The 56,260-nt window shown below is 65.5% G+C and carries 53 protein-coding genes, 1 tRNA gene and 2 pseudogenes (1 of these 56 only partly in view); 24 read left to right on the forward strand and 32 right to left on the reverse strand.

Features of this window, described 5'->3' with window-relative positions; translation table 11 throughout:
- The first annotated feature begins 17 nt into the window (after positions 1-17).
- The 3 genes from bufB to ACT2B0_RS14945 are packed head-to-tail and all read left to right on the forward strand — an operon-like array spanning position 18 to position 2,330.
- Entirely contained in the window at positions 18-926 is a 909-nt protein-coding gene (bufB, locus tag ACT2B0_RS14935; RefSeq protein WP_473458792.1) for an MNIO family bufferin maturase, read from the forward strand.
- Positions 910-1,698, forward strand: coding sequence for an HvfC/BufC N-terminal domain-containing protein (locus tag ACT2B0_RS14940; protein WP_473458794.1), 789 nt, complete (start codon positions 910-912; stop codon positions 1,696-1,698). The genes bufB and ACT2B0_RS14940 overlap by 17 nt, the downstream gene beginning before the upstream one ends.
- Positions 1,699-1,730: 32 nt before the next feature.
- Complete coding sequence (locus ACT2B0_RS14945; RefSeq protein ID WP_350149215.1) at positions 1,731-2,330, forward strand: DoxX family protein; 600 nt, start codon at positions 1,731-1,733, stop codon at positions 2,328-2,330.
- A 92-nt stretch (positions 2,331-2,422) separates the two neighbouring features.
- Here ACT2B0_RS14945 and ACT2B0_RS14950 read toward each other — a convergent pair whose 3' ends face one another.
- On the reverse strand, positions 2,423-2,893 hold the full coding sequence (locus ACT2B0_RS14950; RefSeq protein ID WP_350149214.1) for an Hsp20 family protein: 471 nt from the start codon (positions 2,891-2,893) through the stop codon (positions 2,423-2,425).
- A gap of 408 nt (positions 2,894-3,301) precedes the next feature.
- Here ACT2B0_RS14950 and ACT2B0_RS14955 point away from each other — a divergent pair, with 408 nt between their 5' ends.
- On the forward strand, positions 3,302-4,297 hold the full coding sequence (locus ACT2B0_RS14955; RefSeq protein ID WP_473458797.1) for an alpha/beta fold hydrolase: 996 nt from the start codon (positions 3,302-3,304) through the stop codon (positions 4,295-4,297).
- A gap of 30 nt (positions 4,298-4,327) precedes the next feature.
- On the opposite strand, the gene hisN is transcribed toward ACT2B0_RS14955, so the two are convergent.
- Together hisN and ACT2B0_RS14965 are read right to left on the reverse strand one after the other, a co-directional pair.
- Positions 4,328-5,098: a histidinol-phosphatase gene (gene hisN, locus ACT2B0_RS14960; RefSeq protein ID WP_350149212.1), complete on the reverse strand. Its 771-nt coding sequence runs from the start codon at positions 5,096-5,098 to the stop codon at positions 4,328-4,330.
- Positions 5,099-5,318: 220 nt separating this feature from the next.
- Positions 5,319-6,260, reverse strand: a complete 942-nt coding sequence (locus ACT2B0_RS14965) for an N-formylglutamate amidohydrolase (RefSeq protein ID WP_473458799.1) — start codon at positions 6,258-6,260, stop codon at positions 5,319-5,321.
- Between the two features lie 191 nt (positions 6,261-6,451).
- Between ACT2B0_RS14965 and cpdR the strand changes: the two genes are divergently transcribed.
- The 9 genes and pseudogenes from cpdR to ACT2B0_RS15010 all read left to right on the forward strand — a co-directional run bounded on the left by cpdR (position 6,452) and on the right by ACT2B0_RS15010 (position 11,690).
- The gene (gene cpdR, locus ACT2B0_RS14970) at positions 6,452-6,814 is read left to right on the forward strand and encodes a cell cycle two-component system response regulator CpdR (RefSeq protein ID WP_350149210.1); all 363 of its coding nucleotides are present in this window, start codon (positions 6,452-6,454) and stop codon (positions 6,812-6,814) included.
- A gap of 75 nt (positions 6,815-6,889) precedes the next feature.
- Positions 6,890-6,964: transfer RNA gene (locus tag ACT2B0_RS14975), tRNA-Val, on the forward strand.
- Between the two features lie 246 nt (positions 6,965-7,210).
- Positions 7,211-7,618, forward strand: coding sequence for an XRE family transcriptional regulator (locus tag ACT2B0_RS14980; protein WP_127600253.1), 408 nt, complete (start codon positions 7,211-7,213; stop codon positions 7,616-7,618).
- A 162-nt stretch (positions 7,619-7,780) separates the two neighbouring features.
- A complete protein-coding gene (locus tag ACT2B0_RS14985) occupies positions 7,781-8,095 on the forward strand; it encodes a hypothetical protein (RefSeq protein ID WP_473458802.1) in 315 nt (104 codons plus the stop codon).
- A 334-nt stretch (positions 8,096-8,429) separates the two neighbouring features.
- Positions 8,430-9,532 (forward strand): IS3 family transposase gene (locus ACT2B0_RS14990; protein ID WP_473458804.1). Its coding sequence is split into 2 segments (ribosomal slippage): positions 8,430-8,691 and positions 8,691-9,532, totalling 1,104 coding nucleotides; the frame shifts between segments, so codons are not numbered across the junction.
- A gap of 102 nt (positions 9,533-9,634) precedes the next feature.
- A pseudogene (locus tag ACT2B0_RS14995) lies at positions 9,635-9,958 on the forward strand (tyrosine-type recombinase/integrase); the annotation flags it as partial.
- Positions 9,959-10,167: 209 nt separating this feature from the next.
- The gene (locus ACT2B0_RS15000; RefSeq protein ID WP_350149209.1) at positions 10,168-10,347 is read left to right on the forward strand and encodes a hypothetical protein; all 180 of its coding nucleotides are present in this window, start codon (positions 10,168-10,170) and stop codon (positions 10,345-10,347) included.
- 122 nt (positions 10,348-10,469) lie between these two features.
- Positions 10,470-11,533, forward strand: a pseudogene (locus ACT2B0_RS15005) (IS630 family transposase).
- Complete coding sequence (locus ACT2B0_RS15010) at positions 11,514-11,690, forward strand: hypothetical protein (protein WP_348393676.1); 177 nt, start codon at positions 11,514-11,516, stop codon at positions 11,688-11,690. The pseudogene ACT2B0_RS15005 and the gene ACT2B0_RS15010 overlap by 20 nt, the downstream one beginning before the upstream one ends.
- Positions 11,691-11,900: 210 nt before the next feature.
- Here the strand turns inward: ACT2B0_RS15010 and ACT2B0_RS15015 are convergent, their stop codons facing one another.
- The 10 genes from ACT2B0_RS15015 to ACT2B0_RS15060 form a co-directional block, all read right to left on the reverse strand.
- Positions 11,901-13,004, reverse strand: coding sequence for an NADH:flavin oxidoreductase/NADH oxidase (locus tag ACT2B0_RS15015; protein ID WP_473458806.1), 1,104 nt, complete (start codon positions 13,002-13,004; stop codon positions 11,901-11,903).
- Positions 13,005-13,046: 42 nt separating this feature from the next.
- On the reverse strand, positions 13,047-14,228 hold the full coding sequence (locus tag ACT2B0_RS15020; RefSeq protein WP_473458808.1) for a M20 family metallopeptidase: 1,182 nt from the start codon (positions 14,226-14,228) through the stop codon (positions 13,047-13,049).
- A 48-nt stretch (positions 14,229-14,276) separates the two neighbouring features.
- A complete protein-coding gene (locus ACT2B0_RS15025; protein WP_473458810.1) occupies positions 14,277-15,014 on the reverse strand; it encodes an ABC transporter ATP-binding protein in 738 nt (245 codons plus the stop codon).
- Positions 15,011-15,991, reverse strand: a complete 981-nt coding sequence (locus tag ACT2B0_RS15030; protein WP_127599144.1) for a branched-chain amino acid ABC transporter permease — start codon at positions 15,989-15,991, stop codon at positions 15,011-15,013. The genes ACT2B0_RS15025 and ACT2B0_RS15030 overlap by 4 nt, the downstream gene beginning before the upstream one ends.
- Positions 15,988-16,866, reverse strand: coding sequence for a branched-chain amino acid ABC transporter permease (locus ACT2B0_RS15035; protein ID WP_106571866.1), 879 nt, complete (start codon positions 16,864-16,866; stop codon positions 15,988-15,990). The genes ACT2B0_RS15030 and ACT2B0_RS15035 overlap by 4 nt, the downstream gene beginning before the upstream one ends.
- Positions 16,867-16,881: 15 nt before the next feature.
- Positions 16,882-17,703 carry a polysaccharide deacetylase family protein gene (locus ACT2B0_RS15040; protein WP_473466016.1) on the reverse strand — a complete coding sequence of 274 codons (822 nt, stop codon included), beginning with the start codon at positions 17,701-17,703 and terminating at the stop codon, positions 16,882-16,884.
- A gap of 21 nt (positions 17,704-17,724) precedes the next feature.
- Positions 17,725-18,870 carry a C45 family autoproteolytic acyltransferase/hydrolase gene (locus ACT2B0_RS15045; protein WP_127599145.1) on the reverse strand — a complete coding sequence of 382 codons (1,146 nt, stop codon included), beginning with the start codon at positions 18,868-18,870 and terminating at the stop codon, positions 17,725-17,727.
- An 85-nt stretch (positions 18,871-18,955) separates the two neighbouring features.
- Entirely contained in the window at positions 18,956-20,179 is a 1,224-nt protein-coding gene (locus ACT2B0_RS15050) for an amino acid ABC transporter substrate-binding protein (protein WP_106571868.1), read from the reverse strand.
- A gap of 29 nt (positions 20,180-20,208) precedes the next feature.
- Entirely contained in the window at positions 20,209-20,967 is a 759-nt protein-coding gene (locus tag ACT2B0_RS15055) for an ABC transporter ATP-binding protein (RefSeq protein ID WP_473458814.1), read from the reverse strand.
- 136 nt (positions 20,968-21,103) lie between these two features.
- Positions 21,104-21,835, reverse strand: a complete 732-nt coding sequence (locus ACT2B0_RS15060; protein WP_245414145.1) for an IclR family transcriptional regulator — start codon at positions 21,833-21,835, stop codon at positions 21,104-21,106.
- Between the two features lie 212 nt (positions 21,836-22,047).
- On the opposite strand from ACT2B0_RS15060, the gene ACT2B0_RS15065 reads away from it, so the two are divergent.
- Entirely contained in the window at positions 22,048-23,211 is a 1,164-nt protein-coding gene (locus tag ACT2B0_RS15065; RefSeq protein ID WP_473466019.1) for a M20/M25/M40 family metallo-hydrolase, read from the forward strand.
- A gap of 40 nt (positions 23,212-23,251) precedes the next feature.
- Here the strand turns inward: ACT2B0_RS15065 and ACT2B0_RS15070 are convergent, their stop codons facing one another.
- The 9 genes from ACT2B0_RS15070 to ACT2B0_RS15110 form a co-directional block, all read right to left on the reverse strand.
- The gene (locus tag ACT2B0_RS15070; RefSeq protein WP_473458816.1) at positions 23,252-24,802 is read right to left on the reverse strand and encodes a CehA/McbA family metallohydrolase domain-containing protein; all 1,551 of its coding nucleotides are present in this window, start codon (positions 24,800-24,802) and stop codon (positions 23,252-23,254) included.
- Between the two features lie 16 nt (positions 24,803-24,818).
- Positions 24,819-25,799 (reverse strand): glucokinase, encoded by a 981-nt coding sequence (locus ACT2B0_RS15075; protein WP_348414213.1) that lies wholly within the window; start codon positions 25,797-25,799, stop codon positions 24,819-24,821.
- On the reverse strand, positions 25,796-26,794 hold the full coding sequence (locus ACT2B0_RS15080; RefSeq protein ID WP_473458818.1) for an SIS domain-containing protein: 999 nt from the start codon (positions 26,792-26,794) through the stop codon (positions 25,796-25,798). The genes ACT2B0_RS15075 and ACT2B0_RS15080 overlap by 4 nt, the downstream gene beginning before the upstream one ends.
- 5 nt (positions 26,795-26,799) lie before the next feature.
- Entirely contained in the window at positions 26,800-27,852 is a 1,053-nt protein-coding gene (locus ACT2B0_RS15085) for a Gfo/Idh/MocA family protein (RefSeq protein ID WP_473458820.1), read from the reverse strand.
- On the reverse strand, positions 27,849-28,913 hold the full coding sequence (locus tag ACT2B0_RS15090; RefSeq protein ID WP_473458822.1) for a Gfo/Idh/MocA family protein: 1,065 nt from the start codon (positions 28,911-28,913) through the stop codon (positions 27,849-27,851). The genes ACT2B0_RS15085 and ACT2B0_RS15090 overlap by 4 nt, the downstream gene beginning before the upstream one ends.
- Positions 28,914-28,992: 79 nt before the next feature.
- Positions 28,993-30,027, reverse strand: coding sequence for an ABC transporter substrate-binding protein (locus ACT2B0_RS15095; RefSeq protein ID WP_473458824.1), 1,035 nt, complete (start codon positions 30,025-30,027; stop codon positions 28,993-28,995).
- 38 nt (positions 30,028-30,065) lie between these two features.
- Positions 30,066-30,839 (reverse strand): ABC transporter permease, encoded by a 774-nt coding sequence (locus ACT2B0_RS15100; RefSeq protein WP_473458826.1) that lies wholly within the window; start codon positions 30,837-30,839, stop codon positions 30,066-30,068.
- A complete protein-coding gene (locus ACT2B0_RS15105; protein WP_473458828.1) occupies positions 30,836-31,630 on the reverse strand; it encodes an ABC transporter permease in 795 nt (264 codons plus the stop codon). Before ACT2B0_RS15105 ends, ACT2B0_RS15100 begins: the two co-directional genes overlap by 4 nt.
- The gene (locus tag ACT2B0_RS15110; RefSeq protein WP_473458830.1) at positions 31,627-32,445 is read right to left on the reverse strand and encodes an ABC transporter ATP-binding protein; all 819 of its coding nucleotides are present in this window, start codon (positions 32,443-32,445) and stop codon (positions 31,627-31,629) included. Before ACT2B0_RS15110 ends, ACT2B0_RS15105 begins: the two co-directional genes overlap by 4 nt.
- Positions 32,446-32,682: 237 nt before the next feature.
- On the opposite strand from ACT2B0_RS15110, the gene ACT2B0_RS15115 reads away from it, so the two are divergent.
- Positions 32,683-33,801: a substrate-binding domain-containing protein gene (locus ACT2B0_RS15115; RefSeq protein ID WP_473458832.1), complete on the forward strand. Its 1,119-nt coding sequence runs from the start codon at positions 32,683-32,685 to the stop codon at positions 33,799-33,801.
- A 66-nt stretch (positions 33,802-33,867) separates the two neighbouring features.
- Here the strand turns inward: ACT2B0_RS15115 and ACT2B0_RS15120 are convergent, their stop codons facing one another.
- On the reverse strand, positions 33,868-34,347 hold the full coding sequence (locus ACT2B0_RS15120) for a MarR family winged helix-turn-helix transcriptional regulator (protein WP_348414204.1): 480 nt from the start codon (positions 34,345-34,347) through the stop codon (positions 33,868-33,870).
- Positions 34,348-34,462: 115 nt separating this feature from the next.
- On the opposite strand from ACT2B0_RS15120, the gene ACT2B0_RS15125 reads away from it, so the two are divergent.
- The 6 genes from ACT2B0_RS15125 to ACT2B0_RS15150 all read left to right on the forward strand — a co-directional run bounded on the left by ACT2B0_RS15125 (position 34,463) and on the right by ACT2B0_RS15150 (position 43,289).
- A complete protein-coding gene (locus ACT2B0_RS15125; protein WP_473458834.1) occupies positions 34,463-36,535 on the forward strand; it encodes a hydantoinase/oxoprolinase family protein in 2,073 nt (690 codons plus the stop codon).
- A gap of 14 nt (positions 36,536-36,549) precedes the next feature.
- On the forward strand, positions 36,550-38,310 hold the full coding sequence (locus ACT2B0_RS15130) for a hydantoinase B/oxoprolinase family protein (protein ID WP_473458836.1): 1,761 nt from the start codon (positions 36,550-36,552) through the stop codon (positions 38,308-38,310).
- 129 nt (positions 38,311-38,439) lie between these two features.
- Entirely contained in the window at positions 38,440-39,546 is a 1,107-nt protein-coding gene (locus ACT2B0_RS15135; RefSeq protein ID WP_473458838.1) for a sugar ABC transporter substrate-binding protein, read from the forward strand.
- Positions 39,543-41,093 carry a sugar ABC transporter ATP-binding protein gene (locus tag ACT2B0_RS15140; RefSeq protein WP_473458840.1) on the forward strand — a complete coding sequence of 517 codons (1,551 nt, stop codon included), beginning with the start codon at positions 39,543-39,545 and terminating at the stop codon, positions 41,091-41,093. Before ACT2B0_RS15135 ends, ACT2B0_RS15140 begins: the two co-directional genes overlap by 4 nt.
- Positions 41,080-42,042: an ABC transporter permease gene (locus ACT2B0_RS15145; RefSeq protein ID WP_473458842.1), complete on the forward strand. Its 963-nt coding sequence runs from the start codon at positions 41,080-41,082 to the stop codon at positions 42,040-42,042. Before ACT2B0_RS15140 ends, ACT2B0_RS15145 begins: the two co-directional genes overlap by 14 nt.
- Positions 42,039-43,289, forward strand: a complete 1,251-nt coding sequence (locus ACT2B0_RS15150) for a M20 family metallo-hydrolase (RefSeq protein WP_473458844.1) — start codon at positions 42,039-42,041, stop codon at positions 43,287-43,289. The genes ACT2B0_RS15145 and ACT2B0_RS15150 overlap by 4 nt, the downstream gene beginning before the upstream one ends.
- 122 nt (positions 43,290-43,411) lie before the next feature.
- On the opposite strand, the gene ACT2B0_RS15155 is transcribed toward ACT2B0_RS15150, so the two are convergent.
- The 8 genes from ACT2B0_RS15155 to ACT2B0_RS15190 form a co-directional block, all read right to left on the reverse strand.
- The gene (locus tag ACT2B0_RS15155) at positions 43,412-44,404 is read right to left on the reverse strand and encodes an LLM class flavin-dependent oxidoreductase (RefSeq protein ID WP_473458846.1); all 993 of its coding nucleotides are present in this window, start codon (positions 44,402-44,404) and stop codon (positions 43,412-43,414) included.
- Positions 44,405-44,416: 12 nt separating this feature from the next.
- Complete coding sequence (locus tag ACT2B0_RS15160) at positions 44,417-44,911, reverse strand: (2Fe-2S)-binding protein (protein WP_473458848.1); 495 nt, start codon at positions 44,909-44,911, stop codon at positions 44,417-44,419.
- On the reverse strand, positions 44,908-45,732 hold the full coding sequence (locus ACT2B0_RS15165) for an FAD binding domain-containing protein (protein ID WP_473458850.1): 825 nt from the start codon (positions 45,730-45,732) through the stop codon (positions 44,908-44,910). Before ACT2B0_RS15165 ends, ACT2B0_RS15160 begins: the two co-directional genes overlap by 4 nt.
- Positions 45,729-48,071 (reverse strand): xanthine dehydrogenase family protein molybdopterin-binding subunit, encoded by a 2,343-nt coding sequence (locus ACT2B0_RS15170; RefSeq protein WP_473458852.1) that lies wholly within the window; start codon positions 48,069-48,071, stop codon positions 45,729-45,731. The genes ACT2B0_RS15165 and ACT2B0_RS15170 overlap by 4 nt, the downstream gene beginning before the upstream one ends.
- A gap of 34 nt (positions 48,072-48,105) precedes the next feature.
- Positions 48,106-49,425 (reverse strand): TRAP transporter large permease, encoded by a 1,320-nt coding sequence (locus ACT2B0_RS15175; RefSeq protein WP_473458854.1) that lies wholly within the window; start codon positions 49,423-49,425, stop codon positions 48,106-48,108.
- Positions 49,418-49,909 carry a TRAP transporter small permease subunit gene (locus ACT2B0_RS15180; RefSeq protein ID WP_348414191.1) on the reverse strand — a complete coding sequence of 164 codons (492 nt, stop codon included), beginning with the start codon at positions 49,907-49,909 and terminating at the stop codon, positions 49,418-49,420. Before ACT2B0_RS15180 ends, ACT2B0_RS15175 begins: the two co-directional genes overlap by 8 nt.
- Positions 49,910-49,970: 61 nt before the next feature.
- Positions 49,971-51,038, reverse strand: a complete 1,068-nt coding sequence (dctP, locus tag ACT2B0_RS15185; protein WP_348414190.1) for a TRAP transporter substrate-binding protein DctP — start codon at positions 51,036-51,038, stop codon at positions 49,971-49,973.
- Between the two features lie 104 nt (positions 51,039-51,142).
- Positions 51,143-52,420, reverse strand: coding sequence for a threonine synthase (locus tag ACT2B0_RS15190; protein ID WP_481658409.1), 1,278 nt, complete (start codon positions 52,418-52,420; stop codon positions 51,143-51,145).
- Positions 52,421-52,554: 134 nt separating this feature from the next.
- Between ACT2B0_RS15190 and ACT2B0_RS15195 the strand changes: the two genes are divergently transcribed.
- On the forward strand, positions 52,555-53,367 hold the full coding sequence (locus ACT2B0_RS15195) for an IclR family transcriptional regulator (RefSeq protein ID WP_348414188.1): 813 nt from the start codon (positions 52,555-52,557) through the stop codon (positions 53,365-53,367).
- Between the two features lie 35 nt (positions 53,368-53,402).
- Here the strand turns inward: ACT2B0_RS15195 and ACT2B0_RS15200 are convergent, their stop codons facing one another.
- A complete protein-coding gene (locus tag ACT2B0_RS15200; RefSeq protein ID WP_473458858.1) occupies positions 53,403-54,611 on the reverse strand; it encodes a M24 family metallopeptidase in 1,209 nt (402 codons plus the stop codon).
- A gap of 214 nt (positions 54,612-54,825) precedes the next feature.
- Between ACT2B0_RS15200 and ACT2B0_RS15205 the strand changes: the two genes are divergently transcribed.
- The gene (locus ACT2B0_RS15205) at positions 54,826-55,830 is read left to right on the forward strand and encodes an LLM class flavin-dependent oxidoreductase (RefSeq protein WP_473458860.1); all 1,005 of its coding nucleotides are present in this window, start codon (positions 54,826-54,828) and stop codon (positions 55,828-55,830) included.
- A gap of 42 nt (positions 55,831-55,872) precedes the next feature.
- On the forward strand, positions 55,873-56,260 hold the 5' portion of the coding sequence (npdG, locus tag ACT2B0_RS15210; protein WP_348414186.1) for an NADPH-dependent F420 reductase. 293 nt of this gene lie beyond the right edge of the window; the window shows 388 of its 681 coding nt (coding positions 1-388); its start codon is at positions 55,873-55,875; its stop codon lies off the right edge, out of view.

Consider the following 56,260-nt stretch of genomic DNA (forward strand, 5'->3'; position numbering starts at 1 on the left):
TTTTGAAAGGCTCCGCCATGTCGCATGCCAATGACGCACACGCTCGCTTCCCGGCGCGCCCCGTGTCCGGCCGCGCCGGCGCCAGCCTCAAACACACCCATCTCGACGCGATCCTTGCCGGGCGCGACCAGGTCGGCTTTTTCGAGGTCCACGCGGAAAACTACATGGGCGCCGGCGGCCCGCCGCATGCGGCTCTGGCCCGCATCAGGCGTGACTATCCGGTTCTGCTGCATGGCGTGTGCATGTCGATCGGCGCGCCGCAGCCGCTCGACGCGACCCACCTCGCCCGCTTCAAAGCGCTGGTCGAGCGCTACGAACCGGCGATCGTTTCCGAACATCTCGCCTGGTCGACCCACGACGATATTTTCTACAACGACCTCCTGCCGCTGCCCTATACCGACGACACGCTGCGCCATGTGTGCGAGCACATCGACCAGGTGCAGGCCGCGATCGGGCGGCGACTGCTGCTGGAAAACCCTTCGACCTATCTGGTGTTCGCGCAATTCGACTACGACGAGACCGGGTTCATCCGCGAAATCGTCAAGCGCACCGGTTGCGGCCTGCTGCTCGACGTCAACAACGTTTTCGTGTCCGCCACCAATCACGGGTTTTCGGCACTCGACTATCTGGCCGACTTCCCTCTCGACCATGTCGGCGAGATCCATCTCGCCGGCCATCGCGCGCAGAGCGACGACGAGGGCGAGCCGCTGCTGATCGACAGCCATGACGGCCCCGTCTCGGACGCGGTCTGGAAACTCTTCGACATTGTCGTCGAACGGGCCGGAACCATCCCGACCCTGGTCGAATGGGACGGCGACATTCCCGACTGGCCGGTGCTCAAGGCCGAGGCCGACGCCGCCCAGGCCGTTCTCGATCGCCATGCCGCCGCCAGCGCGCGGGACGTCCACCATGCCGCAGCCGAATAACCCCGCCGGCGCGGCCTTCGCCGGCCCGTTCGCGGCACCGCTTCTCGACCCCGACAGGCCGACGCCGCCCGGCGTCGCCGGACCGGGCGCCAAGGCCGGCGACGTGCGTTACAACGTCTATCGCAACAACGTCACCGTCTCCCTCATCGACGCGCTCGCCGACACGTTTCCCGCCGTAAGACGTATTGTCGGGGAGGCCTTCTTTCGCGACATGGCGCGCCTCTACGTGCGCCGCGAACCGCCGCGCTCGCCGCTGCTGTTCGATTACGGCCACGGCTTCGCCGCCTTCATCGACGGTTTCGACCATACGCGCCCGCTACCCTGGCTGGGGGACGTCGCCCGCGTCGAACGGGCCTGGCTCGACGCCTACCATGCCGCCGACCGCGCCCCGCTGGCGCCCGAAAAGCTGGCGGGCGTTCCACAAGACATCCTACCGGCATTGCGATTCCAACCGCATCCCGCCACGCGGATTGTGCGTTCCGCCTATCCCGCCGTGACGATCTTCGCCGCCAACCGCGCCAGCGGTCCTGTCGGCAAGATCCTGGAGCGCGACGGCGAGGACGCGCTCGTCACCCGGCCGGCGCTGGAGGTTTTCGTGCGCAGGCTGCCGCCCGGCGGCGCGGCCTTTCTGATGCTGCTTTGCGCCGGAAAACCGCTCGGCGAGGCGGCCGCGAAAGCGAGCGAGGCCGAGCCGCTTTTCGATCTTGGCGCCAACATTGCCGGCATGATGGAGGCCGGCGCTTTCGCCGATATTCTTGTTCCCGACGCATGACGTCGCCCGGAACCAGCAAACGGAACGACATCATGGATGACAACAGCGATGAGCGCACTAACAAGCCGGCCGGGCCGCTCGGCGCGGTGATACGCCTGCACGACACGGTTTTTTCCGGCCTCCAAGCCGCACTGGCTGGATGGTTCACCGGCCTTGCGGCCCGCGTCGTCTTCGCCAGCGTGCTTTTGCTCTATTACCTCAATTCGTCCTGGGGAAAATTCTCCGACGGGGTTTTCGGCTTTCTCAGCCCCTCGTCGGGGGCCTATGTCTCGATCCTGCCCAAGGTGATGGAGGCGAACGGTTATGACGAAAACGCGCTCGCCTGGCCTTATGACGTCATCGTCTATCTCGGCACCTGGACGGAATTCGTCCTGCCGCTCTTGATCGTCGTTGGCCTGTTCAGCAGGCTTGCCGCCCTCGGCATGATCTTTTTCGTCATCGTCCAGAGCTATGTCGACGTCACCCAGCACGGCCTCGACGCCAAATCGATCGGCGCGATGTTCGACCGCATGCCCGATGCGATCATCTGGGATCAGCGGCTTTTATGGGTGTTCGTTCTCGTGGTCATCGTCGTCCACGGCGCAGGCAGACTGTCGCTCGATCACCTGCTGGCGCGCCCGCGACGGAGCTGATCGCACGCGGTCTTCAAGACACGCGGCCATAAAAAATGGCGGCGCTGGCAGCGCCGCCACGGATCGTTCCGACAATTGTCGGGCCACACGCCTTATTTGGCGACGTCGGCCTCGATCTGCTTCGACTTGGCGCCATTGGCCGCGGAGATCGCGATCTTGCGCGGTTTCATCTCCTCGGGAATGTTGCGCTTCAGGTCGATATGAAGCAGGCCGTTCTTGAGTTCGGCGCCGGTCACCTCGACATGGTCGGCAAGCTGGAAACGGCGCTCGAAGGCACGCGAGGCGATGCCGCGATAAAGCAGCTCGGCGCTGTCGTCGCCATCGGTGTCGGTCTTCTCGCCCTTGATGGTCAGTACGTTGCGGTGCGCCTCGATCGCAATGTCGGTGTCGGCGAAACCGGCGACCGCCATCGAGATCCGGTAGGCGTCTTCACCGGTGCGCTCGATATTGTAGGGCGGATAGGTCTGGCCGTTATCGGGCTGGGCCAGCGAATCCAGCATGGTGAAAAGACGGTCGAAGCCGACGGTCGAACGATAGAGCGGCGAAAAATCAACGTGACGCATGATGTGTTCTCCTGTTGAGCAACAAGTTTGCGTTTGGCGTTTTCCCGAAAATCCGAAACGGCATTTCCGTGACGCCAGCGACCCCGATCCGACGGCGGCCGCAGTGCTTATTTGGGAAGGGCGAAAACCCGGTTCAAGAGGCTCCCGGCGGCCGGTTTTGTTGCTGAACCGGACATGAACCGCGGTTTCGGCCTGAGTTCATCTTCGCCGCGCTAGTGTCGTGACCACAGATCGGGGCCGGATACCGCCCCGCACCAGCTCGGTCCGGGTGTAACGTCCCTTCCTCCCGGATCGACAGAGGCCGGAGGCTGCTGGCAGCGCCTCCGGCCTTGACCGTTCGACAGTCCCACGCCCCGATCACCTCTGATTTTCTTTGCTTTTGTTCCAGTCGCTCCGTATCACCGAGCCATGAACCTGCGCGCCGACATGCCGGTCGAAGACGAAACCACGGCTGTGCTTCACGAGATCCCGGGCAATCGGGTCCCGGACCGTGCGCGCGCGGGATTTTTCGATAGCCGGGACGGCAAGCGGCTGCGTTACGCGCTCTTCCCCGCCCAGGTCCGGCCTTTGAAGGGCACGGTGATCATCCTGACGGGCCGCAACGAGTGCATCGAGAAATATTTCGAGACCATCGGCGATCTGTCGAAGCTCGGCCTCGGCTCGGCGGTGATGGACTGGCGCGGCCAGGGCGGCTCCGAGCGCCTCACACGCGATCCGCAACGCGGCCACGTCGACAGTTTCGACGACTATGTGGCCGATCTCGACCGGTTCTTCACCGACATTGCCCTGCCCGACTGCCGCGGCCCGTTCTATATTCTCGCTCATTCGACCGGCGCGTTGGTGGCGCTGCTCGCCGCGCCGAGCCTGACCAACCGGGTCCGGCGCATGGTGCTGTCGGCACCGCTGCTCGCCTTCGAGGGCCGCAACGCCTCGGTGACCGGCCTGCGCCGGATCAGCTCGCTGTTTTACGCGCTCGGCCTGGGCACGATCTATCTGGGCTGGGGCCGCCGCCCCGCGGTCCCACCCCCGTTCGCCACCAACAAGCTGACCACGGATTTCGCCCGCTACCAGCGCAATATCGCGCTTTACGAGCGCTTCCCGCAGCTGGCGCTTGGCGGCCCGACCGCCGGCTGGGTGCGCGCGGCCTGCCGCGCCATCGAAAAGGTGACGGATCCGGCCTTCGCCGCCCGCATCCAGGTGCCGACGCTGTTCGTCGCCGCCGGCGCCGACATGGTGGTGTCGACCCGCGCCATCGAGCGTTACGCGACCGGGCTGCGCGCCGCCTCGCTGCTGACGATCGACGGAGCCCGCCACGAATTGCTGCAGGAAGCCGACATCTATCGCGAGCAGTTGCTGGCCGCCTTCGCCGCCTTCGTGCCCGGCACCGACACCGCGATCGCCTGACGAAAAGCGGCCGCCCGGATCCGCCCCGGATCAGTCGCCGACGAGGTCGAGCACCGCGCGATGCAACGCCGGCGTCGCCGCCGCGACAATGTCGCCGCCGCCTTCCGGCCGTTCGCCCTGCCATGTGGTCACCACCCCGCCCGCCCGCTCGATCAGCGCGACCAGGCCGGCGATGTCGTAGGATTGCAGCCCCGCCTCCACCGCGATGTCGGCGTGGCCGGCCGCCACCATCGCGAAGGCATAACAATCGGTGCCGTAGCGCGGCAATCTGACGGCGTCCTCCAGACGATCGTAGCGGGCGCGCAGCGCGCCCTGAAACAGCGCCGGCGTCGTCGTGAACAGGCTCGCCTCGGCAAGCGACGTCGTCGCACGCGTGGCCAGCGGCCGCGCCCCGCCGGGTCCCTCGTAGAAGGACCCTTGCTTGGTGGCGTAAAAAAGCTCGCCGATAAAGGGCTGCGACATCAGCCCGGCCACAGCCTTGCCGTCCTCGATCAAGCCAACCAGCGTCCCCCACAGCGGAACGCCGGAAATAAAGGCGCGCGTGCCGTCGATCGGGTCGATCACCCACACACGGCGCGCATCCGGGTTCTCAACCCCGTGTTCTTCGCCGACAATGCCGTCATCGGGAAATTCCGCCCGGATGATCGCGCGGATCGCGCGTTCCGCCTCGCGGTCGGCTTCCGTCACCGGATCGAAGCCGGCCTCCTGCTTGTTGGATACCACGCCGGCGCCGCGAAAACGCGGCAGCGTCTGCTCGGCCGCCGCGGCCGCGATTCGCCGCAACAAGTCAGCCGTTGCCATTCAAACCTCACTTTGTTGCAAATTTGCCACATATAATTGGCAATCTGGCCCTACCAGACGACGAAATTCGGGTTTTCCACCGCCGGCGCTTGACTTTTGTGCATTGCACAATACGCTTTTGGTGAACGGTTCGTCCGTTCTTGCCCTTTTTGGGCGTTTCCTCCCTAGACTTGGACCGCGTCGTCTTCGCGATGCGGTCTTTTTTTGTGCCGTTGCAGCCTCATTCGGCTGCCAGGGGCATCGCCGGCTTGCCGAAGCCGGCCGCCGCGATCAAACGCTCCACGAACCGGGCCATGTCGTCGGCGAGCGGCAGGAAGCCGCGCGACTTGCGATAGCTGCGCTCGTTCATGTAGAGCCCGCGATTGACCTCGATCTGCAAGGCATGCAGCCCGCGCGCCGGCCGGCCATAATGTTCGGTGATGAAGCCGCCCGCATAGGGCTTGTTGTGGGCGACGGTGTAGCCGAGCGAAACCAGGATGCCGATCGCGGCCTCGCTGAGTGCCGCGGAGGCGGAGGTGTTGAAGCGATCGCCGATGATGAAGTCGGGCCGCAGCCCGGCCTCGCCGACACGGATGCTGGCCGGCATGGAATGGCAGTCGATCAGCACGGCCAGCCCGAAAGCGGCCTGCGTTTCGGCCAGCAGTCGCCCGAGACAGGCGTGGTAGGGTTTGTAGAACGCCTCGACCCGTTGGCGCGCCTCGCCAAAGGGCAACTTGCCGGCATAGATCTCCTGGCCCTCGCCGACGATCCTGGGCACCGTGCCAAGCCCGCCCGCCACGCGTGGGGAACGGATATTGGCGTAGCTCGGCAGGGTTTCCGAGAACATGCGCGGGTCGAGTTCCCACGGCTCGCGGTTGACGTCGAGATAGGCGCGCGGAAAATTGGCCGAAAGCAGCGGCGCGCCGAAGGTGACCGCGGCGGCGAACAGTTCCTCGACATAACAATCCTCCGAGCGGCGGATCGCCTGGCCGTCGAGCCGCGACAGGGCCAGGAAGCGCTCGGGATAGCTGCGCCCGCTATGCGGCGAATTGAAGATGAAGGGGACGCTCTGCTGAAGGGGACGCCGTGTCTGGAAGGGCACGACGCCGGCGAAATCGTCGGCGACGCTCATCAAGGGTGCATCCACCACGGGCAGGGTCTGGTCATGCCGTGAAAGTGCCATCCGATCCGTGACCTGTCCAGAACCAATCGCTGGCCGTCCGGCATGCGGGCGCGCCGGCAAGGCGAATTGACGCTTCGCGCGCCGAACGCCGCCACGGTTCACTTGATGTTTACCCTACCCAACGCATATATCTGATTTGGTTGACGGGCGGCATGGCGGCCGACACCGTTCTGGAACGCGGACGGGAATCCATGACGAGAATCCTACTTGCTGAAGACGACAACGACATGCGCCGCTTTCTGGTCAAGGCGCTTGAACGGGCCGGTTACGACGTCATCGACTACGACAATGGCGCCAGCGCCTACGAGCGCCTGCGCGAGGAGCCGTTTTCACTGCTCCTGACCGACATTGTCATGCCGGAGATGGACGGCATCGAGCTTGCGCGCCGCGCCACCGAGATCGATCCCGATCTGAAGGTGATGTTCATCACCGGTTTCGCGGCGGTCGCGCTCAATCCCGATTCGAAGGCTCCCAAGGACGCCAAGGTCCTGTCGAAGCCCTTCCACCTGCGCGAGCTCGTCAGCGAGGTCGAAAAGATGCTGAAAGCGGCCTGATCGGGGCCGCCGCCGGACGATGGATTTTCGGCATTGACGCCAGCATGATTTGTGTGGTCTATGCGCGGCGCTGATGGGCGTGTAGCTCAGCGGGAGAGCACTACGTTGACATCGTAGGGGTCACAGGTTCAATCCCTGTCACGCCCACCATCAGCCCCAAGCACTTAGCACGAGATTGCGTAGCGGCCGTCAGGTTCAGCGAACCTGACGCGGTCGAGTTTGGACCTGCTTCTAGCCTGCTGACTCGTTTCGGCCCAACGCAAGTATGCGGCCAATCAGAACATTGCCGAGGACACATTGCACTTCGCCATGTCCCCCGCGCTCGCCCCAATAGCTGATCGCTATAGACATTGATGAATTGCGCAACGATGCGCGGTCAGGTGATAAGGTGAGTTCATGAAGAAGACGATCGGTAAGCCATTTGCCCATACCAGGCTTGTGAAGTTTCTCGACAAGCGCATTCTCGAGCTGCGTCCGCGCAAGACACAGCTCGAGATCGCCGCGGAAGCCGGCTTCAACGCGCTCAACACGCTGGCCATGATCAAAAGCGGGGCGATCAAGCTGCCACTCGATCGGGTGCCGGCCATGGCCAAGGCGCTCGAATGCGATCCGACGCGTCTCTTCATGCTGGCTGTCGAGCAACAGGACTCGGCGCTGGCCCGTTTGCACAAGGAAATCTTCGGCACGCCCGTCACGGCCAACGAGGTGGCTTGGCTGGAAGAAATCCGTTCGGCGTCAGATCACAGCGACCCGACGCTGACCACGAAAGCCCAGAAGGCGATCCGCGGCATCTTCGGCAAGTAAGCCAGCCGAGCAGAACGAGGACGCCGATTGGCGTCTCCCCGTGCCGACTTCATCGGGTCGTCCGACTCCCTCCAACTCGCAAAGCCGCAGAACGTGCGTAGTGCCACGCATCCTGAGTAACAGGGCGCGTCGCTGCGTGCCGCTCGTGAGACTGAACACATCATGCCCTATCAGACATCATTTGATTCCCGCTGGAACCGCGCTTTCATTCCGAAGCACCATTGGCACTTTCATCGGCGCCTCTATCAACACTACAGGCTCGTTCTTGGACCCGGTGATTTCTCACGGATCCTGAAAGACATTCGATCCGGCCACGCACTCCTAGTAGAATCCAGGTCACCCAAGCGCTTCATCTATTTCGTCAACGTGCGCAGCCTGCACGAACGCATCTACGTGCTGTCCGATGGGAAGCGTCTGATCACCGCGTGGCCTCCGGAAGCGAGGTTGGGCGAGATCAGGAGGCGGTTGTCGCCGTAGGCGCTCGGACGGGGGCGATATCTACGATCTGCCGAGATTGACCCCCGGGGGCAAGGAACCAAGCTCATCAGTGTCAGCGGGAGCCACCGATAGTGGAATCCTTCCCGATCGAAGTCCTAGGAAAACCGCTCAGCATCGGTCCGGATGCATTCTGGCGCCCAGAGCGGGGCGCGCACCTATCCGCCCATAAGCCGGAGCACGGAACATCGCTCTACGCCGTCGCCGTCGCCTTCGCCTTCGCCTTCGCCTTGATTGCTCTGATCCCCACAAACTGGATCGCTTTTGGTTAGATTTTTCCGCTTAGTTTTCCCTGGCTGGAATGGAGCGGAGAGCGATGAAGGCATCGAAGTTTTCGGACGCGCAGAAGGCGTTCATTCTGAAGCAGGGCGATGACGGCGTGCCCGTGGCAGAGATCTGCCGCAAGGCCGGGATCAGCCAGGCGACCTATTTCAACTGGAAGAAGAAGTATGCTGGACTGTTGCCAGATGAGATGCGCCGGCTGAAGGCCCTTGAGGACGAGAACGGTCGGCTGAAGAAGATCGTCGCTGACCTGACGCTTGATCGCGAGATGCTGCAGGACGTCATTCGCCGAAAGCTCTGAGGCCTGCCCGGAAGCGCAAGCTGGTCGACGGGATGCTGGTGGACTGGGGGATATCGATCAGACGGGCCTGCAAGGCACTGAAGTTCGAGACCTCCACCTACCACTACAAGTCCCGTCGCACCGGTCAGGCCGCGCTCGAACGAAGGATCAAGGAAATTTGCGAGACGCGGGTTCGCTACGGCTACCGGCGTGTCCACGTGCTGTTGCGTCGTGAGGGATGGACGATCAACATGAAGAAGACCCGTAGGATTTACAATGAGTTGGGACTACAGCTCAGGAACAAGCACCCCAAGCGACGGGTGAAGGCCAAGCTCAGGGAGGATCGCCAGGAGGCCATCGGACCGAACGATGTGTGGGCCATGGATTTTGTCCATGACCAGATCGCGACCGGCAAGAAGCTCCGTGTCCTGACCATTGTCGACACTCATTCCCGCTATTGCCCAGCGGTCGATCCGCGCTTCTCCTATCGCGGCGAGGATGTCGTCCAGACGCTCGAGCGAGTATGTGGCCGTATCGGCTATCCGAAGACGATCAGGGTCGATAATGGCAGCGAGTTCATCTCCCGGGACCTCGATCTGTGGGCCTATGCGAACGATGTCACCCTCGACTTCTCACGGCCGGGCAAGCCTACGGACAACGGCTTCATCGAAGCCTTTAACAGCAAGCTGCGGGCCGAGTGTTTGAACGCACACTGGTTCCTGAGTCTTGCGGATGCCCGCGAAAAGTTGGAGGATTGGCGTAGATACTACAATGAGGTTCGGCCTCACTCGGCGATCGGATACAACGTCCCGATCGCATTACAAAATCCCGGTGGCGAAGCCAGCCCGTCACCGTGAAGAAAGCCGGAAAACTCCAGCCACCGGCGCTCCAAAGTTCGGTCTCAGAGCAAAAGCCGGAAAACTCCAGCCACCGGCGCTCCAAAGTTCGGTCTCAGAGCAAACACTGCGCTGCTTGAAGCACTTCGCAACGCAAAAGAGGGCGCATTAACGGACTACGTGATCGAATGGGCGGGCAAACCCGTGCGATCGATCAGGCGCGGCCTGAAAGCCGCAGGCAACGCCACAGGACGGTCGGATGTCTCGCCGCATATGCTGCGTCATAGTGCTGCCGTGTGGCTCGCTGAGGACGGCCACAGCATGGACGAGATCGCTCAGTTTCTAGGACATGGCGACAGCAAGATAACGGCTCGCGTCTATGCGCGCTTCTCTCCGACGCATTTGCGAAAGCTGGCTTCATCGCTCGAAATACGTAGTGTCCCTTAGGTTCACCGAACCTAAAGAACTTCCAGCTGGCTACTTCAGGCGCCGAAAAGCCGAATTATTTAGTGGTCTTTTCGCGGAATTCTGCGCATTTCACGAGCGGCGACGACGTTGACATCGTAGGGGTCACAGGTTCAATCCCTGTCACGCCCACCATCAGCCCCAAGAAATCCAAGGCATTCAGGCAGTCTTCCTGTAGCGCGCAATTTCGAATGGCACAGCGCGCAACTTCGAATGACATCAACTTTTTGCTGATTGAAGACCTGTTTGATCGTAGCGCATTCTGGCTTTTGCCGCTGCCTCAAGCGGCTTGTCTAGGCAGGCTACGTGAAATCAAGCTTGCTCATGCAGTGCCGGCCGTCCGGCTTTTATCTCTGTCGGTGGATGAGTGAAGCAGCAACTTTGCCGCCATGTCATGCCTGACGCGTAATACCAACCGTCCCGGCTTGTGAATCTTTCGTGATTTTGAGACGTTTGGGCCGCGTGCTTCCCTGTTGTTGAAGGAGATTCGGCGATGGGATCAGCGGTGAAGTTGCGGGACGACTATTTCGCGGCGGAGCTGCGTCGTCTGGCTCGTGTTGCGAAGGATGTGCGCCAGAGCAGCTGACTCCTGGCGAGCGCGGCGGTTCTGGACGGGATGAGCCGATGCGGTGCGGCTCGGCGGTATGGACCGCCAAACGCTGCGCGACTGAGTGCACCGGTTCAACGCGGCCGGGCCCGGTGGTCTTCTCTATCAATGGTCGGCGGGGCCAACGTCGCGACTGTCGCCCGAGGAGCAGGCCGACCTGGCCACAATTGTCGAGAAGGGTCCGGACCGCGCCGTTAACGGCGTCGTGCGCTGGCGGCGCGTCGACCTGAAGCGCATCATCAAGGAGCGTTTCGGCGTCAACTACGACACGCGCTATGTCGGGAAACTGTTGCACATGCTCGGCTTCTCGCACATAAGCGCGCGCCCGCATCATCCGGCACAGGACGCCCATGTCGTCGAGGCGTTCAAAAAAACTGGCCACGCACGCTGAAGGCGCATCTTTGCGACCTGCCGCCGCGCACGAAGGTGGAGCTGTGGTCCCAGGATGAAGCCCGCATCGGCCAGAAGAACGGCATCGTGCGGCAATGGGCGCGTTGCGGAACACGGCCACGGCAGCCGGCCGACCAGCGCTACAAGAACGCCTACCTGTTCGGCGCAATCTGCCCGGCGCGCGGCATCGGCGCTGCTCTCGCGCTGCCCGTTGCCGACACCGAGGCCATGCAGCTCCATATCGACGAGATCAGCCGGCATGTGGAGAAGGGTGCCCATGCCGTGCTCGTCATGGACCGTGCCGGATGGCACACCATCGCCAAGCTCAGGATGCCGAAAAACATCACCGCATTCTTCCTGCCGTCGCGGGCGCCGGAGCTGAACCCGGTCGAGAACATCTGGCAGTATTTCCGACAGAACTGGCTCTCAAACCGCGTCTTCGACACCTACGAGGCCATCATCGACGCCGCCTGCGAGGCTCGGCAGAAGCTCCTCGCCGAACCGGAGACATCACCTCAATCGGAATGCGGAAGTGGGCCCATGTCGGTCAAGATCTATGACTCTTGGTATAACGAACGCTATGGGGGGATGATCTTCGCCGAAGTGCCCACCACCGCTTCGTTGATAAGCGGTTCGATATTGGTGATGACACTGATCGCCCAATCGGTCTGGGCGCTCGGTCTTGGCAAGGAAATTCCCGCAAGAGCGGCCGGTTAGAAAGACCGTCACGGGCAAAATCGCCGATGACGGTGAACATTTTGAACGCCCTCTGCGCCGGAACCTGGCCCGCTTCGGTCGCCTTCGGAAAACCCTGAGCGCTTCACGGCTGCCACCGGCGCTTTGCGTCACCTCCGATCCCGGTCCAAACAACCGCTGGATACGTCCGTGGCAGCCGAGCGCCGACCGGCCGATGAGCGCGCGAGCGTCTCAGTCGGCGTCGGAATAGGCCGCGCCGGGCCAAACCGCGTCGGCCGCGCGCTGATACTGGACCGGCCGCTCGACATCGGCACCGAGGACCCGCGCCGCTGCCCAGGCCCAATGCGGATTGTCGAGAAAGGCGCGGCCGAGCGCGACCATGTCGGCGTCGCCGGCCGCAACGACCCGCTCCGCCTGCTTCGGCGTCGTCACCAGGCCGACGGCACGCACGGCAAGGCCCGTTTCATCACGCACCCGCTTCGCCAGCGCGACCTGATAGCCTGGCCCGATCCGCGGCGCCGCGCTCGGCGTCACCCCGCCGCTGCTCACGCACACGAAATCGACGCCTTCCGCCTTCAGCCCGTGGGCGAAACGCACCGCCTCGTCGAGGTCGATACCGCCCTCGACCCAGTCCGAGCCGGTCATGCGCACCCCGAGCGGCCGGTCCCGCGGCCACGCCTTTCTGACCGCACGGACCACCTCGAGCGGGAAACGCATGCGGTTGTCGATGCTGCCGCCGTAGTCGTCGGTTCGCCGGTTGGCGCGTCCGGACAGAAACTGGTGCAGCAAATAGCCGTGCGCGGCATGCAGCTCCAGAAGGTCGAAACCGAGCCGCGCCGCGCGCCCGGCGCTTGCCGCATGCGCTGCCTTGACGCGCTCCAGGTCGGCCCGCTCCATGGCGCGCGGCACGTGCCAGCTCTCTCCGAAGGCCTCCGCCGAGGGCGCGATCGTCGTCCACGGCTTTTCGTCCGCCCCGAGCGCCCGTCCCCCCTCCCACGGCCGTTGCGCGGAGGCCTTGCGCCCCGCGTGGCTGAGCTGGATGCCGAGCCGCGCCGACCCATGGTCGCGGCAATGCGACACGATGCGCGCCAGAGCGTCCTCGCTGGCCTCGTCGTAAAGCCCCAGATCGCCGTGGGTGATGCGTCCTTCAGGCTCGACAGCGGTCGCCTCGACGACCAACAAGCCGGCGCCGGACGCGCTCAGCGTGCCCAGATGTGCCAGGTGCCAGTCGGTCGCCGCGCCGTCGACGGCGCTGTATTGGCACATCGGCGACACCGCGATCCGGTTGGCAAGGGTCAGACCCCGCAGGGTGATCGGCGAAAACAACGCGCTCAAGTGCCGCTCCTCGATAAAAGATGAAGACTGGATGAAAGGGGTTTAGCCGGTCGCGAGGCTCTGGAAATGCCGCGACGTCAGCATGGCATGCAACAAGGCGGCGCGTGGGGCTATGGTGGACACGAGAATATGCTCGTCGACGGCATGGGCGCCAGCCCCGCCGCAGCCCAGGCCGTCCAGCACCGGCCGGCCGAGCGCGGCGGCGAAATTGCCGTCCGACACGCCGCCGCGCGCCGTCTCGCCGATCGGCAGGCCGAGATGGGCAGCGAGCGCGCGAGCGGCCGAATATAGCCGTGCCACGGCCGACGAGCGGACGAAGGGCGGCCGATTGAGGCCTCCGTTCACCTCCAGGCGGATATCGCGCTCGACCGCCCGCCGCGCCAGCATCGCCGCGACGAGACGCTCGGCCGTCGCCATGTCATCGACGCGCATGTCGACTTCGATGCCGGCCTTGTCCGGCACGACATTGGCGCGCGTGCCGCCATGCACGGTTCCGACATTGAACGTCGCCGCACTCTCGCTGTCGTTCATCGCCTCGATGGCAAGAACCTGGCGCGCGACCTCGCGGATCGCGCTGCGCCCGTCGTCGCGGTTGCCGCCGGCATGCGCGGACACGCCGTGCGCGGTCAGGTCGAAACGCGCCCAGCCCTTGCGGGCGGTCACGACGGTTCCCGGCGCGCCGTACGAGGGTTCGGGGACCAGCACGAAGGCCGCGTCGCCCGCCAGGCGCTCTATCGTGCCGCGCGAGACGGGGCTGCCGATCTCCTCGTCGCCGTTGAGAAAGACGCGCACCGGGCGCGGCGGCACGATCCCCTGCCGGGCGATGCCCCGCAACGTCTCCGTCGCCAGATAGGAGCCGGCCTTCATGTCGAAGATTCCGGGCCCGTAAAGCCGGTCGCCCTCGCGCCGGACCGGCCGTTGGGCCAGCGTCCCGGCGCTCCAGACCGTATCGACGTGCCCCATCAGCAAGGCCGCGTCGCCGTCGCAGCCTTCGGGCCGGTAGTCGATCACCATCTGGCCGCCGCAGCCGTCGCGCGCGGGCAGACGCCGGATTTCGACCGGCAGGCCGTCGAACGCGCTCTCGACCCGGTCGAGCATCCGGTCGATCAGGTCGGGCCGATCGGACGGCGTCTCCATCTCCACCCAGTCGACGATCCCCTCGGCCAGCTTTTCGCCGTCGAAGGCCTGTGCCCGCAGCAGCGCGGGCTCGAATTCTTCCGCCATGATCCCGTCTCCGTCCGGCCTGCGCCGCGCTGAAGCGGCATGTCCGCCTCAGCCGGCTTTGTCCTCGAGCGGCTCTCCGAGATAGGCGGCGATCACCTTGGGATTGGCGACAACCTGCTGCGGCGTGCCCTCGGCGATCTTCTGGCCGGCATCGATCACGACGATGCGATCGCAGACGCTGGTGACCGCCTTCATGTCGTGCTCCACCAGCCATACCGTGGTGCCCAGATCGCGCACCTTGCGCAGGCAGCCGACCATTTCCTCGGTCTCGGCCGGATTGAGGCCGGCACACGGCTCGTCGGCCAGCAGCAGGGACGGCCTCGTGGCATAGGCACGCGCGACTTCCAGCTTGCGCAGCGAGCCCACGGTCAGCCCCTCCGCGGTGCGGTCCGCAAGCTCTTCCAGACCGGCGATGGCCAGCGCCTGGTCGACCACGTCCTCGGCCGCGCGCGCGCCGGGGCGTCCGAACATCGCGCCCACCCGTACGTTCTCGCGCACCGTCAGGGCCGGAAAGGGTTTCGATATCTGGAACGCCCGGGCGATACCTGCCTGGTTGCGCCGATAGGTCGGCAGCGGGGAAAGATCCTCGCCCTTGAAACGGATTTCGCCGCCGGTCAGCGCGTAGTAGCCGGTGATCAGGTTGAACAGCGTCGACTTGCCGGCGCCGTTCGGGCCGATCAGCCCGAAGATCGCGCCGGCGGGAATGTCGAAATCGACGTCGCGGATGGCGGTCAGCCCGCGAAAGGACTTCGTTACGCCGCGGCCGGACAAAAGAATATCGCTCATGAGCCGGTCTCCGTCGCCGCCGCCCCGCCGCCCGCGGCCGGGCGCCGCCACGAGCGCAGCGCCCCGATGATGCCGCCGGGCATGAGAAGGATGATCGCCACCACGATGGCTCCGGTGATCAACAGATGGATATCCAGGAACCGCGACAACAGCACCTGGGTGATGAAGAGCATGATCGCGGTTCCGATGACCGGTCCGGCCAGCGTGCCGATGCCGCCGATCAGGCAGAATACGATCATGTTCAGCGAAAAATCGAGCCGGAACACCGTATAGGTGGTGAAATAGCCGACGCTGTAACCATAGACCGCGCCGAGCGTTCCCACGAGCACGGCCGACAGCACGAAGGCCATGATCTTGTAGCGCTCCGTCGCCACGCCGAGCATCATCGCCGTGTCCTCGTCCTCGCGGATCGACAGCAGCGCATAACCGAAGCGGGACTTGCGCACCGCGACCGCGATCAGGATGGAGGCGAGCAACAGCGCGCCGAACAGGTAGTAGAAAAAGTCCTCCGGCGCGGTGCCGGCCGGCAGCGGCGTTTGAAGAAAGACGCCGACCCCGCCCTGGAACCACGACAGATTGTTGACCAGCTCGCCGACGACCTGACTGACCCCGAGCATAGCAATGGCGAAATAGATGCCGCGCAGTCGCAGGATCGGATAGGCGATGATGGCGGCGAACAGGCCGCAGATCAGGCCGGACAGCAGGATCGGCAGGACCATCGACAAAGGCCCGTCGCCGAACGGCCCCAGCCTGGTGACGATATGCGCGGCGCTGAACGCCCCCATGCCGATGAAGACGGTGTGACCGAAGCTCCAATAGCCGGCAAAGCCGCCCAGAAGGTTCCATGCGACCGCCAGGCCGGCGGAAAAGAAAAACAGCTGGATGACGCGCGTGTAGAAGGGACCGATCCACAGCGGCAGCAAAACGGCCGCGAGGACGACGGCTATGGCCGCGAGGAGGACGAGGGCGCGGTTCATCGGCTTTCTCCGAACGCGTTGCCGAGCAGCCCGCTCGGCCGTACCAGCAGCATGAGCACCAGAACCAGGAACATCGCCGCCTGCGTCAGCGAGGGACCGACATATTGCGCGGTATAGGCGTTGATGAGGCCCAGAAGCAGGCCGCCCACCAGCGCCCCGGCGGGACTGCCGATACCGCCGAGCACGACGACGATGAAGGCGTTGAGCGTCCAGGCGACCTCGCTCGCCGCCGTAAACGGCTGCACGATGCCGATGATGGCGCCGGCCGCCCCGGCCATCGCCGCGCCGAGCCCGAATGTCAGCCCGTGCAGATTCTTGACGTTCAGCCCGCACAGTTCCGCGGCCAGCGGCTGCTGGGCCGTGGCGCGGATCGCCCGGCCGAAATGCGTCCTGGCCAGGACCAGCGCCAGAACTGTCAGCAGCACAAGGCTCGCGCCCAGGGCCACGATGCGCACGACGTCGATGCGCAGCGGCCCGAGCGGAATGCTGAGGAAACTGTAGCTCGGCGTGATGGTGTGGACGTCCGGCCCGAACACGAGCTGGAGTCCGTTGCGCGCCATCATCGCCACCCCGAACGTCACCACCAGCGAGGCGACCAGCGAGGCGCGCGAGACCGCCCACTGGATGATCGTGCGCTGATACACATACCCGACCGCAAACAGGGCCAGCCCGATCGGCACGATCCCGACCAGCGGATCGATGCCGAGCTCGGCAAACAGCACCAGCGCGCCATAGGCGCCGGCCACGACGAAGATGCCGTGCGTCAGGTTGACGATTCCGAGCACGCCGAAGACCAGCGAGAAACCGACGGCGGCGAGCGAATAGATGCCGCCCAGCACGAGGCCGTTCAGGGTCGTTTGCAGGAAGAGGGTCATGAGGCCGACAAGCTCCTAGCCGTTTTCCTTGGCGGCCCAGGCCGACGCCACTTCCGCGCCGGTCGCGAACCACACATCAGGAAAGCGGCGCACGAAGGCGATGAACTCGCGCAGCATGGCGAGCCGCGACGGCCTGCCGATGATCTGCGGATGCGTGACGACGTTGACCAGCCCGCCCCAGCGGTAGATTTCCGTGAATTCCTGTTTCCACACGTTCAGGATGTGGTCGTTGGTGTGGATCGGGCGCGGCGACTGGATGGCGAACAGCGCGAAGGGCGCATCGTCCATGCTCCAGTGCCAGGGCAGTTCGACCGGACCGGGCGTGCCGTCTTCCAAAACATGCCGGTAGGGACTGACCTGGTCCATCAGCGAACTGTCGTATTCAAAGCCGTATTCGTGCAGCAGGCCGATCATGTTCTGCGAGGTTTCGCCGGCCGGCGAACGATATCCTTTCGGCTTGACGCCGACCGTTGTCTTCAGCGCCTCGAGGCCCTTTTCGAGCGCTTCGCGCTCCTTGTCGGGGAAATCCGGATCGATCCATTCGTGCAGATAGCCGTGATGGCCGATCTCGTGGCCGGCGGCGGCGATCGCGTCCATGCGGTCGCGATATTTTTCGGCCGTCCAGCCAGGCACGAAGAAGGTGCCCTTCAGGCTCTCCTCGCGCATCAGCTCGAGTATTTTGGGCACGCCGGTCTTGGCTCCGTAAATGCCTTGGGAAAGCACGCCCGGGCGCCGGGCATTGTCGGGATTGCGCGACAGCCACAGCGTCTCGGCGTCGAAGTCGAAGGTCAGCATCACGGCGCAGCGCGCACCGTTCGGCCATTCGATAGGGCTCATGTCGTCCACGGCAAGATCTCCTCAGGCATCATCGCAACGGCGCTCATCGGTATCGAGCGGAAAGGCCTGGAACGGGGCCTCGCAGGGCGGGCCGTCGGTCGCGTAGAGAATGCGCTCGTCCAGGTCGAGAACAATGGCCGCCACCGTGATGACGCGCTTTTCGGGCCGCAGCAGCGGGTCGGCGTGGCGGCAGATCGCGGCCGGCGCGGAAAAATGATCGCGCATCACCTCTTCGAGCGCCGGGCGATCGATCCGGCCGAGATGGCGCCGCAGGAGGCGCTCGGCGCGCGGCCCGCGATAGAGCGTGTTCGGGGCGATCCGCTCCATCTGCGAGATCGTTCGCGTCTCCTTCACCAGATGGTTAGCGTGCACGACAAGCCCGTCGGCCGGCGACAGGTAGGCGCAATGCTCGGGCGTGGCCTCGATATCGAGAATCTCGCCGTCGCTGTGGCCGATCAAGAAATTGCTCGAGGCGGTGCGGTCGGTCTCCACGACCGGCGCCAGCGCCTGGTCGAAACGCCAGGCGTCGAGAATCTCCTTGCAGCGCACGTGAAAAGGCTTGCGCATGCCGGTCGTGCCGTCTCGAGGCGTCACCAGCCCGTTGACGCACAGGCCGATGCCGGCCGCGTTGACGCCCATCTTCGATCCGACGATGCCGGCCTCGCTGAAACCGACGAAATCGGGCTTGCCGTCCTCCGGCCGGGACGCGCGCCGGACACGCTGCACGAAGGTGCGTCCGCGCACATTGGCCAGCCAGTCCCAGTTCTGCGCCAACATTGTATGCCCGTCGGCGGTCGCTTCGGGCAACATGCCGAAGGACGTGCAACCTTCCTGCTCGAGGCGCCCATTGGCGGCTTTCGCCTCGGTGCCGAAGGCGAGATAGGTGATTTCGTAGCGCGCGTTCAGCATGGCGATCTCGGTCGCCGACAGGCCCGACGCCGCCGCGATCGCGCCCATCTCCTCGCCATATTCGCCATTGTCGGCAACAATGAACGCGAGCCAGGCCTCGCTCTGCTCCAGGATCGTCGCGCGCGTCGCGCCGGCCGCTTCGAAGCGGGCGAGATAGGTCGCCACGTTGTCGCGGATGGCGCCGGCCAGCGTGGCGCCGTGGATGCGGCCGCGCTCGCGCGGGTCCGCGCCGAGTTCCAGAAGCGGGAGGTCTGCCATATTATGCTCGTCGACTAGCGAAACAGGATCGCGGCGGCCGGAAAGCCGGGGGCGTGCCGGACGCCGCGCTCGTTGCAGCGCGCGGTCAGGCGCGCTCCTGCCATGTCGGGGCGGGATAGACGGGCTTGGCCGAGGCGCCGTCCGGCGGCGCCACCACCTCCATCTCGCCATTCTGGCGCTGGATCAAAAGCGGGCCGAGCAGGTCGGGATCGCCGTCGCCGTCCTGCGTAAAGCGCACGCGCCCGTAGAAGCACTCGAAATCGAGCGCATCCAGCCCATCGCGCACGGCATCGAGATCGAGCGAACCGGCCTGCTTGGCCGCCTCGACATAGGCCACGATACAGGCCGCGCCGCTGGCCATGTGATAGGTCAGATCCCGGTCGAAATTGGCACGGAAATATTTGGCGAAATCGGCCGCCGACCCGAAATAGCTACCCGAATAGGGCGCGCGCTCGGACCAGTAGGCCTGGGTGACGACACCATTTGCGTAATTGCCCAGCGCGTCGCGGAACGCCGCCGTCTGCGGGCCGAGCGTCTGGTAGAGCATCGGCACGTTGGTCTCGGTGGAGACCATCTGGCGGGCGATCAGGATCGAGGTCTGGTCATGGGTGGTGCAGACCAGAATGTCCGGCGCGCTCTCGCGGATCGTGGTGAGCACGTTCGACACGTCGCTGACGCCGGCCGGCAAGGCGATATAGTCGACCACCTCGATACCGGCCTGTTCGATGGTCTGGCGCGCGCCCTTGGCCTGGAATTCCGAGAAGGCATCGTTGGTGTAGATGATCGACACCGTCTTCACCGCCGGGTCGAGGCTGGTGAACATGTTGACCGACGATACGAATTGCTGCGAGGCGCGCGGGAAGATGCCGAACACGCGCTTGCGGCCCTGGGTGAAGATCAGGTCGGACCCGCCGCCGGCCTGCACCATGATGCGGCCGGCCGCTTCGGTGATGGAACAGGTGGGCAGCACGATGTTGGAGCCGAACGAGCCCAGGAAGAAGCTGATGCCTTCATCGACCTGGCGCTGAATCAGCGTGGTGGCGCGCGCCGGATCGGACGCGTCGTCGAAAATGTTGAGGTCGAGCTGATAGCTCTGCCCGCCGATCTCGGCGCCACCCATTTCCTCGTTGATGTATTTGACCGCGCACTGGTAGCCCTGGAGCACGTTCTGGCCGGTCTCCGCGGCGGCGCCCGTCATCGGCACCGATCCGCCGAAGGTGATGGTGTTGTCCTGGCCGAAAGCCAGTTTCGGCATCGCGCCGGCAGCGAGCGCGGCGGTCGTCGCTTGCAGGAAGGTGCGTCTTCTCATCTTTCGTCTCCCATTTTGAAATCCGGCATTCAGACTAGCCCGAGATAGGCTTCCTTCACCTTCGGGTCGTTGAGCAGGCGGCGGCCTTCGCCCTCCTGGACGACGCGGCCCTTTTCCAGCACGTAGGCGTAGTCGGCGATGGCAAGCGTGTGGTGCACGTTCTGCTCGACGAGCAGCACGCTGATGCCCTCCGCGTTGAGCTTGCGCACCAGCTCGAAAATCTGCCCGACGAGAATCGGGCTCAGACCCAGGGACGGCTCGTCCAGGATCAAGAGGCGCGGCATGGTCATCAGGCCGCGGCCGATCGCCAGCATCTGCTGCTCGCCGCCCGACAGCGAGCCGGCAAATTGGGTCTGGCGCTCCTTGAGGCGCGGAAAAAGCTCGAAGACCCGCTCCAGCGATTGCGAGCATTTTTCCCGGGCGCGGCGCACGTGGCCGCTCAGGATCAGGTTTTCGCGAACCGTCAGGTGCTGGAACACGAGACGACCTTCCGGCACCAGCGCGACACCGAGTTCGACGACCTTGTGCGCCGGCAGTCCGCCGATCTCCCGGCCGTCGAGCATGATCGAGCCGGACCGGCTCCTCAGGGCGCCGGCGATAATCTTGACGCTGGTGGATTTGCCCGCACCGTTGCCGCCGATCAGCGCAGCGATCTTGCCGCGGTGAAGTTCCAGCGAACAGTTCGAGACCGCGCTGACGCCGGCATAGTCGTAGGCCAGGCCCGACACGCGCAGCAGCGCCTCGCCTGCCGAATCCATCCCATTCTGCCCGCCGGGTGTGGCCGTCATGCGACTTCCCTTTTTGCGTATTGCTAAGCGATACGATCGAACTGTATTTGACAATTTACGGACCTGCCGTCCGATTTGTCAAGCGAGCGGGCGTTCGAGCGGGAATACGGCGTCGCGGCGGAGGCGGGCGACCGACTCAGGAAGGGCGCAGTCCGGCCGCCGCCGCGGTGACCAGCGGGCCGGCGCGCGCGACGAATTCGTCCGGCTGCCACTCGGCCAGGGAAGCGGCCACATGAATCGCGCCCACGGGATGGCCGGCTTCGTCGAGCACGGCCGCCGCCACAGCGATTTCGCCGACCAGAACCTCTTCGATCGCCAGCGAATAGCCGGTTTCCCGCACCTGGACGATCCGCTCCATGATCTGGTCGATCTCCACGGTGGTGCGCGGCGTCAACTTGCGCCTCTGCGAGCGCTGGAGGATGTCGAGAACGTCTTCCTCCGGAAGGTGGCTAAGGACGGCACGCCCCCCCGACGTGCAGTAGGTCGGCACGCGCCGCCCGATCAGATGGGCGTAGAATGTGTCGCGCTTGCTTTGCATGCGCACGACGTAAAGCATCGTCAGATCGTCGAAGAGGCTGAGATCGACGCGTTCCTTGATGGTCCTGCGCAGGTCGGCCAGAATGGGGATGGCCCGATTGATGAGCGGATTGGACCTCAAATAATCGAACGAGCGGTCCAGGATGCGCCGGCTCGGCGCGACGCCGGCAGCCGTCTTTTCCAGATAACCGATCGAGACCAGCGTATGCACCAGGCGCTGGGCCGCGCTTTTGTCGAGCCCGCTTGCCGCCGCGATTTCAGCAAGCGACATCGCCGTCGGCCGGTCGGCGAAGGCCTCGAGCACCCGGAACCCCCGCGCCAGCGCCTCCACGAACAATCGGTCGGGCTTTGGGGCGGCGCCGTCCGGTGGCGTCGATCCTCTCGGGGGGCGTGGTCTTGCTGCTGCCACAACGTCCTCTCTGTGCGGGTGTTCGAGCGATTTGCGGATATAGCGCGATCCTGTTGCGGGATGGTTTGACCGCCGTGAAAATCTCGACTTATGATAGCGTCGATTTAAACACATTGCAGAGCGATACGCAAACGATGCAATCTAACGATTTCGACGGTCTCGATGTCACGAGACTCGCATTCGACAGCGGCCGGATGGCAGCAGGTCTGCGCACCTGGGTCGAGACAGAAAGTCCGACCTACGAGCGCGACGCCGTGAACCGGATGATGAACCTTGCCGCCCACGACCTGGCGCTCCTGGGCGCGGTCGTCCAGCGCATTCCGGGAACGCGCGGCTTCGGTGACTGCGTCAAGGCCAGCTTTCCCCATTCCCAGGCCGGACGGCCCGGCATCCTGGTCTTGGGACACTTGGACACCGTTCATCCTCTCGGCACGATCGAGCATTTCGCATGGCGCGAGCAGGACGGGCGCTGCTACGGACCCGGCGTGCTCGACATGAAGGCGGGCAACTTTCTGGCGCTTGAGGCAATCGGCCAAATGATGCGCATCGGCCACCAGACGCCGCTGCCCGTCACCGTGTTGTTCACCAGCGACGAGGAGGTGGGCAGCCCGAGCACCCGCGCGCTGATCGAAGCCGAGGCGGCCCGGCACCGCTACGTGCTTGTGCCCGAACCGGCGCGCCGCAACGGCGGCGTCGTGACCGGCCGCTACGCGATCGCCCGCTTCGATATCGAGACGCGCGGCCGGCCGAGCCATGCGGGACTGCGGCTCGGCGAAGGTGTATCGGCGATCCGCGAGATGGCGCACCAGATCATCGTCGTGGAAGCGATGACAGATGCCGAAACCGGCTACAGCGTCGGTGTCGTCCAGGGCGGCCGCTGGTCGAACTGCGTGTCGACGACCTGCAAGGCCAAGGCGCTGGTATCGGCCACCACCGACGAGAAACTGGCCGAAGCAATCGCCCGGATGGAGAGCCTGAAGCCGGTCGGCGGGGACGCCCAGGTGATCGTCAGACGCGACGTCGTAAGGCCTGTATGGACCGCAAGCCCGGCCTCATGGTCGCTTTACGAACATGCGGCGCGTCTGGCGCAGGCAATCGGCCTGGAGATTCCGCATCAGGATTCGGGCGGCGGTTCGGACGGCAATTTCACCGGCGCGATGGCCATCGCCACCCTCGACGGGCTCGGCGCGCGCGGAGACGGCCCTCACACGCTGGAAGAATATATCGTGACGGAAAGCCTGGCCGAAAGGGCGCGCCTGGTCGCCGCCCTTCTGGCAACGCTGGACGGCTCGGTCTGAAACCTGAAACGGCACAGGTTACGGCCGCAGGCGAACGGCGTTATCGGCAAAAAACCGGGCTCGTCCAGGCCGATTGACCGTTGGCCTGGCGCATACGCGCCATCAGCCATTCCCCGCGCCGCAGCTGGCCGAGCGGCACCGTGCCCGTCCATTGCCATTGCTGCGGCCTGGGCAGCGGATGAAACCGGAACGCGGGCGAATCGATCGGGCCGATATTGCCCGACACGGCCCCTTTCAAGAGACGCTCGACATCGAGCGACACATGCTCGCCGGACAGGTCGGCGACGATCCGCGCCCCCGGCCGCAACCGCACCCGCGCCGCGATCGCCTGCGTGGTGGCGGTGAAATTGTTCGGATTGGCGTGGGCGCGCAGCGAAAAGGCAACCGCGTTGCCGTCCTGAACGATCCGGCTTTCGTGCGGCACCGGCGCGCTCGCCTCCAGCGGCGAGACGATCTCGGGGCCGCGCAGGCGCGGTTCCACGGCCAGGATCTCGCCGTTCTCGAGTTTGAGAACGCCGTCCCAGTCGTGATGGCTGCCGCGGGCGCCCCAGCCAAGTTCAAGCACGAGCAGCGTTTCCAGAACATGCGGATCGCTCGCCACGGCCGACGGGCGCAACGCCGGCGTGATCCGTTCGAAAACCGCGCCGTTCCTGACGATGTCGATCTGGTCGATGAAGCTGCCGCCGACCGCCTCGATCGCCATCTCCGCCCGGCTTGCCGGCGCCACCACGTCGCCCTGCATCGCGCCGCCGACCGAGAAGAACAAATGCGCGTTGTCGCCGGTCAGCGCATTGGTGCGGCGCGCAAACAGGCTTTGCCACAGCGCCTCGGGACTGTTTTCGGCCACGTAGACGGCCGAGCGGCCATGGCCGTAGGAGCCGGGAAAGCCGCTGTGATGATCGGTATTCCCCAGCACGCCGAAGAGATGGCCGTCATTGAGGCCGGCATGGACCGTGTTGGCGCCGTCGCACGGCCCCATCGAATGCAGGAACGGCCGGTCGGTCAGCGAGGTCTCCGCGCAACCGTGCATGGAGATCATTTCCAACACCGGCGACAGATCCTCCTCGAAGCTCGACCAGTTGATGCCCCGCGCCCCGGTCCGGTAGCCGATATGGTGCGGGAAGGCGAAGGCGCGCGCGCCGTAACGGCCGCGCAGCCGCTCCAGCAGCGTACGCGGATCGTCGGCCTTGAGGATCTCGCGCTGGTCGAGATCGCGCAGCACGATCGTATAGTCGCCATGCGCGCAGGAATGGATCTCGTAGCCCGGAAACACGGTGAAACGACCGGGATCGTTAAACGCGGCCAGCGTGTCGAAATGCGCCGGCCAGGACTGCTCGAGCCGCGAAAAACCCTTGACGTGGAAATCGACGATATGGGCAACGCGCGGATCATCGACCGGCATGTCGGGCCAGTAGGCATGGCCGGTGATCGAGACGAAGTCGAGCTGTCTGCGAGCGTTTTCCAGCGCCGTCTCGAGCTCGCCATGCCCGTAGGACAGATTGCAGTGATTGTGCAGGTCGCCATAAAGCGGACGCAGGCCGGCAGCCGCGGCAAGCGGCATCAGGCGATCGGGAAGCGGTTGTGTCGGCAAAACGGTCCTCCGCCGGTCAGGTCGGCCCGGCGGCGCAGGCGCCGCGGACATTGTTGCTGAGAAGGTCTGGCCAGGCGAGGCAGCCGACCAGGGCGGCGCTGTCGTCCACCACCAGGTCGAGCGCGAAACCCTGCATCAGCTCGCGCATCCGCCCCTTGGCAAGGAAGGCGCGTGCGAACGGACTGTCGGCGCCCTGGATGAACGGCGCCAGTGCGCGCGTCACGCCGCCGGTCAAATAGATGCCGCCGCGCGGCAGGAAAGTGAGCGCCAGATCGCCGGCCGTCCGCCCGAGCATGCCGGCGAGCGTGCCGCAGGCGAGAACCGCGTCGGCGTCGCGACCGGCCGCGCCTTCGGCCGTCACCGCCGCCGCATCGCCGAGCGCCGTCGCCCGGCCGGAGCGGTCGCAGGCCACCCGGTAGAGCGCGACGAGGCCGGAGCCCGACAACACGCGGTCGAGCGAGCAGCGGCCGAAGCGGCCGGCGAAATGGTCGCGCAGCTCCATCTCCAGCCCCGGCTCGGGCGCAAAGCCGGTGTGGCCGATCTCGGCTGCGAGCACATGGCCGCCCTCGATCAGTGCGCTGGCATTGAAGCCGGTGCCGGCGCCGAGCACCAGCTTGACACCCTCCTCCGCGGTACCCGGGAGGACCGGCCTTGTGGCCAACGCCTCGGCCCGCGACAAGGCCGCACCGAGCGCGACGAAATCGTTGATCAGCACGACGTCGCCAGTGCCGGCGATTTCAGCGATTTCGGCGCGCGCGATCGTCCAGTCGCGATTGGTCAACCTTATCGTGTCGCCGTCGATCGGGGCGGCCAGTGCCACGACGGCGCGGTCGAGCCCGCCGACCCGGGCCTGGCCGAGATAGTGTTTCAACGCCGCACCGAAGCTGGAGAACCGGTCGTTCGGGAGCTGTACGACCGATTCGGGGTCGAGGCGGCCGTCGGTGCCGAGCCCGAAGCGTACATTCGTTCCGCCGAGATCGCAGGCCAGCGCCCTCATGTCGTCACCGTCACTTTGGCAAGCCTGGCCGGCCGGTCGGGATCGCGCCCCAGCAGCACCGACAATTGCTCGGCGAACCGGTAAAAACTCACCACCTGGCAGATCGGGTCGAGCAGCACGTGACCGGCATCGACCGTCGGCAGCGCCTCACGCGGTCCGGCGACGAACACGGCAGCGCCGGCCTGTCGCAGGGCGCGCACCGCCTCGCCGATGCTGGCGGCGGACCGGTCGCGGGCCGCAAACACCAGCGCGGCCAGATCGTCTCCCGCCAGCTCGATCGGCCCGTGGCAAAGTTCGGCCGCGCTATAGGCCTCGGCATGCAGCCGGCAGGTTTCCTTGAGCTTGAGCGCGGCCTCGCAGGCGATCGCGAAGCCCGGCCCGCGCGCCACCATGTAAAGACTGCCACCGGCCGAAAACGGCGCCAGGGCCGCCGACCAGTCCGTGGCGGCGGCCCTGGCAAGACTGGCCGGCAATTCGCGGATGGCGGCGGCGAGTTCGGCATCGTCGAGCCAGCCGGCGACGAGCGCGGCCAGCGCGACCAGCGATGTCACGAAGGTCTTGGTGGCCGCCACCGCCCGTTCCTCGCCGGCATGCAGCGCCAGGCAGAATTCCGCCTGCCGGGCCAGCGTCGAACTTGCCGTATTGGTGAGGGCGAGCGTCGGCGCGCCGCCGGCGCGCGCGGCTTGCTGAAGGGCGACTATGTCGGTGCTGGCACCTGATTGCGAAATGCTGACGAGCGGCACATCGGCCATTTTCAGCGGTGTCGCGTAGATCGAGGCGACCGAGGGGCCCATCGAGCCGACCGGAATGCCGATCCGGGTCTCAACGAGATATTTGAAATAAGTCGCCGCGTGATCGGAACTGCCGCGGGCGCAGGTCACGACACAGGCCGGCGCGCGCCGCTTGAGCATGCGGCCGGTCTCCAGATAGTCATCCATCGCCGCGGCAAGCTGGCGCTCGACCACGCCGGGCACGGCGCCGATTTCGCGCGCCATCCAGGTCACGGCCCGACCTTTGGATAGTCGATCGGCATCATCCGCCCCTGCCGGGCCGCCTTGTAGGCAGCCTCGATCATCGCGGAGGCGTAGAGCCCGTCCCGCACGCCGGTCGGCATCGCGGCGCCGCTGACAAGCGCGTCGATGAAGGCCCAGGCGACATGTTCGTGGAACACGCCGGTCTTGAAATGCGGCACGATGTCGGAAACCTGCCAGCCGCGCGTGGTTCCGTCGCGGCGGAAGACCTGCAAAAACGCCTCCTCGCGCGTTGGCCGCGAGGCGATGTCGACGCCGCTGACCAGCACGGTGCCGCCCGTGCCATAGATCTCGATCGAATGATCGGCGGCGGCGAAACACCAGCTTGTCGCGACCTCCGCCAGCAGGCCCGATCGATAGGAGAACGTCGCCAGCGCCGTATCCTCGACCGGCAGGCCCAGCGTGTGCGCCGACAGGGCGGCGAAAGCCCGCTCCGGCTCACCGAACAACAGTCGCAGCAGGTCGGCCGCGTGCACCCCCTCGTCGAGCAGGGTCCCGCCGCCGGATTTTTCCGGGTCGACGAACCAGGCCTTGCAAAAATCGTCGCTCAGCCCGTGGCTGTGGCCGTGCCGTATGCGGCACAGCGTGACCGTGCCGAGATCGCCGGCGGACACGATCTTGCGCACGGCTTCGCTCACCGGGTCGAACCGCTTGGGGAAACCCTGCATGAACGGCACCGGCGAAGCAGCCAGCATGCGGCAGATCTCGAGCCCCTCGCGCACATTCACCGAAAGCGGCTTTTCGCACAGGATCGGCTTGCCGGCATCGATGGCCGCCGCGATCAGTTCCCTGTGCTCGATCGTGGTCGAGCAGATCGCGACCGCGTCGCATTCCTGCAGCAGCGCCTGCCGGTCGCCGAAGACGGTGAGGGCGTAGGCGTTGGCGAACTTTTCGGCCAGCGCGGGGTCGCTGTCCCAGATGCCGGCCATGGCGGCGTCCTTTCTGGCCAAGATCGCCTTGGTCCAGAAATTGGCGTGATAGTGCTGAACGCCCAGAAGGGCGATGCGGATCGGCTGGGTCATTTGACCTCGTGCTCCTTGGGCGTTGGGTGGGCGACCGCGACCCGCCGCGCCGCGCCGGCGGCGCGATAGATCGCCTCGGCGACAAGGATCGAGGCCAGGCCGGCGGCCGCACTGTCGTCGGGGCGCGCCTGCCCGCGCACGATGTCGAGCCAGTGCCGGTGATGCGCCGCCCCCGGTGCCTCGTCGGCAAGCGGCGGGTTCACCCAGCCGTCCTGCCCGGTTATCTCGGGTGCGTAGATCGCCGCCGGTCCGCGTTCGCTGCGAAGCCAGACCGTGCCCTTGTCGGCGTAGAGTTCGAGGCGGAACCGGTCGCAGCCGGCGATCTCGGTATAACTCATCTCGTGGCTGACCAGCGCGCCGTTTGCGAGCGTGTAGCTCGCCACGACGTTGTCCTCCAGCGCGGTGGTCACCGTGCGCCCGTCCGCCAGCCGGCGGTTCGGCCAGGCCGTTGCCAGGCTGGCCGTCACCTCGGCGATCGGACCGAACAGATGGGCGCACAGATCGATGCCGTGCACGCCGAGCTGCATGACCACGCCGCCGGAAACGTTTTCCGGCGAATAGAACCAGTCCGCCCAGTCGGCGCCGGGCGTGGCGTTGCGGATGCGCACCGAATGGACCCGGCCGAGCGCGCCCTCATCGAGCAGGCGCTTGAGCCAGCGCACCTCCGGGAAATAACGATGCATGAAGCTGACGGTCAGCGGCGCGCCGGAAGCCTCCGACGCGGCGATGATCTCGGCGCATTGCGCCGTGTCGAGCGCCATCGGCTTCTGCAAAAGCACCGCCTTGCCCTGCGACAGGGCAGCGATGGCGTGATCGCGATGCAGCCCGTCCGGCGTTGCGACCACCACGCCGTCAATGCCGGGATCGGCAAGTACCGCGGCCAGTTCGGTCGCCGCGTTCTCGATGCCGAATTCGGCGGCGCGCGCACGGGTTCGCGCCAGGTCGCGGCCGACCAGGCACGCGATCGCGACATCGCCGGCCGCCGTCAGGCCGCGGACGTGATAATCGCTGATGAAACCCGCGCCGAGGATCGCGATGCGGGGTTTGGCCGGGCTGACCATGTCGATCGGTCTCCAGATTGCAGTTGCAACGTAGCCTGGTGGCGGCGCCCCGGAAAAACCGGGGCGCCTGGGAGGAGCGTCAGGGCTTCCACTGGCCCTCGACGGACACGAGCGCGCTGTCGGCGGCAGCCAGCGGCTCGGAATAGGTGAAGGTCAGCGCGTCGCGCCGGTCCTTGATCCTGTTGGTGGCTTCCAGGAAGTCAGCGATCGCCGCCATGTCCTCGACATAGGTCTCGTCGATCGAAGCGTCGAACGTGTAGTTCGACAGCAGCGCCTGGTTCATCTCCAGCGGCTGCTCCTGGAAGTCGGAGAAGATCTTCAGCACCTCGTCGCGATTGGCCGGGTCGCTGACATAGTTTTGCGTGCGCACCAGGACCTCGACGAGCGCCTTGGTCGCGTTGGGATTGTTTCTAACCCAGTCCTGCGAGGCGACCCAAACGGTGCGGTTGTTGGAAACCTGAACTTTTTCGCCGTCATTCTGCGCGAAGCCGCTCACCGTGCCGGTGTGCACGACCTCGGTGTCGAGCTCGGTCAGCGCGCGATACGGCCACGGCTCCCAGAACACGATGCCCTGGATCTCGTTGTTGGCGAGGCTGGCCATCGCCTCCGGCGGAGCCAGGTTGACCGCCTGGATCTTATTGAAGTCGAGACCGTAATGCTCGGCGACATTGCCCAGCAGCGCGCCCGAGGTCGAGCTGACCAGCAGGCCGAGCTTGACGTTGTAGAGATCCTCCGGCTTTTCGACATTGGCGTCCTTGCGCACCACGATCTTTTCCAGACCGTGGCTGACCGCGTTGCTGCCCAGGATGACGACCGGCACGCCGTTATGGGCCATGGCGATCGGCGGCAGGTTGCCGGGCGTCCAAAGCTGGATTTCGCCGGCCAGCAGCGCCTCGCCGGCAAGATTGCCCGACTGGAACTTCTTGAATTCGACATTGGTGAAGCCGGCCTCGGCGAGCCAGCCCTTTTCCTTGGCCACGACATGGACCAGGAACGGCAGGTCCACGCCGATGCTGATCGACAGCGTATCGGTTTCCACGTCCGCAGCCGAGGCGTTGCCGGCGAAGGTCGCCATGAGCGCGGCCAGCGCCGCACCCTTCAATCGTTTCATCATGACTAGTCTCCCTCTGTTGATTGTGTCTTGCGCAGTCCCTACACGCCGCTGCCGTGCCAGCGTCCGATCCATCGCTGGATCGCGCTGCCTATGACGGCGTCGGTGAGCAGATTGAGAAACCCGATCAAGAGAATGCCGACGATGATGACACTGACCGAACCGCCGGTGTTGCGCTCGTTCATGATCATGTAACCAAGCCCGCGATCGGCGGCGATCAGCTCGGCGGCGACCAGCACCCCGAAGCTCAGCCCCCAGCCGATGCGGATGCCGGTCGCAAGATCGGGCGCGGCGGCCGGCAGGACGATGCGGGCAAGCAGCGACCAGCCGTGCACGCCGAACGTGCGCGCCGCGCGCACCAGGATCGGGTCGACATTGGTGACGCCGTGATAGGTGGCGGTGACGACGGGAAAGAATGCGCCCAGAAAGATGATGAAGAATTTCGACGGCTCGCCCAGACCGAACCAGATGATCGCCAGCGGGATCCAGGCCAAAGGCGGAATCGGACGCAGCAATTCGATCAGCGGTCGGGCGATCAGGCCGAACCAGCGGTACCAGCCGGCGAGAACACCGACCGCAATGCCGGCGGCAACGCCGATCGCAAAGCCGGAAAACACCCGAAACAGGCTCCAGGCCATGTGTTCGCCGACAGTGTCGGCCGACAGCCGGCCGGAGGCCTCGATTATTGCCGTGATCGGCCCGGGAAAGACGCGCGGATCGATCGCACCCAGCTGCGACGCCGTTTCCCAGGCGCCAACCACGATCAGCGTGCCGATCAGCGGCAGGGCGATATTGGTCAGGCGATCCCGGCTCATGTGCGCGCGCCCTCCAGCGTCGAACCCCAGGGCAAAAGCATGCGCTCGAGCGCGGCCAGGCCGGTCGAGATCACGAAACCCAGCACGCCGATCACAAGCATGCCGATAATGGTGATTTCGCTGCGGTAGAAGGTGCGCGCCTCCATGATCAGCGCGCCGAGCCCCTCGATCGTGCCGATCATCTCGGCGCCGACGATGACCATGAAGCCGACACCGAGCGCCATGCGCGCGCCGGCGAACATGCGCGGCAATGCCGCCGGTAGCACGATCTCGCGATAAAGCGCGACGCCCTTGAGGCCGAATGAGCGGCCGGCCCTGATCAGCACGGGATCGACATAGACGACGGCGGCGATCACGTTGGACAGCATGACCCAGAAGCAGCCATAGGCGATCAGGATCACCTTGGTCAGCTCGCCGGCCCCGAACCAGACGATGACCAGCGGCAGCAGGCTGAGCGTGGCAATCGACCGGCAAAACACGATCAACGGTTCGAGCGCCTTGTTGAGGAGCGGAAAGGCGCCGATCACAAGCCCGACGGGAACCGCCAGCGCGATCGCCGCCAGATAACCTTGCAGGATGCGCGTGACGGTCGTCAGAACGTGCGACCAGATGGTGATGCCGGTCGGAAAGCCGGTCGTCGCGATCTCGACGAAACCTTCGGCGATCTTGCTGGCCGGCGGAAACTGGTAGGCCTTCAGATAACCGGTCTTAACGCCGAGCTCCCACAATCCGATCGCGCCGATAATGACGGCGGCCGACATCGCATATTGGAGAACGAGGCGGCCCCTCATGACGACAGGCCCTTCCAGATCTCCTCGTGCAGGGCAACGAAGCGCGGATCGGTGCGCGGGCGCGGGCGCGGCAGGTCGATCGCCAGGTCGCGCTCGATGCGGCCGGGATGCGGCGCCAGCAGGATGACGCGGTCCGACAGCACCAGCGCCTCGTTGATCGAATGCGTGACGAACACGACGGTTTTCTTGCGCGCCTCCCAGATCCGCAGCAGCTCCTGCTGCAATTCGATGCGGGTCAATTCGTCCAGGGCGCCGAACGGCTCGTCCATCAGCAGGATTTCCGGGTCCAGCGCCAGCGCGCGGGCGATCGCAACACGCTGCTGCATGCCGCCCGACATCTCGCGCGGATATTTATCGGCCGCCGCCGACAATCCAACCAGTTGCAGCAATTCGCGGGCCCGCTCCTCCTTGTCCGATTTGGAAAGCGACTTGTCGCGAAAGCCGAAAGCGACGTTCTTGCGCGCCGTCATCCACGGAAACAGCGCATGCTGCTGGAAAACGACGCCCTGGCCCTGGCCCGGTCCGCGCACCTCGCGGCCGTGGATCTCGACCGTGCCTGAGGTCGGGCGCTCCAGCCCGGCGATGATGTTGAGCAAGGTGGTCTTGCCGCAGCCGCTGCGACCGACCAGCGAAACGAATTCGTTCTCACGCACGGCCAGATCGATATTCTGCAGCACGGTCGGGCCATGCCCGGGCGCGCCGAAGGATTTGGTGACGTTCGAAATCTGGATGGCGTTCGCCGAAGACGGCCCCACCCCGGCCCGAGCCGATGCGTCCTCTCCCGTCTGCGAATGCCCTTTACGTCCGACAGTCACATCTTCCTCCCCGGACCACCCAGCCTGTCACCGGCAAATGCAATCACAGATACAATACGATTGTAAAGGCCGAGGATACAATTTTTGTATTTTTTGTATCTCAAAACATGCAAGCTATTGAAAATTAGCTATTCTTTGAGAGAATTCGATTTTTCGAATTCGCCATTCGGTGCAGCGATCGGCCGACTTGCAAGATTGTATTCGGCAATGTAACTATCAGACAAAAGGAGACGACCATTGCGGGCAGGTTCCCCGGACATGATCGCGCAATCGCTCATCGAGCTGATCGAGGCTGCCGACGATGGCGCACGCCTGCCGACCGTGCGCGAGCTGATGGCCCGGCACGGCGTCGGCCAGGCCACCGTGCAGGAGGCTTTCGCGCGATTACGCGCCATGGGGCTGATCAGTTCGCAGGTCGGCCGCGGATCGTTCGTCGTCAAGCCGCATGCCCGCGCCGCGTCCCGCACCGCCGTCACGGCCGCGCCCGCCCGACGGGGCGGGCTTGGCAGCCTTCTGATCCTCGCCAATTCAAGCATGAACGAGCGTTGCTCGCTGGTACAAAACCGGATCGTCGAGGTCGTCAGCGCCGACGGCGGCAAGGTCGTGCAGATGTCCTACCACGACACCGACCACCTGCTCGACATCCTGAAATCGATCCCGACCTTCGACGCGGTGATCCTGCAATCGCATTACGAGGTGATTCCGGTTCGTCTGCTCGCCATGCTGCAGAGCAAGACGCGCGCGCTGGTGGTCGACGGCCACACCGTTTCGGGCGTCGACATCGACCGCATGGGCATCGACTGGGAAGAGGCGCTCGACCACGCGCTCGAGCACCTGACCGGTCTCGGTCACCGGCGCATCACGCTGGTTTCTCTCGACAGCTCGGCCCAGCCGATTCTGGGCGGGCGGCGCTATTTCGCCCGCATGAGCCGCTGGCGGGGCCAGGAGGTCGACGGCCGGCTGGTGGTCCTGGAAGGGATGAAGCATCCGACCCAGGGCGTCGCGACGGCACTCGAAAGAGCGCTTGCGCGGTTGCGCGCGGACGAGACGCAATCCATGCCGACCGCTCTGATCTTCATCGGCTTTTCCGACTGCATGGGGATTCGCGAGGTCCTGCGCGAGATGCAAATCGACGTCCCCGGCGAGCTCAGCGTCGTCATACTGGGCCATCCCGACGTCGCCACCGAGCATCTGGGCCTGTTTACCATGGTCGGGGGTACCCACGAGGACGGCGCCAAAGCCCTGATCGAGATCATGAAGGCCCGGATCGAGGATCCGGGGCAGCCGCCGCAGATCGTCTATCTCGATTGCAGGATGCATGTCAGGGACAGCACCGGGCCGGCCCGCGCCGACTGAAGGCCCGGGGCCGGCAAGCCCCACTTGTCGTCCCGCCGGCCGGCGCGGCCCGCGCGCGGAAAGACCTCAGGACCGCATTACCGCCGAACGCAGCAGGTCGGGCCCGGTCGCGATCTTGCGCGCCAGTTCGAAGAACACGGCCCGCTCCTCGCCCGACAGCGGCCCGAGCAGTTCCTCCTGGCGCTGGCGCGAAACCTCGATCAAGTCGGCAAGCACCGCCGTGCCGGCCTCCGTGGCAAACAGGCGCTTCTCGCGGCCGTCGGAATCGGACGGGTTCTGCACGATGAAGCCCCGCGCCTCGAGCAGCGAGACCGCGCGGCTGATCGTGTTTTGCGGGCGCGGGAAGAGGTGGCGGATCTCCTTGGCGCGAATGCCGGGAAATTTGTCGATCGCGTAAAGCGCCGACCAGGCCTGCACCGGCATCCGGAACCTGCGTTCGATATAGCGGGTTGTGACGGCGTTGTTGCCCAGCACGATGTAGCTGATCACCATCAGCTCGCGCAGATCTCCGGCAAAAATGGTCTCAAGCAGTTTGTCCGCGCTCACGTCCGGTCAGCCTCCGTTGCCGTGGATCGGTCCTAACTCTTAAACCCATTTGGATTCAACTTGCCATTTCAATCCAAATGGATCAATGTTGCCTCCTGGTCTCGTGGAGGTAGGAATGATTGCACTGGGCGTCGACGTCGGCGGAACGTTTACCGATCTGATCCTGGCGGATCTGGCGAAGGGTGACGTCACCATCCACAAGACGCCCTCGACGCCGAGCGATCCGGCCGAAGGGGTGATCAACGGCGTCAGGGGTATTTGCGAACTCACCGGCACCGAACCGGGCCGCATCGACGCGATCTTCCACGGCACCACGGTCGGCACCAACGCCATGCTCGTCCACGACGGCGCGGTGACCGGCATGATCACCAATGAGGGTTTTCGCGACATCCTCCATATCGGTCGCCACCAGCGTCCCCAGCATTATTCGATCATGCAGGACCTGCCCTGGCAAAGCCGCCCCCTGATCCGCCGTCGTTTTCGCAAGACGGTTGCCGGACGGCTGGACGCCAAGGGCAACGAACTCGTTCCGCTCGACGAGGAGGCCGTCGCAAAGGCCGCGCGTGAGCTGGGCGAGGCCGGCGTCGAGGCCATCCTGGTCGGCTTCCTGTTTTCCTACGTCAACCCGGTGCACGAACAGCGTGCCGCCGAGATCGTGCGCGCCACGCTGCCCGACGTGTTCGTGACCACTTCGGCCGAGGTCTCGCCGCAGTTTCGCGAGTTTGAGCGCTTCACCACCGCGGCGATGTCCGCCTTCATCGGACCGAAAGTGCGGCGCTACGTCAGCAGGCTCTCCGACGAACTGCGCGAGATCGGCGTCCACGGCGAATTGCGGGTCATGACCTCGAGCGGCGGGCTGGCGACGCCCGAAATGATCGCCGAACGCCCGGCGACCACGCTGCTGTCCGGCCTGGTCGCCGGCGTGCGCGGCGGCGCCTGGGTCGGCTCGCATGCTGGCACCGACCGGCTGGTAACGCTCGATATCGGCGGCACCAGCGCCGATATCGGCATCATCCGCGACGGGCGGCTGGCCGAAGCGGACGCGCGCAGCGCCAAGATCGCCGATTTCCCGGTGATGCTACCGATGATCGACATCCACACGGTCGGCGCCGGCGGCGGCTCGATCGCCCATATCGACCGCGGCAAGGCATTCCGCGTCGGACCGCAGAGCGCGGGCGCCGATCCAGGCCCTGCCGCCTACGGACGCGGCGGCACCGTTCCCACCGTCACCGACGCCAACCTGGTGCTCGGCCGGCTGGTCGCCGACAATTTCCTTGGCGGACGCATGGGGCTCGACGCGAAAGCCGCGGCGCGCGTCATCGGCGAGCTCGCCGAAAAACTCGGCCGCACGCCCGAGGAGACGGCGGAAGGCGCCCTCACCGTGCTGAACAGCAACATGGCCAACGCCATTCGTTCGCGCACCGTGCAAAAGGGCATCGACCCGCGCGACTTTACCCTGTGCGGCTTCGGCGGCGCCGGACCGCTGCACGCGGCCGAGGTGGCGACCATGCTCGACATGAAAAACGTGCTGATCCCGCCGCATCCGGGCATCACCTCCGCGGTCGGCCTGCTGACCGCCGATCTCGAATACCACGCGCTCAGAACCGCGTTCGCGGTCAAGGGCGCGCTCGACATCGCCCGGCTGCAGGCGCTCTTCGACGACATGGAGCGCGAACTCGACGCGATCTTCGCACGCGACCGGGTGCCGTCCGACAAGATCAAGATGCTGCGCCAGGCCGATCTGCGTTATGTCGGCCAGGGATACGAGTTGAAGATCGACGTGCCGGACGGTCCTCTTAGCGACGCCGCGCTCGACCAGGTCTGGCAGGCGTTCCACGACCGCCACCGCGAGGAATACGGCCACGCCTTCGAGGCGAGCCCGATCGAGATCGTCACGGTGAAGCTGCGCGGCCTGGGCATGGTGGACAAGCTCGCCGAACCGCCGGCCTACGCCGTGTCGTCGGAGCCGAAGCAGGTCGGCGCCGGACGCTGCGTGTTCCGCGTCGACGACGTGCTGGAAACCCACGACACGCCGCATATCGAGCGGAACTCGCTGCCGGTTGAGCGCAAGTTCACCGGCCCGGCGATCCTGCTTCAGACCGATACCACGACCGTGGTGCCGCCCGGCTGGACCTACTGGGCGGACCGACACGGCAATGTGCGCATGACGCACGACAACCAGACTTGAAGGGGGATAAGAAGATGCAAACACGCGTTGACCCCTTCCTCGCAGCGGTCATCCACGGGGCGCTGGAAAACATCGCCATCGAGATGGGCCACAAGCTCATGCGCATGAGCTATTCGAGCATCATCCGCGAAAGCGAGGATTTCGGCGCCGCGCTGACCGACGCGACCGGCCGCCAGCTTTGCGAATGCACGATGAGCACGCCGCTCCAGTCCGGCCCGATCCCCGGCTACATCGCCGGCATTCTGCGCGAACTGGAAAACCGCGGCGACCGGGTGAAACCCGGCGACGTGTTCATGCACAACGACCCCTATGGCGGCGCCTCGCACGGCCCCGACGTCGGTTTCGCCGTTCCGATCTTCCACAACCAGGAGCTCGCCGGCTTTTCGGTGACGACGGCGCACCATCTCGACATCGGCGCGCTGACGCCAGGAAGCTGCGGCATCGTCGACGCGGTCGACACCTACGCCGAAGGGCTCCAGTTCAAGGCGGTGCGCGTCTACGAGGACGGCCGCAAGGTGGAACCGGTCTGGCAGATCCTGCGCAGCAACATCCGCATCGCCGATCTCGTCGTCGGCGATATGGAGGCCCAGGTCGCCGCCGCCCGCATCGGCGCGGAGCGCTACTCCGCGCTTCTCGACCAGTACGGCCTCGACACGGTCACCGGCGCCTACGAGGACCTGCTCGACTATTCCGAAAATCTGATGCGCGACGCCATCGCGCACATTCCCGACGGACGCTACAACGCCCGCACCTTCATCGACGGTTATGTCGACAGCCCCGATCCCGCGCTGAAGGACCTGCCGATCGAGGTGACGCTGACGATCTCCGGTTCCGACATCCATGTCGACCTGACCGGAACCGCACCGCAGACCCCGAACAAGCCGATCAACATGCCACTTGTCGGCACGGTCGACTGTGCCGTGTGGCTGACGCTGCGCTCCATCCTGCTCGACAGCGACGTCTACGGGGCGATCCCGCAAAACAGCGGCCTGACCCGGCCGATCACGATCCACGCGCCGCAAGGCTGCCTCGCCAACCCGACCTTCCCGGCTCCCGTCATCGCACGCTTCTGCCCCGGCAACGCCGTGGCCGACACCGTGATGAAGGCGATCGCGCCGGCGGTTCCAAAACAGGTCAGCGCCGGGATCGGCAATCTGCGGGTGATGGCGTTCAGCGGTGTCACCAACAACGCACCCTGGGTCCATATGGAGATTATGGAAGGCGCCTATGGCGGCCGGTACGGCAAGGACGGCATGGACGCCGTCGACACGCTCTACGCCAACACGCGCAACAATCCGATCGAGGACATCGAATCGCATCTGCCCCTGCGGGTGCTGAACTACGAACTGCGCGAGAACGTTGCCGGCCCGGGCGCCTCGCGTGGCGGCATCGGCTCGATCCGGTCGTTCGAACTGCTCGAGGACGGCGCGGTCTCGATCGAGGGCGACGGCCAGCGCTTCGATCCCTGGGGGTTTCTGGGCGGCGCCGACGGATCGCCGGCCAAGGTCGAATTGGTGCAGTCGCGCGGCGCCACTGTCGAACTGCCGTCGAAGCTACCCTACCGGCAGCTTTCGAAGGGCGATCGCATCACCGCCTACGGCCCGTGCGGCGGCGGCTACGGCGACCCGCTGGAACGTGCACCGCAGGCCGTTCTCGACGACGTGCTCGACGGCCTGATCGATGCCGCCTCGGCGCGCGCCGACTACGGCGTGGTCGTGAACGGACAGGGCGTGGACGAGGCGGCGACGCGGGAGTTGCGCGCCGGCCGGACCTAGGACGCGGTCCGCAACCGGGCGTCGCGGTTGCCAGATCCGTCACGCCCGCCTGAGGAGAAGACCCGCGAGGTGATTCGTACGAGCCGCCTCGGGGCAAGGGGAAACCAAACGTTACAAAGGGAGAATGGCATGACACGCCTGAAAACACTGACCGGCCTCGCATCCGCCTTCGTCCTCGCCAGCCTGCTGCCCGCCGCGGCACAGGACGGCGTCGACCAGGCGCGCGCCAATATCGAAGCCTATTCAGGCATTCCCGATTTCGAGGCACCGGGCGAAGCGTTCGACGCCAAATCCTGCATGGCCGGCAAGAAGATCTTCACGATACCGGCCTCCAGCTCGATCCCGTTCATCAAGACGATCAGCGATCACAAGGGCAAGCTCGCCGCCGAACTCGGCTTCGAGCACATGGAGTGGGAGAACCAGGGCAATCCCACCCAGTGGATCCAGGGCATCGAGCACGCCACCAATAACGGCTACGACCTGGTAAGCCTGCTCGCCGGCGCCGATCCGCGTTTCTTCGAGCCCCAGGTCGCCCAGGCCCAGGCCGCGGGCGTCAAAATCGTCACCTCGCACCTGACCGGGCTTGAGCAGGACGCGCCGGCCGGCGTCGACGCCGCGGTGGCGATCGACTACCGCAAGGCCGGCGAATTGATGGCCGACTGGACGATCGCCCGGACCGGCGGCAAGACCAATGCGCTGGTTCTGGTGTCCAACGAGGCGCTGTCGACGGATTCGATCGTCAGCGGCCTCAAGGAAGCCTTCGACACGCGCTGCCCGGAATGCACATACGAGATCGTCAACGTGCCGATCACCGACTGGGCGACGAAGATCCAGCCGACCGTCGCCGGCGCGCTGCAGGCCGATGCCGACCTCAACTACGTGATCCCGATCTATGACAGCATGTCGAGTTTCGTAACACCGGCGATCGCGATCGCCGGCCGCAACGACCGGGTCAAGGTCGCGACCTTCAACGGTACGCCTTTCGTGCTCGACCTGATCCGCGCCGGCGACGTGGAGATGGATATCGGCGAGAACCTCGACTGGATCGCGCACGCCATGCTCGACGCCGAGATGCGGCTGTTGTGCGGCAAGGAAACCATCCGCGACTCCAAGGTTCCGCTGCGCGTCTTCGACGCGGACAATATCGGCGAGGTCGGCGAGCCGGCCGATGCGGCCAAGGGGTACGGCGACGCCTATGTGACGGGCTACCGGAAGCTGTGGCAGCTCGCTGAGTGAACGAGCGGCATCCTCCCAGGCTGGCGATCAGGGGACTGTCGAAATCGTTTGGCGGCGTCCACGCGCTTTCGGGCGCCGACCTCGCCGTCATGCCGGGCGAAATCCACGGGCTTCTCGGCAAGAACGGCTCTGGCAAGTCCACGCTGATCAAGATCCTGTCCGGCTTTCACAAGCCGGACGGGGGCACGCTTGAGATCGACGGAAAACTGGTGCCGCTGCCGATACCGCCCGGCCGCAGCGAACGCATCGGATTGTCCTTCGTCCACCAGAATCTGGGCCTGCTGCCCGAGGCCACGGTGCTCGAAAACCTGATCGCCGGCGATCATGAGCGGGTCGCGTCCTGGTTCATCAACTGGCAGGCGGAAGCCGCGCGGGCGCGCCGGCTGTTTGCGGAGCACCACCTCGATCTCGATCCCTGGGCCGCGGTCGAGGAACTGACGCCGGTCAAGCGCGCCCAGCTCGCCATCATCCGCGCGGCCGACCGCGTCGGCTCGCACAACGAGCAGGCCACGCCGGGACTTCTGGTTCTGGACGAACCGACGCCTTTCCTGCCGATCGAGGACGTTCGCGAACTCTTCGCCATGATGCGCCGGCTCAAGCAGTCCGGGGTCAGCATCATCTTCGTCTCGCACGACATCGACGAGGTGATGGAGATTACCGACCGCGCGACCGTGCTGCGCGACGGCCAGGTGATCGGCAGTTTCGAAACCGGCCGCACCGACCGCTCCGAAATCGTCGCCGCGATCGTCGGCCGCTCAATGAGCCAGGCCAGACTCGTCGGCGACGCGCCTTCCGGAACTGACGCGGCAACGGTGGTCAAGGGGCTGCGCGGCCGGTTCGTCGACGATCTCGACCTAAGGGTCGCGCCCGGCGAAATCCTCGGCCTGACCGGACTGATCGGCTCGGGTTACGACGAGGTCCCCTATCTGCTTTCGGGCGCGTCGGCGGCGGTGGCGGGCAGGCTCTCAATGGGCGGTCGAAGCCACGAACTGCGCCGCCTCAAGCCGGCCGACGCGATTGCGGCCGGGATCGTTTTCATTCCCGCCGACCGCCAGAAAGCGGGCCTGGCGCTCGACCTCACGCTCGCCGAAAACGCGATGCTGCCGGCCATGGTGCAAGGTGGCGGTCGCCTGCGGATCGACCATCGCGGCAACAGGACGACAACGGCGGAGCTGATGCGCCGCTTTGTCGTCAAGGCGCAGTCGCCACAGCAGGCGGCCTCGGAACTGTCGGGCGGCAACCAGCAGAAATTGCTGCTTGCCAAATGGCTGCGGCTCGACCCGAAGCTGATCCTGCTCGACGAGCCCACGCAGGGCATCGACGTCGGCGCGCGCCGGGAAATCTACGACCGGCTGCTGGAGGCGTGCGCCCGAGGCGCCGCCATCATCTGCGCCACGTCGGAGTTCGAACAGCTCGAGATGATCGCGCACCGCGTGCTTGTGTTCGAGCGCGGGCGCGTCAAGGCGGAGCTGCGCGGTGACGCAGTCAAGAAATCATCCATCGAGGCGGCCTGTTACGGGGAGAGCAGAGTTCATGCGTCAGTCTAGCGTCGGCTATCAAGTCGAGCGGTTCGGGCTCGTTCTGGTGTGGCTGGCCGTGATCGCGATCTTCGGCGCCATGCGCCCCGAGACCTTTTTGAGCTGGTCCAACTTCTCCAGCATCTTCGGCTCAGAAGCCGTGCTGGTGATCGTTACCCTCGGCCTGATCATTCCCCTCACCGCCGGCGATTTCGATCTGTCCATCGCCCAGACCCTGACTTTCGTGTCGATGCTGACCGCGATCTTGAGCGCGCGCCTGGGCGTGCCGCTCGCCTACATCATCCCGATCGCGCTGGCAGCCGGCGCTCTGGTCGGCGTGATCAATGGAACGATCGTGCTGTTTTTTCGCGTCCATTCGCTGATCGTCACGCTCGGGGTGGGAACGTTTCTGCACGGCATCACGCTGTGGATGAGCGACAGCCAGACGATCAGCGGCGTCTCGCGCGTGCTCATGCAATACGTGATCATCCACCGGATCTTCGGCATCCCGATCAGCTTCTATTACGCGGTCGCACTGGCCGCGATCATCTGGTACGTGCTTTCCTACACCGCCTACGGGCAGCAATTGCTGTTCACCGGGCGCGGCCGCGAGGTCGGCCGCCTCACCGGCGTGGCGGTCGGGCGCGTGCGCATGATGGCCTTCGCGGCATCGGGCATAATGGGCGCGATCGCCGGCATTCTCTATACCGGCACCACCGGCTCGGCCAATCCGAACTCGGGAACGACCTTGCTGCTGCCCGCCTTCGCCGCGGCCTTTCTCGGCGCGACCTGCATCAAGCCGGGCCGCTTCAACGCGTGGGGATCGGTGATCGCGGTCTATTTCCTGGTGACGGGCATCAACGGGCTTTCGGTGCTCGGCTTCCGCACCTATGTGCACGATCTCTTCTACGGCGGCGCCCTGGTGCTGGCGGTGATGATTTCCCAACTCGTCAGCGGGCGCAGGGAGAGGACACTTTGACAAAAACGGCCAACGATCCGCTTCCCCCGTTGCAGGTCAACGCCGATCGGCTGTGGGCGCGCCACATGGACATCGCCCGGATCGGCGCGATCGCCGGCAACGGGTCCTGCCGCCTGGCCATGACGGCGGAAGACGCCGAGGCGCGCGCGCTTTTGGCGTCGTGGTGCAGCGACGCCGGTCTCGACCTGCATGTCGACCGCGCCGGCAACATGTTCGCGATCCGCCCGGGCAGCGACCCGGCGCGCAGCATCGTTGCTTCGGGAAGCCATCTCGACACCCAGCCGCACGGCGGGCGCTTCGACGGCATATCGGGCGTGCTGGCAGCCCTCGAAGCGGTGGAGACACTCAACGACGCGGGTCTTGAGACCACAGCTCCGCTGGCCGTGGTCAACTGGACCAACGAGGAAGGCGTGCGCTACGCGCCCGGCCTGCTCGGTTCGGCCTGGTATGCCGGCACGCTGACGGACGCCGCGCTCTCCGACATCCGCGCCGCAGACGGCATGCTGTTCGACGACGAGGCGCGCCTGCGCGGCTGGCTCGGAGATTCTTCACAGAAGATCCCGCTCGCGGCATTCCTTGAACTGCATATCGAGCAGGGACCGGTCCTGGAGCGGGAGGAAAAGCAGGTCGGCGTCGTCACCTCCGTCCAGGGCCTGACCTGGCTCGACGTCAGGGTTTCGGGCACCGACGCCCATGCCGGAACCACCCCGCTGGACCACCGGCAGGACGCGCTGCTGGCGGCCGCCCGGATGCTGGCGGCGCTCAACGAGGCCGGCCTGGAATGCGGCCCGGCGGCCCGCGTCAGCGTCGGCCGGCTGAAAACCGCCACTGACGGGCCGAGCACCATCGTCGGCGAAGCCGCCTTCGTGATCGACATCCGCCACCCCGACGCCGAGAAGCTGGCCGGGCTGACCGCCAGATGCACCGCGATCTGCGAAACCCTCGCCGAGCAATCCGGATGCACGGCCACTGTTGCGCAGCGTATCTCCGTTTCGCCGACCCAGTTCGACGCACGCTGCATTCGCGCGCTCGAGGCCGGCGCCGAGCGACGCGGCTACGCCTATCGCAAGATTGCCAGCGGCGCGCTGCACGACGCCGCCAATGTCGCCAAGGTGGTGCCGACAGCGATGGTGTTCGTGCCGTGCCGGGACGGCATCAGCCACAATGTCAACGAATACGCATCGCCCGAAGACCTGGCGGCCGGAACCAACGTGCTGCTCGACGCCCTGCTCGACCTGGCGCGGTGATAGAACCGGTTTTCGCAACAACCGCCCTTGTGTGCCATGCCGGCCGGCAAGGACGCACGAGTGAAGCAGCCTCGCGGCCGACGCCCCGACCGGCCCGAGGATTTCGGTTCGCCGGACCCCGGCTACCGCACCGCCCCCCACAGCCGGTGTACCATCGCCTCGTAGTCGAAGCGCTCGAGCACCTCGAGGCTCGGGCGCAGGCCGAAAATATCGGCACCCGCCGCCGCCAGCTCCTCGATGCCGGCCCGGCATTCTTCCGCCGAGCCGATCACGGCGATCCGGTCGATATAGTCGTCCGGAATCAGGTCCGGGCCGACCTTGGTCGCGCCGCCGCGCATGACGGCGCGGATCTTCTCGACCTCGTCCTTGTCGATCCCCAGGATCCCCGTCACCTTGCTGTGCGAATTGGCGATGGTGCGCGCGGTGATCAGCCGGATCGTGTCGTACATGGCCGATTTCCCCTCACCGCAAAGGGCGAAGTTCCAGGCCACGATCTTGACCGCGTCTTCCGGCCGGCCGGCGGCCGCCGCCGCCTCGCGGATCCACCCCGTCACCGTCCTCATCGCGTCGGGGCGCCCGACATTGCCGACGATCACGCCATCGGCGACCTCGCCCGCCATGCGAAAGGCGCGCGGATGGGTGGTGGCGACATAGATATCGACCGGGTTCTTCGGCTTGAACTCCATATGCGCGTTGTCGAAACGAAAGACGTCGTTTGCCACCGAATGATGCTCACCCGCCAGCACCGCCTTCATCGCCACGATGGCGTCGCGGGTCGTTTCGGTGAAGTCTCCGTCCGGCGCGGCCATCGCCTTGCGCGTTGGCTTCAGCCCCGCGCCGATGCCCAGCACGACGCGGCCCTCGCACAGATCGGCCACCGTGCCCACGGCCCGGGCTATCTGGATCGGGTGCCGCGTATAGGGATTGGCGATGCCGACCCCGAGCTTGATCGTGCTGGTCCTGGCCGCGATCGCGCCCAAAAGCACGTACGGGTCGCGCATGAAGGTCTCGTCGGGCACCCAGACCATCGGGATGCCAGCATCCTCGGCCCGCTGCACCATCTCGATGACCTCGGCCGCGGTCTGCCGTGGCAATGCGCAAAATGAAAAATCCATACCGTCCTCTCGTTAGGTGGTTCCGGCTTTCGCCTCGGTAGCTTGGCTCTTGGTCTCGATGACATGCGCGATCGCGCGGACAATGCCGCGATAGCCGGTACAGCGGCAGATGCAGCCGGCGAGCTCTGCGCGGATCTGCTCGACATCGGGCCGGTCGTGACGCAGCACGATGTCGCGCGCCGTGGCCAGCATGCCCGGCGTGCAATAGCCGCATTGAAGTGCGTGCTCGTCGCGGAAGGCCTGGCGCAGCCGGGTGACCACCGGATCGTCGTCGAAACCTTCGACCGTGGTGACCCGCACGCCCTCGCACGAGGCCGCCAGTGTGATGCAGGAGCGCATCGGCATGTCGTCCACCACCACCGTGCAGGCCCCGCAGGCGCCATGCTCGCAGCCGAGATGCGTGCCTTTCAGCGCCAGGTTCTCGCGCAGGAAGTCGGCCAGGCTGAGCCGCGGATCGATCTCGGCGCGCACCGGCTCGCCGTTGACGGTAAGCGAAAGCGTGGTCACGACGAAACCTCCTTCATGGCACGGCGCAGGCAGGTGGCGTGGATCTGCATCTCGTAGCGGTCGAGATCGGGTTCGCGCTCGGCAAGCGCGGTGCGGATCGCGGCCTCCGCCGCCAAGCTTCCTAACGCAACCGCCCCTTCCAGAGCCTCCAGCCGGCACGGCCCGCCGACCGCACTGCTGCCGGCGACGACGCGGGTGAAGCCGCGCGCGGGATCGTGCACCACCGCCGCGATCGCCTCGCCGAAGGCGCCGGCCTTCTTGCGCATCTTGCGGTAGGACCAGCGGGCCAAAGGCGACAGTTTCGGCAACCGGATCCCGGTCAGCATCTCGTTCTCTTCAAGCGCCGTGGTGAAAACGTCGACGGAAAAGTCCTTGGCCGCCAGCGCCCGTTCGCCATCCGGACCGGCAAGCAACATGGTGGCGCCGAGCGCCATCATGGCCACCGGCCAGTCGGCGGCGGGGTCGGCATGGCACAGGCTGCCGCCCAGCGTGCCGCGATTGCGCACCGCGCGATAGGCGATGTCGCGGGCGACGAAGGCAGGCATGCCGTGCCAGTGATCGCCCATCGTGCCGTCCTCAAGCGTTGCGTGTGTGACGCCGGCACCGATCAGCACGGTTTCGCCCTCGTCAACGACCGCACGCAGGTCGGCGATCGCGCCGATGTCGATGAGCGTCTCGGCGAAGGCGACGCGCAGATTGAGCATCGGCACGAGCGACTGGCCGCCGGCGAGTATCCGCGCACCGCCGGCGCCTTCGGCGAGCGCGGCAACGGCCTCGGCAATGGTGGCGGGACGCAGATAGTCGAACGCGGGAGCCTTCATCGCGCGGCCTCCTTCTTACCGGCGGCGCGGTCCTGGGCATCGAAGATCGCCTGCAGTACCCGACGCGGCGTGGCCGGCACGGCGCACAGCTCCGCCCCGGTGGATCGGAGCGCGTCGTTGATCGCGTTGACCACGGCGGCCGGCGGGGCGATGGCGCCGCCTTCGCCGACGCCCTTCACGCCGAAGCGCGTATAGGGCGAGCGCGTTTCCATGTGGTCGAGCCGGATCATCGGAATCTCGCTCGCCGCCGGCACCGAATAGTCGCCAAACGTGGTTGCAAGCGGCTGTCCCTGGTCGTCGAAGGGCACTTCCTCGAACAGCGCCGTACCGATCCCCTGCGCGACGCCGCCCAGCACCTGGCCGTCGACGATCATCGGGTTGACCCGAGTGCCGCAATCGTCGACCGCGACATAGTCGAGCACCTCCACGGTTCCCAACTCCGGGTCAACCGCCACCCGCGCGGCATGGGCGGCATAGGCGAAGGGCGCCCGATCGCCGTCGGGGCGATAGCCGCCGGTGACTTCCAGCCCATCGCGCAAAAGCTCCTCGGGTAGATCGAAGGGACGGAAATGCCAGATCACTGCTGCTTCCTCGATCGTCATCGAGGCGCCCGGCCCGACCAGTTCGCCGGCCTCCAGCCGCACATCGTCGGCCGTGCACTGCATCATGTGCGCGGCGATCTCCCTGAGCTTGAACGCAAGCTTGTCGGCAGCGGCAGCGACCGCACCGCCGGTCATGACGACGGCGCGCGAAGCGTAAGTACCGGTCGAATAGGGCGAAAGCGCCGTATCGCCATGGCGCACAGACACGCGGTGCGGATCTATGCCCAGCACCTCAGAGGCGATCTGCGCCAGCGTCGTCTCCATGCCTTGCCCATGCGACTGTACACCGACCCGGATCTCGAGGCTCCCGTCCGGCTGCATGAGCGCGGCGGCCTGCTCGAAGCCGGGCATCATCTGCACGCCGATCTGGGAGATGGTGGCGGTCGAGACCGCGGTGTGCTCGGTATAGACGGCATAGCCGGTGCCGATCAGCCTGTCGGGTCCGGAATCTGCCGACACCGCGTCGACCAGCGCACGCGTACGGCGCAGCGAGGCCGGGTAGTCGCCGCTGTCATATTCCTTACCGGTGATCGCCTTGTAGGGCATTGCCGCTGCGGGAACGAGGTTTTCCAGCCGCACGTCGACCGGATCGCGGCCGACCGCCCGCGCCACGGCGTCGACAAGGGTTTCCATGGCGAAGCAGGCGCCGGGGCGCGCGACCGCCCTGTAGGGCGAAAGCGGCGGCTTGTTGGTCGCAACCGTCATCGTACGCACCCGGTAGCCGCCGATATCGTAGGGGCCCGTCAGGATGCCGCTTGCCTGGATGGCGTCGAAGCCGTTGGTGTGCGGCCAGATCGAATAGGCGCCGGCATCGGTGGTCAGCACCGCGTCCAGCGCCAGGATGCGGCCGCGATCGTCGGCATGCGCCGTCATCCGGTAGCGATGTTCACGCGCGTTGGCGCCGGCGGTCAGGTGCTCGAACCGGTCTTCCAGCCAGCGGACCGGCCGTTTCAGCCGCAGCGCCAGCCAGGCGACGATCACCTCCTCGGGATGCAGGATCGCCTTGTAGCCGAAGCCGCCGCCGACGTCGGGCGCCACGACACGTATCTGGCGCTGCTGCAGGCCAAGGCACTGGCAAAGCGCGTTGCGGATCATGTGCGGCGACTGGGTGGAGGAATAGACCACGAGCTGGCCGTCGCGGGCATCGTAATGGGCGAGCGCGCCCTTGCCCTCGAGCGGCACCATCGCCTGGCGCGCCATGTCGAGCGTGCGTGTCACCTGGACGGTGGCGCGCGCCACCTGCTCCTCGATGCCGCTGTCGAAGCGGGTTTCCATCGACAGATTCGTGCCCCAGTCCGCGTGCACGAGCGGCGCGCCCTCAGCCATCGCCGCGTCGATCGAGGCCACCACGGGCAGTTCCTTCAGGTCGGGAACCACCCGCTCGGCCAGATCCTCGGCCTGCGCCCGGTTCGGAGCGAGGCAGGCGGCGATGATCTCGCCGACGAAACGCACGCGGTCGAGCGCCATTGGCGGGCTGCCTACGATCCGGTGTCCGGCCACGTTGGAGGTGGGCCGGATCGGCGCCACGCCGTCCATGTCGCGGGCGGTGAAGACCCGCTCGCCGGCCTCCTCCGGTTTGTCGATCGCCAAGATCTCGGCATGGGCCAGCGGGCTGCGCACGAAGGCCACATCCAGCATACGCGGCATTTCGATATCGGCGAGGTAGCGGCCGCGCCCGTGAAGAAAGCGGTCATCCTCCTTGCGCGGGAGAGACGCACCGACGCCAGTATGTGTCATGGGATTGTCCTTCGTTCCTTCGCTCCGGCCGCCGTCAGATCCCGACAAAGGAGGTAAGCCACAAGGCGGTCGCCGGAAAGAAATAGACGATCAGCATCACCAGCACCTGGCAGGCCACGAAGGGCATCACGCCGAGCGCCATCTGGCGGTAACTCATGTCCGGCGGCGCGATCGAGCGCAGATAAAACAGCGACGGCGCCATTGGCGGGGTCAGATAGCTGGTCTGCAGGGCGATGATGGCAAGCACCGCGAACCAGACCGGATCGATGCCGGCGGCGCGCAGGAGCGGATCGTAGATCGGCACGCAGATCAAAACGATCGAGATCCAGTCCAAAACGAAGCCGAGGATCATGATGATCAAAAGCACGATCAGGATCAGCTCGCCCGAGGACAGGTCCATCGCCAGGATCGTCGACTGAATCAGCTGGCGGCCGCCATTGATCTGAAAGATGCTGGTGAACATGGTTCCGCCCACGACGATGAGCATCACCATCGCGGTGATCACCAGCGTCGCGCGCGTCGCCGACCACAGAACCTCGATCGTGAGACGCCGGTAAAACAGTGTCAAAATGATCGTGCCGAGCGCGCCGACGCCGGCGGCTTCGGTCGGCGCGGCGATCCCGGCGATGATCGATCCGACCACTGCCAGAACCAGCGCCAATGCCGGCAGCAGCGAGGTCAGCGTGATCCAGATCTTTTCGCGCATCGGCATGGCGAAGTCCTCGTCCGCGACCGGCGGGCCGTCCTGAGGGCGCAGCGCGCAGCGCGCCAGCGCATATCCCAGGAAACAGGCGACCATCAATATGCTGGGAATGATGACCGCGGCGAACAGATCGCCGATCGAAAGCTGGCCCTGGGTGGCGTAGACCACGACGACGATCGACGGCGGGATCATGGTCCCGAGCGACCCGCCGGCACAGATCGTGCCAGCGATCAGGTCGTTGGAATAGTTGTATTTCTTCATCGCCGGGATCGCCATCATGCCGACCATGACCTCGACCGCGCCGACAATGCCGGTTCCGGCGGCGAAGATCGCGCACATCGACAGCGCGGCGAGCGACAGTCCGCCCGGCAACCTGCCGAGCCACAGCCGCATCGCCTCGAAAAGGCGCGCCGCGATCCCGGAGCGCTCCAGCATGGCACCCATGAACACAAACAGCGGGATGGCCGCGAAGGTCGGCTGGGAAGCGACCTTGTCGACGAAGCGGTAGAGCTGGGCCGGCGCGATGTCGCCGAAGGCCAGTAGCGCGAAGCCGAAGGCGGTGACGATCAGGCTAAAAGCGACCGGCAGTCCAAGCAGGATGAGGAGGAAAAGGGTCGGGAACATCAACCCCGCGAGCAAGGGATCACCCATCACGCCCTGCCGCTTTCAAGGAGGCGCGCAGGCCGGTCACCAGGATCTGGGCGGTGAGCATCACCATACCCGCCGCCAGCGCGGCGTAGAAAGGCCACAATTGCGATGCGAACGCGCTGACCGGGTCGACCTCGCCTTTTTCGTAGGCGCGCAGCGCCTTGGCGACCGCGACATAGCTGATCGCTGAAAAGCTCGGTAGAGCGAGTGTGAGAAGCAAGACGGCGCCGATGCCGGAGTGCAGGCGCTCGGGCAGCATCAGCACGAGGAAGTCGATGCTGACATGACCGTCCTCCTTCAGGCAGAAGGCGGCCGCGCACAAGAACAGCGCACCGCCCAGCATATAGGTCAAGTCGCCCGCCCACAGGGTCGGGCTGCCGAACACGTAGCGGCTGACGACCTCGAAGATCATCACCGCGATCAGCAGAAAGACCATGATGCCCGCGAGGAAGGCGAAGCCGGCCGATAGTCTGTCGATGAGTTTCATTGTGACTTCCTGCTGGAAGGCCGGGCCCGGAGCCGCGAAGCGCGACCCGGGCCCGGTCCGATCATTTCCGATCCAGGTGCTTAAAGGAAGCGCCGTCGGCATAGAGATCCTGATAGGCGAAGTAGCTGTCGCCGATCTTCTTCATCCACGCATTGCCGCTGGCTGTCTGCGCCTCCGCCTGGGTTGCGGCCCATTTGCGGCCCGCCGCGGTGATCGCCTCGGTGACTTCCGCCGGCAGTTCCTGGAGCTTGTTGTTGCCGGCGCGCAGCTCCTTCATCGCGACCAGGTCGGCCATGCCCGACTGCAGGTAGCTTTCGAACACGGCGAGCTTCGCGGCCGCGGTCACGATTTCCTTGAGATCGTCGGGAAGCGCGTCCCACTTATCCGCTCTGACGATGAATTCGTTGATCCCGGCGGGGAAATGAAGACCCGGCGTGATGATGTATTCGGCCGCGTTTTCCAGTCCCGCGATCTGATTGTCGGCCGGCCCGGACCATTCGGCGATGTCCACCCCGCCGCGATCGAGCATCTGGTAGACCTCGCCGCCGGTGACGAAGACCGGCGCGGCTTCGAACTCCTCCGACAGGATGGAGGCCCACGAGCCCGCGGCGCGGAACTTCAGGCCCTTCAGGTCGGCGACGCTTTCGATCGGCTTGTGGGAATGCCAAAGCTCCGTGCCGACGACGCCGCCGACCAGCGAGTGCAGACCGAGCGTGTCGCGCTTGAACTGGGTCAGCAGGTCCTGCCCGCCGCCCTCGTAGAGCCAGTAGAGCATGGTTTCCGGCCCCATGCCGCCAGGATGGCCGGCGTAGAAGCTATTGGCCGGATCGGCATTGACCGCGTAGAGCGGCGTGATCATCGCCGCATCGGCGGTCCCGTCGAGCACCGCCTCGTAGTTCTTCGTCGCCGGAGCGAGCACGTCGACCGGATAGGGTTCGATCACCAGCCGGCCCTTTGAGAGCTCGTTCACGCGCTTGGTGAAGGGCATGACGATGTTCTTCCACAGGCCCCAGGTCTCGCCGGCATAGCTCGACATCCGCCAGGTGATGGGTTCGTCCTGCGAAAGGGCCGGGAGCGTGCCGGCAAGGGTTGCGACCGCCACGAGGGCCGCCTTTGTCCACCGTTTCATGTGTTGGTTCTCCTGTTGATCCCCTCCGGTTGTTTTTTCGGAGGCCATTGGTTCTTTTTCATCCGCGTTCAAAATGCTTGCTCTGCAGGTACCCTCCACATCGGTCAGATTTCCAGTCCGTAGTTTTCGCGGAGCACGCGCGTGGCGTCCTCAAAGGACCCATCCGTTTCCGGCAGTCCCTCGCCCGCCCCGTCGACATCCTTCATCCCGCTCGCGGTCGCCAGACAGACCGCCGCGCCCTCGGGCAGCCGTGCGCGAGCGGCCTGCTGGCGCAGGCCCGCAAGCCCGGCCGCGGCGGAAAACTCCACCCAAAGCCCCGACCGTGCGAGCTTGGCGCGCGCCGCCTCGATCGCCTCATCGTCCATCGCCAGCGCTTTGCCGCCGCTTTCCAGGATCGCGCGGCGGCCGCGCAGCCCGCCGACCGGCGTGGCGATCGAAAGCGCTCTTGTGCTGCCGTTGGGCGACGGCACGCTTGCGACCGGCTGATCGTCGCGCAAGGCGCGGTGGAGAGGACCGTAGACGGTCGATTCGCACGAATAGAGCTGCGGAACGCGATCCGTCAGGCCGAGCGCCCTGAGTTCGGCGAACCCTTTCCACACGCCATAGAGCAGTTCGCCATAACCGGTCGGCACGAAGACCGACCCGGGCGCGGTGCCGCCGAGATCGCGAAAAATCTCGTAGGCGATCGACTTGTAGCCCTCAATCGCGAACGGATGCCCGGTATGGGCCTGCGGCGTCAGATTGCTGACCGGATGGAAATCCGTCTTGGCCTGCAGCCGGGCCATCAGGTCCCAGCGCCGGTCGGACGGCACGGCGAGCGCGGCCGCGCCGTAAGCGGCAACGAAACGCTGCATGGCAAGCGGCGCGGTGGAACTCGCCAAGACGATGCAGGGCAGGCCCGCGGCGGCTGCGTAGGCCGAGGCCGAGGCGCCGTGATTGCCCGACGAGGCAACGATGACGCCCGGCGCGCCGACGAGTTGCGCGGCGCTGACGGTGCAGCGGTTGAGGCGATCCTTGTGGCTCCAGGTCGGGTTGCGGCCCTCGTCCTTGACGAAGACGGGACGGTCCGTGCCGGCCCAATCGGCAAGCCTCGCCATTTCGAAGAACGGCGTTTCGCCCTCACCCAGATTGGTTTGCGGCGTCAGCGGCGGCATCAGCGGTGCCCATGCGCCAAGCCCGAGACTGGGGCCGGATCGCGGCGCCCCAAACAGGCTCTTATCCAAAGCGGGATAGTCGAAATCCAGCTCCAGAGGCCATGGCAGCGACGGATCGGCGTCCCGCCGAAACGCACCGACCCGCGGCGGAAACAGCGGAAGATCGACGGAGGGGTCGCCCATCGCGGTTTGCCGAAGCGCCAGGGAGTTGGTGTGCTTGGTCTGCATGAGGTCAGGAAATCCAATCGCCTATTAGGTGTTTCTGTTTTTGATTGACCGTTCCGATTACTGGAATGTATTCACGTTTTGGGTCAAGTGAGCGGCACCGTCGCCGGCTTGCCCGACAGCCAGTCGAGGTCGAAATGCCCCCATCGAACTTTTCCCGGACCGACGAGATCGATCCGCGAACCCAGCCCAATCTGAACCTGGCGCGCGGGCTGCGCATCCTGGAGGCGTTCGACAGCGAACATCCCGAATGGGGCGTTCGGGAATTGGCGCGCGCGCTCGACGCCAATCCGACGACCATTCACCGGCTTCTGACCACGCTTGAGAATTTCGGCTATGTCGAACATTCGAAGCATTCGCAGCGTTATCGGCTGAGCGCCAAAGTGATGCGTCTGGCCGGCCGCTACGCGGAACAAAACCCGGTTCAGGACGTGGCGCGCCGCGTGTTCGAGGAATTGTCGGGAGAGTTCGAACACAGTTTTTATCTTGGTGTCCTGAACAATTTCGAAGTGGTCTACACCGCCGTGGTGGAAGGGCGCGGCGCGCTGAAGATATCCACCCATGTCGGAGAGCGCATCCCGCTGCACACGACCGCGATCGGCAAGGTGCTGCTGGCCGCGCAGGACGGCGCCTACTTCGAACGCTTCATCGCCGCCGGGCCGCTGACCCGGCGCACCGACAAGACCAAGACCACGCCCGAGGCGCTGCAGGAAGATATCGAGGAAGTGCGCCGCTCGGGCTTTGCCGTCAGCCTCGGCGAGAACTTCGAGGACATCGGTGCGATCGGCGTACCGCTTTACGACGCACAGGGAGGCGTCGTCGCGGGCCTTTCGCTCGGCTTTCCGCTGCATCTGCTCACGACCGGACGCCTCGAGATCACCGCGCTCGTCAAGCTGGCGCAGACACTGTCGGCGGGCATAACCTACCGGATCGACGGCCGGCTGCCCTGACGACAACACGCTGCTGCGAGACTTGACAGCGGTGTTCACGGCTCCACCACCATCAATTCGCGGGTTAGCCCGGTCAACAGCACGTTCGACCCGTCATCGCCCAGCACGAAGGGATCCTCGACATGGATGCCGCCGGTGCCGAACTCGTAGTAGGGCGTCTCGACATTCAGCACCATGCCGGCCTCCAGCACCAAATCGTTGCCTGGAGTCAGAACCGGCTTTTCATAGATCTCCGCACCGATGCCGTGCCCGACATGATGACGCCGATAATGCGGGATGCCCGCCTGACGGACCCCGTCGACCATCAGGTCGAAAAGCGCGCCGGCGGTCATGCCGGGGCGCGCTGACTCGATCGCCACATCCTCGCCGTGCTTGAGCGCGGCATAATAGGAGGCCACCCGCGGATCGGGCTCGCCGAAGGAAACATTGCGCGCGATATCGGACCAGTAGCCGTCGCGCGTACAGGCAACGTCGAACCAGATCGTGTCGCCCTTGCGCAACCTAGTCAGGTCGGGCAGCACCTGCCCACCGACGCCGTTGCGCCCGAACCGGATCATGGTCAGTTGCGGGATCGCTCCCTGCGCGGCGATCGCCCGGTTGAACTCGAGCATCATCTCTCGTTCCGTCACGCCCTCCTCGAGCACCGCGACAACGGCGCGGATCGCCTGCTCGGTGGCCGCGGCGGCGCGGCGCAGGCGGCGGACCTCCTCCGCCGTCTTGACCCGCCGGGTCCACGACAGAAGCTCCGAAACATTCGAAAATCGCGCCTCCGGCAACAGACGCCGGAGCTCCTCGCCGATACCGGGTTTCATGCCATCCTCGTCGAGGCCGATATGCCCGTGCGCGAGGCCCGCCGCCTCGAGCGCGGAGGCGAGCGCAGCAGCCGGCGCGCCCGAGGAGGCAAGCTCCACCGAGGCCGCCTTGAGCCGCGCCTCGGCTTCCGTCAGCCGAAGCGGCCCGTCGTCACGCATTTCCCGATAGAACGTACCGAAAGTCGCCGCGACCTCGACCCCATCGAAGGAATCGAGCACCTGATCGACCTCGCCGACGCTCGACACGAGCTTCGCGCCGCCGGTCGAGCCGGCGGTCACGAAGGCGTAGCAATTCCCGAAATAGGGATGGATCTTCAGGGAGACGCTGCCGATCCCCGTGAAGTAGCGGACGTTCTCGAATGTGGCAGCGACAACCGCGTCGACTTTGTTTTCCGCAAGAGCGCGGTCCAGACGTTCGCGGTTCAGCAGCATGCATTTTCTCCAACCGATCGAGTGTACCGTTTTTCGGAACACCATTTCGATATTTTCAGGTTAGAGGACGCTAGCCTGACATGTCAACATCTGTTACCACGAACTTCAGATTTGCAAAATTGACCTACCGAAGCTTGACAAAGGAAATTCCGCGCCTGATGATTTTCGCAACACTGTTCCGATTATCGAAGCGCAGACACAGGGAAGTGAAGCCATGAAAGTAAGCGTAGGCCTGCCGACCGGCATGGAAGGCATGATGTACCCGGTGCCGTTTGCCGGGGTTCATGACCTGGTGGACATGGCCAAGCGGGCGGAAGCGCTGGGCTACGATTCCGTGTGGGGCAACGACCACATGACGACCCAGCAATATGTCCGCGAGGAATTTTCCCAGGCCCCCAATTTCTGGGAGATCCTGTCGACCTACGCCTATATCGCCGCCGAAACGACCTCGCTGCGCCTGGGTACCGGCATGCTGGTCCTGCCGATGCGGCGCGACATCGTCGTGGCGGCCAAGCAGATCGCCACGATCGATCATCTCAGCCGCGGCCGGTTGGAGATCGGCATCGGCATCGGCGCCTATCGCGAGGAGTTCGAGGCGCTGAACCCCGGCTGGAAGGTCCATCGCGGCCGTATGGTCGAGGAGGCGTTCCAGGCGCTCGACCTGCTTTACAACCAGCGCTCCGCTAGTTTCGACGGCGAGTTCTACAAGTTCAACGATATCGAGATGTACCCCAAGACGTTCCAGCCGGTCCTGCCGACCTATGTCGGCGGCAACAACGTCAACGCCCTGCAGCGCACCGTCGACTACGCGACCGGCTGGCTGCCGGCCTGCCTCGCGGTGGAGAAGCTGCGCGAGAACGTCCAGAAACTGCACGCCCTGGCCGAACAGAAGAACCGCGATCCCAAGCAGATTGAAGTGGCGCCGCAATATGTCGTCTATGTCGGCCGCACCCGCGAGCAGGCCATTGCGCGCTTCCAGGAAAGCCAGATGCACAAGCATCTCGTCTCGCTGTCGCAGTCGACGCTCAAGGACCAGGGCGAGGTCCGGCACGAGGACATCAACCTGATCGGCACCCCCGAGCAGGTGATCGAGAAGGCGCAGGCGCTCAAGGCAGCCGGCGCAACCCATCTTCTGGGACTGTACTTCGCCGTCAACACCCTGCCGGAGCTCTACGACCAGATGGAAATCTTCGCCAAGGAAGTCGTGCCGCACATCTGAGGCGACCTCCGGCTTCCCGCGCAAGGCAAGGACATTCAAGACATGAGTGAGATAAAAAGCATAGCTATCGTGGGCGGCACAGGTGCGCTCGGCGGCGGGCTGGCCATGGCCTGCGCACGCGCCGGGCTCACCGTTTTCATCGGTTCGCGCGACGTGGCGCGGGCTGAGGCGGCCGCCGCTGAAATCGCCGAAAGCACGGGCGCGAAGGTCGTCGGGCTCGACAATGTCGCTTGCGCGGAGGCCGGCGAGATCGTGGCCATCACCGTGCCCTCGGCGAGCCACGTGAGCACGCTGGAGACCATCGCCGACAAGGTCGCGGGCAAGATCGTGCTCGACACCACCGTACCGCTGGTGCCGCCGAAAGTGGCGCGCGTCCAGATGCCGGCGGAGGGCTGCGCAGCCAACCGGGCGGCCGCGACGCTCGGCCCGC

The sequence above is a fragment of the Nitratireductor sp. J20-h4 genome (assembly GCF_056780505.1).

What these genes read in the sequence shown, in the direction of transcription:
- bufB (WP_473458792.1), top strand. Translation starts at nt 18, where the DNA reads ATGTCGCATGCCAATGACGCACACGCTCGCTTCCCGGCGCGCCCCGTG.
- ACT2B0_RS14940 (WP_473458794.1), top strand. Translation starts at nt 910, where the DNA reads ATGCCGCAGCCGAATAACCCCGCCGGCGCGGCCTTCGCCGGCCCGTTC.
- ACT2B0_RS14945 (WP_350149215.1), top strand. Translation starts at nt 1,731, where the DNA reads ATGGATGACAACAGCGATGAGCGCACTAACAAGCCGGCCGGGCCGCTC.
- ACT2B0_RS14950 (WP_350149214.1), bottom strand. Translation starts at nt 2,893, where the DNA reads ATGCGTCACGTTGATTTTTCGCCGCTCTATCGTTCGACCGTCGGCTTC.
- ACT2B0_RS14955 (WP_473458797.1), top strand. Translation starts at nt 3,302, where the DNA reads ATGAACCTGCGCGCCGACATGCCGGTCGAAGACGAAACCACGGCTGTG.
- hisN (WP_350149212.1), bottom strand. Translation starts at nt 5,098, where the DNA reads ATGGCAACGGCTGACTTGTTGCGGCGAATCGCGGCCGCGGCGGCCGAG.
- ACT2B0_RS14965 (WP_473458799.1), bottom strand. Translation starts at nt 6,260, where the DNA reads ATGGCACTTTCACGGCATGACCAGACCCTGCCCGTGGTGGATGCACCC.
- cpdR (WP_350149210.1), top strand. Translation starts at nt 6,452, where the DNA reads ATGACGAGAATCCTACTTGCTGAAGACGACAACGACATGCGCCGCTTT.
- ACT2B0_RS14980 (WP_127600253.1), top strand. Translation starts at nt 7,211, where the DNA reads ATGAAGAAGACGATCGGTAAGCCATTTGCCCATACCAGGCTTGTGAAG.
- ACT2B0_RS14985 (WP_473458802.1), top strand. Translation starts at nt 7,781, where the DNA reads ATGCCCTATCAGACATCATTTGATTCCCGCTGGAACCGCGCTTTCATT.
- ACT2B0_RS15000 (WP_350149209.1), top strand. Translation starts at nt 10,168, where the DNA reads ATGGCACAGCGCGCAACTTCGAATGACATCAACTTTTTGCTGATTGAA.
- ACT2B0_RS15010 (WP_348393676.1), top strand. Translation starts at nt 11,514, where the DNA reads ATGTCGGTCAAGATCTATGACTCTTGGTATAACGAACGCTATGGGGGG.
- ACT2B0_RS15020 (WP_473458808.1), bottom strand. Translation starts at nt 14,228, where the DNA reads ATGGCGGAAGAATTCGAGCCCGCGCTGCTGCGGGCACAGGCCTTCGAC.
- ACT2B0_RS15025 (WP_473458810.1), bottom strand. Translation starts at nt 15,014, where the DNA reads ATGAGCGATATTCTTTTGTCCGGCCGCGGCGTAACGAAGTCCTTTCGC.
- ACT2B0_RS15030 (WP_127599144.1), bottom strand. Translation starts at nt 15,991, where the DNA reads ATGAACCGCGCCCTCGTCCTCCTCGCGGCCATAGCCGTCGTCCTCGCG.
- ACT2B0_RS15035 (WP_106571866.1), bottom strand. Translation starts at nt 16,866, where the DNA reads ATGACCCTCTTCCTGCAAACGACCCTGAACGGCCTCGTGCTGGGCGGC.
- ACT2B0_RS15040 (WP_473466016.1), bottom strand. Translation starts at nt 17,703, where the DNA reads ATGAGCCCTATCGAATGGCCGAACGGTGCGCGCTGCGCCGTGATGCTG.
- ACT2B0_RS15045 (WP_127599145.1), bottom strand. Translation starts at nt 18,870, where the DNA reads ATGGCAGACCTCCCGCTTCTGGAACTCGGCGCGGACCCGCGCGAGCGC.
- ACT2B0_RS15050 (WP_106571868.1), bottom strand. Translation starts at nt 20,179, where the DNA reads ATGAGAAGACGCACCTTCCTGCAAGCGACGACCGCCGCGCTCGCTGCC.
- ACT2B0_RS15055 (WP_473458814.1), bottom strand. Translation starts at nt 20,967, where the DNA reads ATGACGGCCACACCCGGCGGGCAGAATGGGATGGATTCGGCAGGCGAG.
- ACT2B0_RS15065 (WP_473466019.1), top strand. Translation starts at nt 22,048, where the DNA reads ATGCAATCTAACGATTTCGACGGTCTCGATGTCACGAGACTCGCATTC.
- ACT2B0_RS15075 (WP_348414213.1), bottom strand. Translation starts at nt 25,799, where the DNA reads ATGAGGGCGCTGGCCTGCGATCTCGGCGGAACGAATGTACGCTTCGGG.
- ACT2B0_RS15080 (WP_473458818.1), bottom strand. Translation starts at nt 26,794, where the DNA reads ATGGCGCGCGAAATCGGCGCCGTGCCCGGCGTGGTCGAGCGCCAGCTT.
- ACT2B0_RS15085 (WP_473458820.1), bottom strand. Translation starts at nt 27,852, where the DNA reads ATGACCCAGCCGATCCGCATCGCCCTTCTGGGCGTTCAGCACTATCAC.
- ACT2B0_RS15090 (WP_473458822.1), bottom strand. Translation starts at nt 28,913, where the DNA reads ATGGTCAGCCCGGCCAAACCCCGCATCGCGATCCTCGGCGCGGGTTTC.
- ACT2B0_RS15095 (WP_473458824.1), bottom strand. Translation starts at nt 30,027, where the DNA reads ATGATGAAACGATTGAAGGGTGCGGCGCTGGCCGCGCTCATGGCGACC.
- ACT2B0_RS15100 (WP_473458826.1), bottom strand. Translation starts at nt 30,839, where the DNA reads ATGAGCCGGGATCGCCTGACCAATATCGCCCTGCCGCTGATCGGCACG.
- ACT2B0_RS15105 (WP_473458828.1), bottom strand. Translation starts at nt 31,630, where the DNA reads ATGAGGGGCCGCCTCGTTCTCCAATATGCGATGTCGGCCGCCGTCATT.
- ACT2B0_RS15125 (WP_473458834.1), top strand. Translation starts at nt 34,463, where the DNA reads ATGATTGCACTGGGCGTCGACGTCGGCGGAACGTTTACCGATCTGATC.
- ACT2B0_RS15130 (WP_473458836.1), top strand. Translation starts at nt 36,550, where the DNA reads ATGCAAACACGCGTTGACCCCTTCCTCGCAGCGGTCATCCACGGGGCG.
- ACT2B0_RS15135 (WP_473458838.1), top strand. Translation starts at nt 38,440, where the DNA reads ATGACACGCCTGAAAACACTGACCGGCCTCGCATCCGCCTTCGTCCTC.
- ACT2B0_RS15145 (WP_473458842.1), top strand. Translation starts at nt 41,080, where the DNA reads ATGCGTCAGTCTAGCGTCGGCTATCAAGTCGAGCGGTTCGGGCTCGTT.
- ACT2B0_RS15155 (WP_473458846.1), bottom strand. Translation starts at nt 44,404, where the DNA reads ATGGATTTTTCATTTTGCGCATTGCCACGGCAGACCGCGGCCGAGGTC.
- ACT2B0_RS15165 (WP_473458850.1), bottom strand. Translation starts at nt 45,732, where the DNA reads ATGAAGGCTCCCGCGTTCGACTATCTGCGTCCCGCCACCATTGCCGAG.
- ACT2B0_RS15170 (WP_473458852.1), bottom strand. Translation starts at nt 48,071, where the DNA reads ATGACACATACTGGCGTCGGTGCGTCTCTCCCGCGCAAGGAGGATGAC.
- ACT2B0_RS15175 (WP_473458854.1), bottom strand. Translation starts at nt 49,425, where the DNA reads ATGGGTGATCCCTTGCTCGCGGGGTTGATGTTCCCGACCCTTTTCCTC.
- ACT2B0_RS15180 (WP_348414191.1), bottom strand. Translation starts at nt 49,909, where the DNA reads ATGAAACTCATCGACAGACTATCGGCCGGCTTCGCCTTCCTCGCGGGC.
- dctP (WP_348414190.1), bottom strand. Translation starts at nt 51,038, where the DNA reads ATGAAACGGTGGACAAAGGCGGCCCTCGTGGCGGTCGCAACCCTTGCC.
- ACT2B0_RS15190 (WP_481658409.1), bottom strand. Translation starts at nt 52,420, where the DNA reads ATGCAGACCAAGCACACCAACTCCCTGGCGCTTCGGCAAACCGCGATG.
- ACT2B0_RS15195 (WP_348414188.1), top strand. Translation starts at nt 52,555, where the DNA reads ATGCCCCCATCGAACTTTTCCCGGACCGACGAGATCGATCCGCGAACC.
- ACT2B0_RS15200 (WP_473458858.1), bottom strand. Translation starts at nt 54,611, where the DNA reads ATGCTGCTGAACCGCGAACGTCTGGACCGCGCTCTTGCGGAAAACAAA.
- ACT2B0_RS15205 (WP_473458860.1), top strand. Translation starts at nt 54,826, where the DNA reads ATGAAAGTAAGCGTAGGCCTGCCGACCGGCATGGAAGGCATGATGTAC.